61 protein-coding genes, 1 other RNA gene and 1 pseudogene (2 of these 63 cut by a window edge) are annotated in these 53,908 nt (G+C 62.8%); 24 read left to right on the top strand and 39 right to left on the bottom strand.

Features of this window, described 5'->3' with window-relative positions; translation table 11 throughout:
* The 5 genes from FJ930_RS00605 to glmM all read right to left on the bottom strand — a co-directional run.
* Positions 1–180, bottom strand: partial view of a hypothetical protein gene (locus FJ930_RS00605; protein WP_141833697.1) — the 5' end (the start) only. The gene continues 507 nt to the left of window position 1, outside the view; 180 of the gene's 687 nt are visible here — the first part of the coding sequence; its start codon is at positions 178–180; its stop codon lies off the left edge, out of view.
* Positions 181–193: 13 nt separating this feature from the next.
* Positions 194–388, bottom strand: a complete 195-nt coding sequence (locus FJ930_RS00600; protein ID WP_140745828.1) for a hypothetical protein — start codon at positions 386–388, stop codon at positions 194–196.
* A 182-nt stretch (positions 389–570) separates the two neighbouring features.
* Positions 571–1,344, bottom strand: coding sequence for an outer membrane protein (locus FJ930_RS00595; protein ID WP_140745830.1), 774 nt, complete (start codon positions 1,342–1,344; stop codon positions 571–573).
* A 218-nt stretch (positions 1,345–1,562) separates the two neighbouring features.
* Positions 1,563–2,396 carry an outer membrane protein gene (locus FJ930_RS00590; protein WP_140745832.1) on the bottom strand — a complete coding sequence of 278 codons (834 nt, stop codon included), beginning with the start codon at positions 2,394–2,396 and terminating at the stop codon, positions 1,563–1,565.
* A gap of 279 nt (positions 2,397–2,675) precedes the next feature.
* Complete coding sequence (gene glmM, locus FJ930_RS00585) at positions 2,676–4,028, bottom strand: phosphoglucosamine mutase (protein WP_141833694.1); 1,353 nt, start codon at positions 4,026–4,028, stop codon at positions 2,676–2,678.
* Between the two features lie 367 nt (positions 4,029–4,395).
* Between glmM and FJ930_RS00580 the strand changes: the two genes are divergently transcribed.
* On the top strand, positions 4,396–5,244 hold the full coding sequence (locus tag FJ930_RS00580; protein ID WP_141833691.1) for a hypothetical protein: 849 nt from the start codon (positions 4,396–4,398) through the stop codon (positions 5,242–5,244).
* Positions 5,245–5,726: 482 nt separating this feature from the next.
* Here FJ930_RS00580 and ftsH read toward each other — a convergent pair whose 3' ends face one another.
* The 10 genes and pseudogenes from ftsH to ybgC all read right to left on the bottom strand — a co-directional run bounded on the left by ftsH (position 5,727) and on the right by ybgC (position 16,096).
* The gene (ftsH, locus tag FJ930_RS00575) at positions 5,727–7,655 is read right to left on the bottom strand and encodes an ATP-dependent zinc metalloprotease FtsH (protein WP_141833688.1); all 1,929 of its coding nucleotides are present in this window, start codon (positions 7,653–7,655) and stop codon (positions 5,727–5,729) included.
* A gap of 105 nt (positions 7,656–7,760) precedes the next feature.
* Positions 7,761–9,170 carry a tRNA lysidine(34) synthetase TilS gene (gene tilS, locus FJ930_RS00570; RefSeq protein WP_141833680.1) on the bottom strand — a complete coding sequence of 470 codons (1,410 nt, stop codon included), beginning with the start codon at positions 9,168–9,170 and terminating at the stop codon, positions 7,761–7,763.
* Complete coding sequence (gene ybgF, locus FJ930_RS00565; RefSeq protein WP_141833677.1) at positions 9,170–10,297, bottom strand: tol-pal system protein YbgF; 1,128 nt, start codon at positions 10,295–10,297, stop codon at positions 9,170–9,172. The genes tilS and ybgF overlap by 1 nt, the downstream gene beginning before the upstream one ends.
* Before the next feature lie 177 nt (positions 10,298–10,474).
* The gene (gene pal / locus FJ930_RS00560; RefSeq protein WP_140745846.1) at positions 10,475–10,981 is read right to left on the bottom strand and encodes a peptidoglycan-associated lipoprotein Pal; all 507 of its coding nucleotides are present in this window, start codon (positions 10,979–10,981) and stop codon (positions 10,475–10,477) included.
* Positions 10,982–11,326: 345 nt separating this feature from the next.
* Positions 11,327–11,607 (bottom strand): annotated as a pseudogene (locus tag FJ930_RS00555) (four helix bundle protein); the annotation flags it as partial.
* Between the two features lie 41 nt (positions 11,608–11,648).
* A complete protein-coding gene (gene tolB / locus FJ930_RS00550) occupies positions 11,649–12,920 on the bottom strand; it encodes a Tol-Pal system beta propeller repeat protein TolB (protein WP_226890710.1) in 1,272 nt (423 codons plus the stop codon).
* Between the two features lie 79 nt (positions 12,921–12,999).
* Positions 13,000–14,160, bottom strand: coding sequence for a TonB family protein (locus FJ930_RS00545; protein WP_140694894.1), 1,161 nt, complete (start codon positions 14,158–14,160; stop codon positions 13,000–13,002).
* 7 nt (positions 14,161–14,167) lie between these two features.
* Positions 14,168–14,620, bottom strand: coding sequence for a protein TolR (gene tolR / locus FJ930_RS00540; RefSeq protein WP_140608296.1), 453 nt, complete (start codon positions 14,618–14,620; stop codon positions 14,168–14,170).
* An 11-nt stretch (positions 14,621–14,631) separates the two neighbouring features.
* Entirely contained in the window at positions 14,632–15,342 is a 711-nt protein-coding gene (gene tolQ / locus FJ930_RS00535) for a protein TolQ (protein ID WP_140608298.1), read from the bottom strand.
* 274 nt (positions 15,343–15,616) lie between these two features.
* Positions 15,617–16,096, bottom strand: a complete 480-nt coding sequence (gene ybgC, locus FJ930_RS00530; RefSeq protein WP_141833674.1) for a tol-pal system-associated acyl-CoA thioesterase — start codon at positions 16,094–16,096, stop codon at positions 15,617–15,619.
* Between the two features lie 57 nt (positions 16,097–16,153).
* Between ybgC and FJ930_RS00525 the strand changes: the two genes are divergently transcribed.
* Positions 16,154–16,336 carry a hypothetical protein gene (locus FJ930_RS00525; protein WP_246676777.1) on the top strand — a complete coding sequence of 61 codons (183 nt, stop codon included), beginning with the start codon at positions 16,154–16,156 and terminating at the stop codon, positions 16,334–16,336.
* Positions 16,337–16,471: 135 nt separating this feature from the next.
* Positions 16,472–16,984 carry a dihydrofolate reductase family protein gene (locus FJ930_RS00520; RefSeq protein ID WP_181763243.1) on the top strand — a complete coding sequence of 171 codons (513 nt, stop codon included), beginning with the start codon at positions 16,472–16,474 and terminating at the stop codon, positions 16,982–16,984.
* A gap of 216 nt (positions 16,985–17,200) precedes the next feature.
* Here FJ930_RS00520 and FJ930_RS00515 read toward each other — a convergent pair whose 3' ends face one another.
* From FJ930_RS00515 to FJ930_RS00480, 8 genes are all read right to left on the bottom strand, one after another.
* Entirely contained in the window at positions 17,201–18,097 is an 897-nt protein-coding gene (locus FJ930_RS00515) for a metallophosphoesterase (RefSeq protein ID WP_141833668.1), read from the bottom strand.
* Positions 18,098–18,250: 153 nt separating this feature from the next.
* The gene (gene ruvB, locus FJ930_RS00510) at positions 18,251–19,288 is read right to left on the bottom strand and encodes a Holliday junction branch migration DNA helicase RuvB (RefSeq protein WP_141833666.1); all 1,038 of its coding nucleotides are present in this window, start codon (positions 19,286–19,288) and stop codon (positions 18,251–18,253) included.
* Complete coding sequence (locus FJ930_RS00505) at positions 19,285–19,689, bottom strand: type II toxin-antitoxin system VapC family toxin (protein WP_141833663.1); 405 nt, start codon at positions 19,687–19,689, stop codon at positions 19,285–19,287. Before FJ930_RS00505 ends, ruvB begins: the two co-directional genes overlap by 4 nt.
* On the bottom strand, positions 19,686–20,030 hold the full coding sequence (locus FJ930_RS00500) for an AbrB/MazE/SpoVT family DNA-binding domain-containing protein (RefSeq protein ID WP_246676776.1): 345 nt from the start codon (positions 20,028–20,030) through the stop codon (positions 19,686–19,688). The genes FJ930_RS00505 and FJ930_RS00500 overlap by 4 nt, the downstream gene beginning before the upstream one ends.
* The gene (ruvA, locus tag FJ930_RS00495) at positions 20,031–20,651 is read right to left on the bottom strand and encodes a Holliday junction branch migration protein RuvA (protein ID WP_141833660.1); all 621 of its coding nucleotides are present in this window, start codon (positions 20,649–20,651) and stop codon (positions 20,031–20,033) included.
* 13 nt (positions 20,652–20,664) lie between these two features.
* Positions 20,665–21,177, bottom strand: a complete 513-nt coding sequence (gene ruvC / locus FJ930_RS00490; RefSeq protein ID WP_141833657.1) for a crossover junction endodeoxyribonuclease RuvC — start codon at positions 21,175–21,177, stop codon at positions 20,665–20,667.
* Between the two features lie 95 nt (positions 21,178–21,272).
* Complete coding sequence (locus tag FJ930_RS00485) at positions 21,273–21,806, bottom strand: DUF1465 family protein (RefSeq protein ID WP_141833654.1); 534 nt, start codon at positions 21,804–21,806, stop codon at positions 21,273–21,275.
* Positions 21,807–22,187: 381 nt separating this feature from the next.
* Positions 22,188–22,568: a hypothetical protein gene (locus tag FJ930_RS00480; protein WP_140745864.1), complete on the bottom strand. Its 381-nt coding sequence runs from the start codon at positions 22,566–22,568 to the stop codon at positions 22,188–22,190.
* A gap of 334 nt (positions 22,569–22,902) precedes the next feature.
* Between FJ930_RS00480 and FJ930_RS00475 the strand changes: the two genes are divergently transcribed.
* Positions 22,903–23,454, top strand: coding sequence for a DUF2269 family protein (locus FJ930_RS00475; RefSeq protein WP_140745866.1), 552 nt, complete (start codon positions 22,903–22,905; stop codon positions 23,452–23,454).
* Between the two features lie 6 nt (positions 23,455–23,460).
* Here FJ930_RS00475 and FJ930_RS00470 read toward each other — a convergent pair whose 3' ends face one another.
* Together FJ930_RS00470 and FJ930_RS00465 are read right to left on the bottom strand one after the other, a co-directional pair.
* Entirely contained in the window at positions 23,461–24,231 is a 771-nt protein-coding gene (locus tag FJ930_RS00470) for a sulfite exporter TauE/SafE family protein (protein ID WP_141833650.1), read from the bottom strand.
* 119 nt (positions 24,232–24,350) lie between these two features.
* Positions 24,351–25,079, bottom strand: a complete 729-nt coding sequence (locus FJ930_RS00465) for a class I SAM-dependent methyltransferase (RefSeq protein ID WP_141833647.1) — start codon at positions 25,077–25,079, stop codon at positions 24,351–24,353.
* A gap of 399 nt (positions 25,080–25,478) precedes the next feature.
* On the opposite strand from FJ930_RS00465, the gene FJ930_RS00455 reads away from it, so the two are divergent.
* From FJ930_RS00455 to FJ930_RS00420, 8 genes are all read left to right on the top strand, one after another.
* On the top strand, positions 25,479–26,126 hold the full coding sequence (locus tag FJ930_RS00455) for a thiamine phosphate synthase (protein WP_141833644.1): 648 nt from the start codon (positions 25,479–25,481) through the stop codon (positions 26,124–26,126).
* A gap of 1 nt (position 26,127) precedes the next feature.
* Positions 26,128–27,168 (top strand): tetratricopeptide repeat protein, encoded by a 1,041-nt coding sequence (locus FJ930_RS00450; protein ID WP_141833641.1) that lies wholly within the window; start codon positions 26,128–26,130, stop codon positions 27,166–27,168.
* A gap of 152 nt (positions 27,169–27,320) precedes the next feature.
* Complete coding sequence (gene efp, locus FJ930_RS00445) at positions 27,321–27,887, top strand: elongation factor P (RefSeq protein ID WP_019861758.1); 567 nt, start codon at positions 27,321–27,323, stop codon at positions 27,885–27,887.
* An 86-nt stretch (positions 27,888–27,973) separates the two neighbouring features.
* On the top strand, positions 27,974–28,774 hold the full coding sequence (locus tag FJ930_RS00440; protein ID WP_140608328.1) for an inositol monophosphatase family protein: 801 nt from the start codon (positions 27,974–27,976) through the stop codon (positions 28,772–28,774).
* 82 nt (positions 28,775–28,856) lie between these two features.
* Positions 28,857–29,543, top strand: coding sequence for a hemolysin III family protein (locus tag FJ930_RS00435; RefSeq protein WP_140745875.1), 687 nt, complete (start codon positions 28,857–28,859; stop codon positions 29,541–29,543).
* Between the two features lie 139 nt (positions 29,544–29,682).
* Entirely contained in the window at positions 29,683–30,708 is a 1,026-nt protein-coding gene (locus FJ930_RS00430) for a MotA/TolQ/ExbB proton channel family protein (protein ID WP_140745877.1), read from the top strand.
* 1 nt (position 30,709) lies between these two features.
* Positions 30,710–31,741 (top strand): peptidoglycan -binding protein, encoded by a 1,032-nt coding sequence (locus FJ930_RS00425; protein WP_141833638.1) that lies wholly within the window; start codon positions 30,710–30,712, stop codon positions 31,739–31,741.
* Positions 31,742–31,990: 249 nt separating this feature from the next.
* Positions 31,991–32,416, top strand: a complete 426-nt coding sequence (locus tag FJ930_RS00420) for a hypothetical protein (protein WP_141833635.1) — start codon at positions 31,991–31,993, stop codon at positions 32,414–32,416.
* A gap of 82 nt (positions 32,417–32,498) precedes the next feature.
* On the opposite strand, the gene FJ930_RS00415 is transcribed toward FJ930_RS00420, so the two are convergent.
* Entirely contained in the window at positions 32,499–32,852 is a 354-nt protein-coding gene (locus FJ930_RS00415; RefSeq protein WP_141833632.1) for a DUF1304 domain-containing protein, read from the bottom strand.
* Between the two features lie 141 nt (positions 32,853–32,993).
* Between FJ930_RS00415 and FJ930_RS00410 the strand changes: the two genes are divergently transcribed.
* Entirely contained in the window at positions 32,994–34,478 is a 1,485-nt protein-coding gene (locus FJ930_RS00410) for a carboxypeptidase M32 (RefSeq protein ID WP_141833629.1), read from the top strand.
* A gap of 246 nt (positions 34,479–34,724) precedes the next feature.
* Positions 34,725–36,629: a DUF3857 domain-containing protein gene (locus tag FJ930_RS00405; protein WP_181763242.1), complete on the top strand. Its 1,905-nt coding sequence runs from the start codon at positions 34,725–34,727 to the stop codon at positions 36,627–36,629.
* 17 nt (positions 36,630–36,646) lie between these two features.
* On the opposite strand, the gene FJ930_RS00400 is transcribed toward FJ930_RS00405, so the two are convergent.
* On the bottom strand, positions 36,647–38,446 hold the full coding sequence (locus FJ930_RS00400) for an ABC transporter transmembrane domain-containing protein (protein WP_141833623.1): 1,800 nt from the start codon (positions 38,444–38,446) through the stop codon (positions 36,647–36,649).
* A gap of 207 nt (positions 38,447–38,653) precedes the next feature.
* Here FJ930_RS00400 and rpmE point away from each other — a divergent pair, with 207 nt between their 5' ends.
* Positions 38,654–38,875, top strand: coding sequence for a 50S ribosomal protein L31 (gene rpmE / locus FJ930_RS00395; protein ID WP_140608344.1), 222 nt, complete (start codon positions 38,654–38,656; stop codon positions 38,873–38,875).
* 152 nt (positions 38,876–39,027) lie between these two features.
* On the opposite strand, the gene FJ930_RS00390 is transcribed toward rpmE, so the two are convergent.
* A complete protein-coding gene (locus FJ930_RS00390; protein WP_141833620.1) occupies positions 39,028–39,657 on the bottom strand; it encodes a TetR/AcrR family transcriptional regulator in 630 nt (209 codons plus the stop codon).
* Between the two features lie 228 nt (positions 39,658–39,885).
* Between FJ930_RS00390 and FJ930_RS00385 the strand changes: the two genes are divergently transcribed.
* Positions 39,886–40,365: a DUF1772 domain-containing protein gene (locus FJ930_RS00385; protein WP_181763241.1), complete on the top strand. Its 480-nt coding sequence runs from the start codon at positions 39,886–39,888 to the stop codon at positions 40,363–40,365.
* Between the two features lie 60 nt (positions 40,366–40,425).
* Here FJ930_RS00385 and FJ930_RS00380 read toward each other — a convergent pair whose 3' ends face one another.
* From FJ930_RS00380 to FJ930_RS00370, 3 genes are all read right to left on the bottom strand, one after another.
* Complete coding sequence (locus tag FJ930_RS00380; RefSeq protein ID WP_140745891.1) at positions 40,426–40,737, bottom strand: SelT/SelW/SelH family protein; 312 nt, start codon at positions 40,735–40,737, stop codon at positions 40,426–40,428.
* 31 nt (positions 40,738–40,768) lie between these two features.
* The gene (locus tag FJ930_RS00375) at positions 40,769–41,518 is read right to left on the bottom strand and encodes a YebC/PmpR family DNA-binding transcriptional regulator (RefSeq protein WP_140745893.1); all 750 of its coding nucleotides are present in this window, start codon (positions 41,516–41,518) and stop codon (positions 40,769–40,771) included.
* 235 nt (positions 41,519–41,753) lie between these two features.
* Complete coding sequence (locus tag FJ930_RS00370; RefSeq protein WP_141833617.1) at positions 41,754–42,077, bottom strand: helix-turn-helix domain-containing protein; 324 nt, start codon at positions 42,075–42,077, stop codon at positions 41,754–41,756.
* Positions 42,078–42,128: 51 nt separating this feature from the next.
* On the opposite strand from FJ930_RS00370, the gene FJ930_RS00365 reads away from it, so the two are divergent.
* The 3 genes from FJ930_RS00365 (at position 42,129) to FJ930_RS00355 (ending at position 43,625) form a co-directional block, all read left to right on the top strand.
* A complete protein-coding gene (locus tag FJ930_RS00365; protein ID WP_141833614.1) occupies positions 42,129–42,611 on the top strand; it encodes an SRPBCC domain-containing protein in 483 nt (160 codons plus the stop codon).
* 28 nt (positions 42,612–42,639) lie between these two features.
* Positions 42,640–43,032: a VOC family protein gene (locus FJ930_RS00360; RefSeq protein WP_141833611.1), complete on the top strand. Its 393-nt coding sequence runs from the start codon at positions 42,640–42,642 to the stop codon at positions 43,030–43,032.
* A gap of 125 nt (positions 43,033–43,157) precedes the next feature.
* Positions 43,158–43,625 (top strand): SRPBCC family protein, encoded by a 468-nt coding sequence (locus FJ930_RS00355; RefSeq protein ID WP_141833608.1) that lies wholly within the window; start codon positions 43,158–43,160, stop codon positions 43,623–43,625.
* A gap of 24 nt (positions 43,626–43,649) precedes the next feature.
* Here the strand turns inward: FJ930_RS00355 and FJ930_RS00350 are convergent, their stop codons facing one another.
* The 4 genes from FJ930_RS00350 to ssrS all read right to left on the bottom strand — a co-directional run bounded on the left by FJ930_RS00350 (position 43,650) and on the right by ssrS (position 46,213).
* A complete protein-coding gene (locus tag FJ930_RS00350; RefSeq protein WP_141833606.1) occupies positions 43,650–44,417 on the bottom strand; it encodes a TerC family protein in 768 nt (255 codons plus the stop codon).
* 69 nt (positions 44,418–44,486) lie between these two features.
* Positions 44,487–45,311, bottom strand: coding sequence for a YmdB family metallophosphoesterase (locus FJ930_RS00345; protein ID WP_140777919.1), 825 nt, complete (start codon positions 45,309–45,311; stop codon positions 44,487–44,489).
* Positions 45,312–45,374: 63 nt separating this feature from the next.
* On the bottom strand, positions 45,375–45,962 hold the full coding sequence (locus tag FJ930_RS00340; RefSeq protein ID WP_141833603.1) for a 5-formyltetrahydrofolate cyclo-ligase: 588 nt from the start codon (positions 45,960–45,962) through the stop codon (positions 45,375–45,377).
* A gap of 95 nt (positions 45,963–46,057) precedes the next feature.
* Positions 46,058–46,213, bottom strand: a non-coding RNA gene (gene ssrS / locus FJ930_RS00335) — 6S RNA.
* Positions 46,214–46,358: 145 nt separating this feature from the next.
* Here ssrS and FJ930_RS00330 point away from each other — a divergent pair.
* The 4 genes from FJ930_RS00330 (at position 46,359) to msrB (ending at position 49,557) form a co-directional block, all read left to right on the top strand.
* Positions 46,359–47,198, top strand: a complete 840-nt coding sequence (locus FJ930_RS00330) for a MoxR family ATPase (protein ID WP_141833600.1) — start codon at positions 46,359–46,361, stop codon at positions 47,196–47,198.
* A gap of 93 nt (positions 47,199–47,291) precedes the next feature.
* Positions 47,292–47,738, top strand: coding sequence for a GNAT family N-acetyltransferase (locus tag FJ930_RS00325; protein WP_141833597.1), 447 nt, complete (start codon positions 47,292–47,294; stop codon positions 47,736–47,738).
* A 7-nt stretch (positions 47,739–47,745) separates the two neighbouring features.
* Positions 47,746–48,936 carry a VWA domain-containing protein gene (locus tag FJ930_RS00320; protein WP_141833594.1) on the top strand — a complete coding sequence of 397 codons (1,191 nt, stop codon included), beginning with the start codon at positions 47,746–47,748 and terminating at the stop codon, positions 48,934–48,936.
* A gap of 216 nt (positions 48,937–49,152) precedes the next feature.
* On the top strand, positions 49,153–49,557 hold the full coding sequence (gene msrB / locus FJ930_RS00315) for a peptide-methionine (R)-S-oxide reductase MsrB (protein ID WP_140745912.1): 405 nt from the start codon (positions 49,153–49,155) through the stop codon (positions 49,555–49,557).
* 70 nt (positions 49,558–49,627) lie between these two features.
* Here the strand turns inward: msrB and FJ930_RS00310 are convergent, their stop codons facing one another.
* Positions 49,628–49,972 carry a hypothetical protein gene (locus tag FJ930_RS00310; RefSeq protein WP_140745914.1) on the bottom strand — a complete coding sequence of 115 codons (345 nt, stop codon included), beginning with the start codon at positions 49,970–49,972 and terminating at the stop codon, positions 49,628–49,630.
* Between the two features lie 173 nt (positions 49,973–50,145).
* Here FJ930_RS00310 and FJ930_RS00305 point away from each other — a divergent pair, with 173 nt between their 5' ends.
* Positions 50,146–50,652, top strand: coding sequence for an arsenate reductase ArsC (locus tag FJ930_RS00305; protein WP_141833591.1), 507 nt, complete (start codon positions 50,146–50,148; stop codon positions 50,650–50,652).
* 29 nt (positions 50,653–50,681) lie between these two features.
* Here the strand turns inward: FJ930_RS00305 and FJ930_RS00300 are convergent, their stop codons facing one another.
* From FJ930_RS00300 to pyc, 3 genes are all read right to left on the bottom strand, one after another.
* Positions 50,682–51,137, bottom strand: a complete 456-nt coding sequence (locus FJ930_RS00300) for a hypothetical protein (RefSeq protein ID WP_140745918.1) — start codon at positions 51,135–51,137, stop codon at positions 50,682–50,684.
* Between the two features lie 170 nt (positions 51,138–51,307).
* Positions 51,308–51,568 (bottom strand): DUF2312 domain-containing protein, encoded by a 261-nt coding sequence (locus FJ930_RS00295; RefSeq protein ID WP_140608373.1) that lies wholly within the window; start codon positions 51,566–51,568, stop codon positions 51,308–51,310.
* 160 nt (positions 51,569–51,728) lie between these two features.
* Positions 51,729–53,908: the 3' portion of a pyruvate carboxylase gene (gene pyc, locus FJ930_RS00290; RefSeq protein WP_141833588.1), read on the bottom strand. It continues 1,279 nt past the right edge of the window; 2,180 of the gene's 3,459 nt are visible here — the last part of the coding sequence; the start codon falls outside the window, past its right edge; the stop codon is at positions 51,729–51,731.

Below are 53,908 nucleotides of genomic sequence, written 5' to 3'. Positions count from 1 at the left end.
GGCGCTGTTTGCAGCCCACGCTCCAGCCAGCACCAGCACCGCGATAAGGATTGCTCGTAGGACAGGCGATCCGAACGTCGCCGCGGTGAACATCACGTCGAACGGCGCGATGATTGCAATGACGGCGCTGACGAACAGGATGATGGCAAGGGGGGTGATCCACATCAGCGGCGCGATCAATTTCTGAGACCGATCAAACCACGCCTGGATGAAGGATCTGGCCGATATCGACGGTTGGCAGTTGATCGTGGTGACCCGGGCTCTTGATAGCTAAGCCGACGCCGACACAGGCAGCGAGGATGGCAAAGGTCGCCAGCGCAATGCCGAGCCTGGGGCTCCTTTGTGATGCCTTCACGGCCTCGGTGAGATCGTCAAAAATGGTTTCCATAAGCGAATGCTAATCGAGGACCGGCCAATAACCAGTTAACGTTTCCAACGGCCATGGCTCATGGGACGTGAAGTTCTCTAGCGACGGCATCACCTACGGGTCAACGGTCGCCTCGATCACGCTCGGCGCTGCCGCAGACCCGCGGCGGGGATCCGCCGTCAAAGTCCTGGTGCGCCCGGAGCCTACCAGAGGTCGTAGCGCAGCCCGAGCTTGACCTGGTGATTGCTGATCCCCTTGTGAACGGGAAAGGAGGTCAGGCTTGCTGCCGTCACATATTCGGCGCTGGGGGCGGAGAAGTACTGATAGCCCAGGTCGACGGAAACGTTCTTGGTCACCTGATAGGCAAGGCCGGCATTCAACGTATAGGCGAAGGAGTATTGGGTCTTGTCGTCGCGTTGGACGAAATCGTCGGTGGGGTCGCCATTGTTGGTGAAATAGCTCGCCGAGAGCTTGCGCGTGCTGCGCACGACGCCGACGCCGGCGCCGAGGTAAGGAGTTATCCCGACATAGGTGCCAAGATCGACATAGCCGTTGAGCATGCCCGTGAAGGCGTAATTCTTCAGGGACGCCGAAGCGACGGTCGAAGTTGCCGGCGGCGTTACGATCGCGGTATCGTCATAGCCGACGCCGATCTTGTTGCCGGGCAGGTAGCCGAAATTGAGATCGGCGCGCAGATAATCGGTGAAGTGATAGCCGAAGCCGATGCTGGCAAAGACCGGATCTTCCTTGTCGTCGAAGCTGGCAGGCGTAAAGGCGAAATCCTCGTTCTTGAAGCTCTTCTGCGCCAGATACGAAACATCGCCGCGCAGATACCAGCCCGAGCCGACTTCGACAGGCACGTAATCAGGCGCCTGGTCGACATAGATGGGCGGATCGTAGTCGGCGGCGAGTGCCGGTGTCAGTGGCAAAAGGCCGAGTCCGGCAAACGCCAGCACGATACGCGATGTGAGTGTCATGGTCCCGACTCCCGGATTTGGCGCCTGCGATCACGGCGGCCGCCATCGTTTCAGGGAGCATTGTTAACCATAGTGGTTAAGTCACGGTTAAGGCTAACAGAGCGTTAGCGATTTGATTTCGAACGGAAACTCATCTTCAAGCCACCCGGCGAAAGACCGCCCGAACGAAAACCGCCCGGCTGAGCCGGGCGGTTCGTAACCATCAGAAGCAGGTAGGTCTACTTGGTGTAGACCGGCTCGGGTTCGGGCTGGTAGGCCACAACAGGTGCGGCGCACCCATTGTTGCCGCCGAACTGATAGCGCAGGCCACCGCGCACTTCATGTGTGTTGATGCCACGGTCAAAGCCAGGGCCCGAGCTGGTCACGTCCCACTCGAACATGCGGCCCCCCTGGATATGCGAGAAGCGATAGCCCGCATCGAGGATGATTTTATCGGTCAGGCAGTAGGAAGCGCCGGCCATCAGCGCATAGGCGAAGCGCCAGTTCGATGCTCCGGGATTATGCTCGGTGGTGTTCGGGTCGTAGACATCATCCCACTTGACGCGCGCGCCGCCGATGCCAGCGCCGACATAGGGCGTGATGCCGTGCCAGGTGCCGATATCGACATAAGCGTTGGCAAGCAGCAGCAAGGCGCTCATCTTCGACACTTCGGTTGAAGTCCCGTTGATATCCGAGGTACCGCCGTTGAAGTTCGACTTGAACCAGTAGTCGGCGGTCAGGTCCGTGCGGAAATGATCGTTGATCTTGTAGCCGACGCCGCCGCCGAGCGAGAAACCGCCCTTGAGCCTGCCATAGTCGAAACTCTTGCTGCCCGGCGTGACCGAACAGTTACAGGGGTCGACGGTGTAAGTCATGTAGTCGATGCCGCGCACATCGGACTTGTGATAGTCGAGGTCGCCACGGATATACCAGCCGCCGACATCGACCGGCTGCTCGTAGACCGGTGGCGGGGCCTCTTCGACCACCGGTTCTGGAAGGTCGGCCGCGAACACCGGCCAGGCCAGGCCCGCGAACAGCGCGGCAAACAAGGCCTTTCTTGCTGTATTGAACATGCTTGTCACCCCTGGGAACCTCGGAGCGCGATCGCGCCCGAATAAGATTGGCTTTCAGGCGTGGATAATGAATTGCAAAGGTTAAAAGCCGTTTAACCCTGTCGATTAACCACGAATCCCTAAAATCCGAGGGCTTCGACGAGGATTTCGACAAAGCTGGAGGCCAGTTCTCCGGCCAACGAAAAGCCCGCCGGGAGGGCGGGCTTCGTTTGCAAGCGGAGCGGCGTGACGCTTCCCCGGGGGCGCACCGGACGCGACGTCCTTCGGGCGCGCTGGGGATCAGGCGGCGCTGCGTGTTTCCGAGATGACCTCGACGATGTCGTTGACGACCGCCTCGACCAGTTGTGGATCGTCACCCTCGGCCATGACACGGATCAGCGGCTCGGTGCCGGACGGGCGGATGACCAGCCGCCCGGCCTTGCCGAGACGGTGGCGTGCATCCTCGATGACGGCCTTGACCGGGGCTTCCTCTAACGGCTTGCCGCCGGCGATCCGGACATTCTTCAGGATCTGCGGCACCGGCTCGAACTTCTTCGACAGTTCGCTGACCGGGCGGCCCTGCCGCTTGATGCAGGCCAGCACCTGCAATGCCGACACCAAGCCGTCACCGGTGGTCGAGAAATCCGACAGCACGATGTGGCCCGACTGTTCGCCGCCGACATTGAGCCCATGCGCGCGCATATGCTCCACCACATAGCGGTCGCCGACCTTGGTTCGATGCAATTGCAGCTTCATGTCGCCGAGGAAGCGTTCGAGGCCGAGATTGGACATGACGGTCGAGACAACGCCGCCGCCGGCAAGCCGCCCGCTCTGGTGCCAGGACTCCGCGATCAGCGCCATGATCTGGTCGCCATCGACGATGGCGCCGTTTTCATCGACGATGACGACCCGGTCGGCATCGCCGTCGAGCGCAATGCCGATGTCGGCGCGCACTTCATGCACTTTCTTCTGCAAGCCGGCCGGATGGGTCGAACCGCATTCCTTGTTGATGTTGAAGCCGTTGGGCTCGACATTGATGGCCACGACCTCGGCGCCGAGTTCCCACAGTGCCTCGGGCGCGACTTTGTAAGCCGCTCCATTGGCGCAATCGACGACGATCCTGAGGCCAGAAAGCGACATCGAGCGCGGCAAGGTGCGCTTGGCGAATTCGATATAGCGGTCATGCACGCCGTCGACGCGCTTGGCGCGGCCAAGCCCGTCCGAATCGGCGAGTGCCAGTTCGATATCCTTGTCGAGCATGCTCTCGATGCGTTCTTCGATCTCATCTGAGAGCTTGTAGCCATCGGGGCCGAACAGCTTGATGCCATTGTCGTAATAGGGATTGTGCGAAGCCGATATCATGACGCCGATGTCGGCGCGCAGCGACCGCACCAGCATGGCGACGGCCGGCGTTGGAATCGGGCCGAGCAGGAACACATCCATGCCGGCGGCGCAAAGCCCGGCCACCATCGCATTCTCGATCATGTAGCCGGAAAGCCTGGTGTCCTTACCCAGAACGACACGATGGCGATGGCTGCCGCGCTGGAATGAAAGGCCGGCGGCCATGCCGACCCGCATGGCGACTTCCGCAGTCATCGGAAACTTGTTGGCGCGCCCGCGAATGCCGTCCGTGCCGAAGTAATTTCCTGCCATGCTAGTCGGTATCCCCGATTGTTCTTATCCGGCACGTCATGCCACAATTGGCTCCCGCGCCATGATCACATTGTGTGATTATATGTTACGAATCCTTAGAAAATCATTGTTGTGCACCGCACACAACATGGCTGCAACGTAGCATGACGGCTCTCAGACACCGCAATGTACCAGTTTTGCGAGCCATCCGGCGCATATGCACGCGGAAAACCTTGTTTCGGACCGGTAAGGAACAATGATTTCATCACCTTATCGGGAAAACCGGCTTCCGCCGATATATACCTCACTTGGCATCTGGCGCAACCGACCGTTGAGCGCTATTGATTTGCTGGGACGTATTAATGGGCTGCAGCAACGGAGAAACGCTATGCTCATCCACCGACTTGCCACTCTGACCGGCCTTGCCGTTGTGACGTTGTTTCTGGCCGCGCCAGCCAACGCGCTGACGATGGCCGAGTGCAGCACGAAGTATAACGCCGCCAAGGATGCGGGGACACTTGCCGGACAGACCTGGAACCAATTCCGCAAGGCACAGTGCGGCACCGACGCCGCGGCCACCAAGACTGATGCCAAGGCCACCGACACCAAGGCAGCAGACACGAAGACCACCAAACCTGCCGCCGCGGCCGCCGACAGCACCGCCAAGGGCCTGACCGCCAAGGAATGCAGCGCCAAGTATCAGGCTGCCAAGGCCGCAGGCACCCTGAACGGCATGAAGTGGAACGATTTCCGCAAGACCGAATGCGCCGCCGGAGCATCGGCTGCCGCCGACACCAAGGCGGCCACCACTAAGCCTGCCACCACCAAGGCTGCCGCGGCTCCCGCCGCCACCGGTGGCAAGAGCCTGACCATGGCCGAATGCAGCACCAAGTACCAGGCTGCAAAGACGGCGAATACGCTGAAGGGCATGAAGTGGAACGACTTCCGCAAGAGCGAATGCGGTGCCGGCGCATCCGATGACGAGACCGTGCCGGCTCCCAGCGAGGCAAATTACACCAAGGAACCGGCAACGCCGACTGTCGCCGCGCCGAAGGGCGTGACTTTCCCGACCGCCATCTCGCCGAAATTCGCCACCGAGACCCCGGCCAAGGGTCGCATGCACACCTGCCTTGAACAGTACTACGCCAACAAGGATGCCAAGACGCTTGGCGGCTTGAAGTGGATCCAGAAGGGTGGCGGCTTCTACAGCCTCTGCAATGCCAAGCTGAAGAGCTGATCTCGTTTCGTAACGGTTGACGAAGGCCCGCGAACCGCAAGGTTCGCGGGCTTTTTGTTGGGCTCGAGATCAAGGGACGCTGCAAGGAAGCGCCGTCGGCGACGCTGCCAATCTCACCCCTTGTGGGGGAGATGTCCGGCAGGACAGAGGGGGCGCGAGGGATCGCCGCTTCAATCTCGCTTGGGTTCGCCTTCGCGCAGGCGGGATAGGTGGTTCGGCGAAACCGTGATTGAAGGAAGGAAAATATGCGTGGTGGAGTCCAAAGCCGTGGGCGCAAGGCTTTCTTTGACATCGCGGCGGGACGGCGCCCCTTCTGCCCTGCCGGGGCATCTCCCCTACAAGAGGGGATTGCACGCCACATCGACTTTCACAAATCGCCAACGCCGCGGTGCGATTCCCGGACAGCTCTACATCTTCTCCCGCCCCCAAAAGCAAAACGCCGCGGTTTGAGCCACGGCGTTTGTTATAGATGTTTGCTCTTCTCAGCTTGACGGCTGCGGCTCCATGCCGCCTTCGGGCTCGGGACCCTTCTTGCGGCGGCCACCGGATTTCGGCACGGCCGAACCACGGCTGGGCGGCGTGTCGTCGCCGAGGTCGCGCGCGGGCTTCTGGCCGGCGATCAGCTGCTTGATCTCGTCGCCCGACAGCGTCTCGTATTCGAGCAGACCCTGCGCCAGCGCGATCCATTCCTTCTTCTTCTTGGTCAGCACCGTCTTGGCCGTCGAATAGGCGTCGTCGATCAGGCGGCGCACTTCGGCGTCGATGATCTGCGCCGTCTCTTCCGAGATGTTCTGCGTGCGCGCCACCGAATGGCCGAGGAACACTTCCTCCTGGTTATCGCCATAGGCGACGTGGCCGAGCTTGTCGGAAAAGCCCCAGCGGGTGACCATGGCGCGCGCCAGCTTGGTCGCCTGCTCGATGTCGGAGGAGGCTCCGGACGTGATGTTCTCCTTGCCGAACTTGAACTCCTCGGCGACGCGGCCGCCCATCATGATGGCGAGGCGCGAGATCATATATTTGTAGCTCATGGAGTAGCGGTCGCCTTCCGGCAACTGCATCACCATGCCAAGCGCGCGGCCACGCGGGATGATGGTGGCCTTGTGCAGCGGATCGGCCGACGGCACGTTGAGCGCCAGGATGGCGTGACCCGCCTCGTGATAGGCGGTCAGCTCCTTCTCGGCCTGCGTCATGGCCGACGAGCGGCGCTCGGCGCCCATCATGATCTTGTCCTTGGCGTCCTCGAACTCGGCCATGGTGACGAGGCGCTTGTTGCGCCGCGCCGCCATCAGCGCGGATTCGTTGACGAGGTTCATCAGGTCGGCGCCGGAGAAGCCGGGCGTGCCACGGGCGACGACCTTGAGGTCGACATTGGGCGCCAGCGGCACGTTGCGCACATGCACCTTGAGGATCTTCTCGCGGCCGACGATGTCGGGGTTCGGCACCACCACCTGGCGGTCGAAACGGCCCGGACGCAGCAGCGCCGGATCGAGCACGTCGGGACGGTTGGTGGCGGCGATCAGGATGATGCTTTCGTTGGATTCGAAGCCGTCCATCTCGACGAGCAGCTGGTTCAGCGTCTGCTCGCGCTCGTCATTGCCGCCGCCGAGACCGGCGCCACGATGGCGTCCGACCGCGTCGATTTCGTCGATGAAGATGATGCAGGGCGCATTCTTCTTGGCCTGATCGAACATGTCGCGCACGCGGCTCGCGCCGACGCCGACGAACATCTCGACGAAATCCGAACCCGAAATGGTGAAGAACGGCACGTTGGCTTCGCCGGCGACAGAGCGGGCGAGCAGCGTCTTACCCGTGCCGGGAGGGCCGACCAGCAGCACGCCGCGCGGAATCTTGCCGCCGAGGCGCTGGAACTTCTGCGGATCGCGCAGGAACTCGACGATCTCTTCTAGGTCTTCCTTGGCCTCATCGACGCCGGCGACGTCCTGGAAGGTGACGCGGCCATGCGCCTCGGTCAGAAGCTTGGCCTTCGACTTGCCAAAACCCATGGCGCGACCGGATCCGGACTGCATCTGGCGCATGAAGAATATCCAGACGCCAAGGATGAGGATCATCGGCAGCCAGGAGATCAGATAGCCGAACAGCGAATTGGAGCCGTCGGCTTCAGGGCGCGCATTGATGGTGACGTTCTTGTCCTGCAGCCGCGAGACCAGGGAGGGATCGCCGGGCGAATAGGTCTGGAAGCCGCTGGAATTGTCGGTGTAGGTGCCGGTGATGCGGGCGCCCGCAATGGTCACCGTCTTGACCCGGCCCGCCGCGACATCCTGCAGGAACTGCGAATAAGGCACATCGCTCGAAGCCCCGCGCGTCTGCGGCGTCTGGAACAGATTGAACAGGGCGATGAGCAGGACCGCTATGATCGCCCAGAGCGCGAGGTTGCGATAATTCGGATTCATCAATTGTCCCGTTGGCGTCCGCGGGCGGACACGCGTCATGAGAGGAAACTTGGGCCTAACATAGGGAGAGCACTCCCCCTTGCCAAGCATAACAGCACGTGTGGGTTAAGCTTTCGCCCATGATCGGCCGGCACTATGGCCGGCGAATGGCGGCGCTGGAACCGGTGGCGCGCCGACCAACGAGGCCGCGGCCCGCGCCGGCGCCAGATCGAAAGACGGCAGGAAGCGCGCAAAGGGAGCAACGACCGGCCGCGCCTCAAACCCCGGCGATGCCGGCCAATCCGGCGCCGAACCAGGTTTCTCAAGGGCTTGCCGCGCTGCGGGCTCGGCCGCCAACGCGGCGCTTATCAGGCTTTGCGGCGTCGTATCGCCTTTGCCGGTCGCCAGCCGCTTCGCCGCCGCTGCCCCGAGCGGCGCGATCAACAATGCGCCGTTGCCGTCGTTCAATGTGATCTGGCGACGCCCATCCCAGATGGCGGCGTCAAGGACGGCCGCCGCCGGCGGCAAGCCGCGCATCTCACGGCGCAGGAAGATGCCGGCACGCCTGAAATCGACCACCGTCCGCGACAATGTGGCGCAAAGAAATCCGGCCTTTAGCCGGCCGAACAACGCCTCGCCGCGGGCCTTGTCCGGCAGATAGGCAACCCCGCCTGACGTCGCCAGCAGAATGCGCAAGGCGTAGACGGCAGCGCGGTCCTCGCCGGCGCGCAGCAGAGCCGGATCGAGTCTGATGAGCCCCGTTGCTGGCTGGCGGGCAAAGCGAAGGATGACTTCGGCGGCGGCCAGGCCAAGCTGCGTGCGGTCCAAGGCCGCCCGTGCCGCCAGTGCCAGGGCGCCATCCACGCGCTGCGCGCCGGCATCCCCCTCAAGTGCCGCGCGCAGACGCGGCCGCTCGTAGGTCTCGTCGGCATTGGTCGGATCGTCGGCCCAGCCGACATTCTGGCGCCTGAGGAAGTCGCGAAGCGCCGCGCGCCGCGTGCCTAGAAGCGGTCGCACGATCCATTCGCGCCAGTCGTGAAGGGTGGCCGGCGCCATGCCGGCAAGGCCACGGCCCTCCTCGCGGCCCGATCCCTTATTGCGGCCCACGCCCTCTTCGCGGGTTTCCCGCATCAGCACTGTCTCGGCCTGGTCGTCGGCGGTATGGCCAGTCACGATCAGGCCCATGCCTTCCCCTCGCGCCACCTTCGCCAGCAGCCGGTAACGCGCTTCCCGCGCCGCGGCGGGCAGACCGGTGGATGGCTTGCGCCCGGACCAGACCAGGGTGCGGTGGGCAATGCCGCGTTCCGCGCAAAGCCTGGCCACGGCTTGCGCCTCGGCTGCCGAATCCTGCCGCAGGCCATGGTCGACCGTCACCGCAAGCAGCCTGGCGGACGGCGCGGTTCGATCGAGATACTGTTTGAGGAGGAGGAGCAGGGCGGTCGAGTCGCTGCCGCCGGATACGGCCGCAACGGCGCCGCTGGTAAAATCGATATGCGAAAGAAGTCTTGTCGAAAGATCAGGCTCGGGATCGAGCATCAGCAGGCAGCCAGGGCCTTTTCCTGCTTGACGCGTTCCTTGAGCGCATTCGAGATATCGGGGTAGCGCTTGCCGACTTCGCTGAAGGTGGCGCAGGCAACATCGTGCTGCTTGAGGCCGACCAGCGACACGCCGAGCTTCAACAGCATGTCGGGAGCCTTCTTGGCCTTGGGATAGTCCTTGCTGGCGGCGAGGAAGACCTCGGCGGCGTCACGGTATTTCTGCTGGCCGAGCAGGGATTCACCCAGCCAGTAATGCGCGTCCGCCGTCTTGGCGTCCTTGGGGAAGCGAGAGATATGGTCGCGGAACCCCTGTTCGGCGGTGCTGTAGTCGCCTGACAGGATGAACTGATAGGAATTGCGGTAAAGCTCTTCCGGGTCTTTTGTCGAAGGCAGCGCGGCGACCACCGTACCGTTGGGCTTGCCGGCCTTGGCCGGAGCGTTGGTGGCCGGAGCACTGGTGGCCGCAGCGGCATCCTGCGCCGGCACGGTCGCCTGGGTGCTGCCGCCGGCATCGACCACATTGCCGTTCTTGTCGACCGTGATAGTGCCGAAATTCTTTTCCGGCGCGCCCTTTCCGGGGATCACCTTGCCGGGGTCGCCATCGGAGGATTCGACGATGACGTCTTCGACGCTTTGGCCGCCGGACGACTGACTGGCGGCCCGGTTGCCGGTATCGGCCGGCGCCTGCGTGGCCGGTGCCTCGGCCACCCTGTTGTCGCCGCCGGCGGGTGCCGCCTGCGACTTCTTCTGTCCGGCCGGTTGCCCGCCTTGCGCGCCGCCTTCGAGCTGCTGGAAGCGGAACTCGTTGTCTTCCTGCTGTTTGCGGATCTGCTCCTGCATCTGCAGAATCTGGAAATTGAGCTCTTCGATTTTGCCGTTCATCTGGCGCAGCTGGTCCTCGAGGCCGGTCGCGCCCGCGCCGTTCGACTGTTGCGCGAGCTGAACCTGGTCCTGCTGCTTCTTTTCGGCGAAGAGGCTGGGCAATTCGATGCTGGGCAGATGGAAGGAAAAGCCGCTGTCGGTCGATTGCGCTTTGCCATCAGCCCCCAGGCCGCTAGCCAGGGCGGTGACGCCTGATAGGAGTAGCGCCGCAAGCGTGCCGCTCAGAACCGATCTCAAATGCATGTGCCTCTCGCGTGTGTCGTTAGTCTGTTCGCGCCTTCCAATCAGGGTGGGACCAGCCAAGCGCCCTCGGCTCATAGCAGGGCGCGAGACTTCGGCCAAATTTTGTTTCCGCTGCCCAGATGTGAAAAAGGCGGCCTCACGGCCGCCTTTCCCAAACCGGTGTTGTATTTTTGCCGATCAGGAGCCGGCGCCGCTGAGCGTGGTGACCGCGCGGCGGTTCTGCGACCAGCAGGAGATGTCGTCGCACACCGCGACCGGGCGTTCCTTGCCGTAGGAAATCGTCTTCAGGCGGCTGGCGGAAACGCCCTTGGAAACCAGGAAGTCGCGGGCGGCGGCGGCGCGGCGGGCACCGAGCGCCAGATTGTATTCGCGCGTGCCGCGTTCGTCGGCGTGGCCTTCGACGACGATGGCATACTGCTTGTACTTGTTCAGCCACTGCGCCTGGCGGGCGAGCGTCGTCTGCGCGTCGGCGCGGATCGAGGACGAGTCCGTATCGAAGAAGATGCGGTCGCCGATGTTGACGGTGAAGTCCTGCGCCGAACCTGGCGTTGCCGCGCCGGCGCCGTTGAGGCCGAGATCAGCCGCGCTGTTGGGCGTCTTCTTCGAGGCGCAACCGGCGATGGCGAGCATGGCCACGAGCGCGATCATGACGGGATTTCTGGTCAGTGCTGCGATACGGCCCATGCCGCCTCTCCTTCGCATTCGAGTGATTTCGTTGATCACCCAGTAACCACGTTTGGGTTAACCGGCATTCAAGAAACACGGTTAAAATTTGGTTTAGGCCGCCGTCCGCGACCGTTACGCCCAACGCTGAACCAGGGGCGACATTGCGCGCGGACCCTAGGCGGAAATGCGGCCAAAACGCGACCAAGACGTGAAAAAGGGGAATTGAGGAGTTGGGGAATTGGAGAAATGAAGGGGCAGGCGAGAGAATTCACTTCAGTCTCTCTTTCAAGTTGACCAGCATTCCATAATATGGGCGTGGGATCGCAGCCATTTGTCGAACTGCTCTTGCATGATGTACTCAAGGTCGAGCGCGTAGGCGATCCACGTCTCTACTTCGCTGCACGAACCCATGGCCACCGAGATAACCCGCGCGAATTCAGCCTTAGAATGGCTCTGTCGGCGAATCCCTCGGCCAGATTAGCGCAAATGGCCTTGCTCGAGCGTCGCATCTGATCGGCCAGTGCGCATTGCTGCATTTTCGGGAAAGCGAGCGTGGCTTTGTGCAGCTCAAGAGAAACCGCATAAGCTCGTTTGCAGACCTCTAAATCCTTTGCTCGCTTAACGTAGTCCCCTGCCTTCTCCATCTCTCCAATTCTTCAATTCTGCATTTCCTCAATTCCCCCTCTTATTCCAGCAGCGGCGACCAGGCCGGATCGGACGCGAAGTTCGAGGTCGGGATCGGCTGCTCGTTGCGGCCGGTGAGATCGACCGAAACCAGCTTCGGGCCGCCATTGGAGTCGCGGAAGAACATCAGCACGCGGCCGTTCGGCGCCCAGGTCGGCCCTTCCTGCTGGAAGCCGGAGGACAGGATGCGTTCGCCCGAACCGTCGGTCTTCATGACACCGATCTGGAATTCGCCGCCGGTCTGCTTGGTGAAGGCGATGAGGTCGCCGCGCGGCGACCACACCGGCGTCGAATAGACGCCGTCGCCGAAGGAGATGCGGGTCTGGCCCGAGCCGTCGGCGCCCATCACATAGATCTGTGCGCGGCCGCCACGGTCGGAGGTGAACACCACCTTGCTGCCATCAGGCGAATAGGACGGCGAGGTGTCGATGGCCGTCGAATTGGTCAGCCTTGTCGTCGAGCGGCTGCGCAGATCCATGGCGAAGATGTTGGAATTGCCGTCGTCGCGCAGCAGGCTCATGATCACCTTCTGGCCGTCGGGCGAGAAGCGCGGCGCAAACGTCATGCCGGGGAAGTTGCCGACCAGTTCTCGCTGCCCGGTCTCGATCTGCAGGAGATAGACCCGCGGCTGGCCGCTTTCATATGACATGTAGGTGATTTCCTGCCGGTTCGGCGAGAAGCGCGGCGTCAGCACGATCGACCTGCCGTCCGAGAGGTAGCGCACGTTGGCGCCATCCTGATCCATGATGGCAAGACGCTTCTTGCGTGCGTTCTTGGCGCCGGACTCGTCGATGAACACCACACGCGTGTCGAAATAGCCCTTCTCGCCGGTCAGCCGCTCATAGATGGCGTCGGCGATGATGTGGGCGACGCGCCGCTGATTGGCATCGTTGGCGAAGAACTGCTCGCCGGCCATCTGCTGGCCGGCGAAAGTGTCCCATAGCCGATACTGGGCGCGGATGCGGCCATCGGCCTCCTTGCTGACGCTGCCGGTGACCAGCGCCTGCGCGTTGATTACCTTCCAGTCGTCGAAGCGGGGCGCCGCGTCCGGGTTGGAAATCTTTTCGATGAAGGCGCTCTTGTCGATCGGTGCGAACAGGCCCGAGCGCTTCAGGTCAGCGGTGACGATCTGGGAAATCTGGGCCCCAAGCGCATCGCCGCCCTGGAAATCCGTGACGGCGATCGGCAGCGGCTCGACATTGCCCTTGTTGACATTGAGCTCGACGAGCGCCCATGCCGGCATGGGAACGACAGCCGTCATGCCCAGCGCCATCGCTGCAATCGTCAGGAGCGGCTTGAGGAAAGATCTCATATCTTCTCGCTTCTCTTCTTTGACTGTGTGGACGCCGGGCCTAGAGGCCGAGCATTTCCCTTGGGTCGAAGGTGACCCTGATGTCTGACCAGATGTCTTGTTTGCCCGCGGGCACCTGCAGGCCGGCCATGTCGCATTTCTGAACCGCGCGTACCGCGCTTTCGTCGAACTGCCGGTTGCCGCTCGATTTCTCGACGGCAGGACGGCCGTTGAGCTTGCCGGAGGTGTCCAGATTGAAACGGACGATCACGACGAAATTCTCCGAACCTTCCAGCCCGGCCGGCAAAGTCCAGCAGCCACCCAGCTGACTTTCCAAAGCGCCCTGCTCCGACTTCGACAGCTTCTGACCCTGATCCTTGTCGCCGCCGAGCGAGGCCTGCTGGGTCGAGCGCTTGGCGCCGCCGCCGGAAGGCTTCTGCTTGTCCAGCAGGGCCGAGATTTCATTGGCGTTGAACTGCTTGTCGTCGGACTTCGGCTTGGATGACGCTTCCTTGACCGGCTTTTCGGCATCCTTGCGTTCTGGCGCCTTGGCGCTTTCGGCCTGGGCCGGCTGCGGTTGCGGCTTTGGCCGCGCCTGCGGCGCGGGCGCGGAGTCCGGAAGCTGGGCGTCGTCGGGCTGGTCCTTGGCGATCGCCTGGGCGACGGCATCGGGCTTGACCGCGGGCGTCGGTTCGATGGCCGCGGTCTTGTCCGGCGGCGGCGTCGGGGTCGGCTCCTTGGCCGGCGTCGGCTTGGGCTCCGTCTGCTTGACGGGCTCGGGCTTCACCTCTTCCTTGGGCTGCGGCGCCGGCGCCACTTCCGTAGCCGGTATCGGCTTGGGCTTCTCCTGTGGCTTCGGCACGTCCTCCGGCTTCGGCTTTTCGGTCGGAGTCGGGGCGGGCGGCGGAGCCGAGGTCATGTCGACGGGCTTCGGCTTGGCTTCGGGCGTTATCGGCTTGTCGGTATCGACGCTGTTTTCGCCGACCTTCTGCGCATTCGGCACGATGTCCGGACGCTGCGTCGGCAGCGGCGCCGGCTTTTCATGCATCACGGCCTTCTTGTCGCCCTGCAAGGTCTGCGCGATGGCCTCCATCGGCACGATATCGACCGCGACGGACTCGACGTCCGCCGACGGAAGTGCCGCTGGTGCCGACAGCGTGAACAGGCCGAAGGCCAGCACCGCGGCATGCAAGATTACCGATGTGGTGAGGCCGGTCCTCATCGCGCGTCTATTGGTCCTGTTCCTGCAATGAAACCAGGCCCATGTTCTTGTAGCCGGCCGCATTGATGCGGGCCATGACCTTCATGGCGGTGCCATAGTCCGTCGACTTGTCGCCGCGGATGAATATGCGCTCATCATAGCCGGTCTTGGAGATCGCCTGCAGCTTGGCCACCAGGTCGTCCATCGGGATTTCGGTATTCTGAAGGTAGATCTTGCCCGCGGCATCGATCGAGACGGTGATCGGCTGCGTGTCGGCATTCATCGCCTTGGCCTGCGTGTCTGGCAGGTCGACCGGCACACCGACCGTCAGCATCGGCGCCGCGACCATGAAGATGATCAGCAGCACCAGCATGACGTCGACCATCGGCGTGACGTTGATCTCCGACATCAGCCCATGGTGACGGCCGCGCCGCCGGTGGCCGCGCCCGCCGCGCCCTGCCATGCCTACGGACATACCCATCTTTGTGCTCCTCAGGCCTTCGGCGCGACTTTTTCATCGATTTGGCGCGAGAGTATGGCGGAGAACTCGTCGGAGAACCCTTCCATACGCACCGCGAGCTTGCTCGCATCCGATGACAGCTTGTTGTAGGCGATGACGGCCGGGATGGCGGCGAGCAGGCCGATGGCCGTCGCCAGCAGCGCCTCGGCGATACCGGGCGCGACCACCGCGAGGCTGGTGTTCTTGGAACCGGCGATCGCCTGGAACGAGGTCATGATGCCGATGACCGTGCCGAACAGGCCGATAAACGGGGCGGCCGAGCCGGTGGTGGCGAGAAAGCCAAGGCGCCCCTCGAGCTTCTCCATCTCGCGGGTCAGCGCCAGATCCATCGCCTTGTCGATGCGGGTCTGCAGGCCGAGCGGCGACTTGGCGCCTTTCTCGAAGCTCTTTTTCCATTCGCGCATCGCCGCGACGAAAATGGCGCCCATGCCTGACGTCTTGCGGTCGGCGAGCGTGCGGTAGAGCTCCTCCAGCGATTGCCCGGACCAGAAGATCTGTTCGAAGCGGTTCAGCGCCAGCCGCATGCGGCCATAGGCAACCAGCTTGTCGACGATGATCGCCCAGGTCCAGACCGAGGCGCAGAGCAGCCCGATCATGACCAGCTTGACCACCCAGCTGGCCTGCATGAACAGCGCCCAAATCGACAATTGCGCGCCCGGTTCGGCGAGTGCGATATTTTCCATCGTAACGTCCTTAAGATTTTCCGGGCGAAGCTGCCGGCTGGCCCCTGGCATCCCTTGTGGTCGGTTCGCACGAAGCTACCGGACACCCCAAACCGTGCCTTTCCCGGCCTTTTCGGGGCAAATATTGGTGAAAGGAAGGCGCTGAATAGCGCCAATCTTCACCACTCTCTTCATGAACCGTTATGGTTAAGGATGGGTTAGTGTATAAGGCGCGGCGCATTGCCGCGCCCCAGGGGCAAGGCACTGGCGGTTTTCCGCCTGCCTATCCGCCTGTTCAGCTGTCGGAAATCGCCTTGGGCATGAAGGCCGCGACCCATTCCCGGGGAAAGCGCCTCGGGCGGCCGTTCTCGCCGATGATCGCCGCCTCGACCTTGGCCTCGACCAGCACCTCGTCGCCACGTTTGAGTTGCTGCGCCATGAAGATGCGCGCGCCGGAAATGGCCTCCGTGCGGGTGTCGACGGTCAGGATGTCGTCGATGCGGGCAGGGATGCGGAAATCGATCTCCATGCGGCGCACCACCCACACGATCTTCTCGCCATGCTTGCCGTCGGCAAGTTCCGTGTGATGCACGCCGGTGAGCCTGAGATAATCGGAGCGGCCACGCTCGAGGAATTCGAGATAGCGTGCGTGGTAGACGACACCGGAGAAATCGGTGTCGGCGTAATAGACCCGCGCCATCAGCCGGTGGCCGAATGCCGTCAGCGCGCCTGAAAGGCCGGCCAGCAGCGTCGCCGATTCACCATGATCGCCCATTGCGCTTCCTTTTTCGGTCGCGGCAAGGCACCTGTTCCGCGCGCGACATGGCATCGGATGGCACTGTTGAGGGCGATGATCAAGACTTTGATAACCGCACTGCTCGTGCTGCTGGCCTTGGCCTCGCCGAGCCACGCGGCGACCTTCTCGATGAAGCGCGGCCTCAATCTCGACCTGTGGGTTACCTGGCCCGGCGAGGGCCAGTGGGGCGACGCCAGTTCGATTCCGTGCTTGGCATAAGCAACCTCTAATTATATCTTCAATCCAGGCAACACATTCGTTCAAGGCTGACGTCTTGACGTGATGGCACGAGGCTTTCGGATCGACGCTGTCGCGATAGTTCGGAGCCGTCGTGTTCAAGAAGAGGTGGCCGTCATGACTGTAACGCTGTGGATGGCCGTCTCGCTTAACGGGATGGCCGCGCGCGAGGATCAATCAGAAGACTTCCTTTCGAAAACCGATTGGGAGATGTTTCTCGAGCTCGCTGGCGCCTGTGATGGCATCATTTGGGGCCGCGTAACACACCAGCTTTTCGAACAATCCGTACGGCGTCAGTTTGCGGAACTGCCATTGGTGGTCGTGACGCGGGATAGCATGTTCGCCACCCAGCCGGGTTCGATCCGCGCATCGTCGCCGCAGGAAGCGGTTGCATTTCTCATGCGGTCCGGGTCGAACAGAATTTTGCTCGCTGGTGGTTCGCAGCTTAACGCCGCATTCGCTCAGGAGGGGCTAGTCGACGAAGTGATCTTGGCAATCGAACCTGTTGTCATTGCGAAAGGGATTCCGATGGTGGCGCCGAACGCATCCGATCTTCGTTTGAGTCTCCTGGGAGTAGACGACAGGCGTAGTCCAACGCTGCGCCTGCACTACCGTGTCTTAAAAAGCTGATTCGATATCGTCCGTTTGATCTCGCCAAGCATGAATGGCCTAATGACTGGGGGAAGTCTCATCGATACGAGTTGAGGGAGCGATCTGCGTCTGACAGGCGCCAGTCCAAAACGCGTCGGTGGGAACGGATTCATGCGACGCGCTTTAGATTCTTTGTTTTATGCGTGTCGTTTTCCCAAACCGAGGTCACTTTCGGGCGACATGCATTGAGGAACATCAACCGAGGTCGATCTGCAGGATTTCCGGCCGCACGCCGAAACGAACCGGGATGATGCTGAAGCCGAGCCCGCCCGAGACGATCAGGTTACGGTCGTTCTCGACGACATGGCCGTAGGCATAGCGGTTGCCGAAATCCGACGGCACGACAGGCGAATAGCCGAACAACCGCACCTGCCCGCCATGGGTATGACCCGACAGGGTCAGCGAAACCCGCCAAGGAACGGTCGGAAAAATGTCCGGCTCGTGGGCGAGCAGGATGATCGGAGAACTATCCGCGACCTTGGCCAGCGTGCCGTCGAGATCGTCGAGCCCCTTGAACCCGTCGCCCTTCTTGGCGGGCAGCAGCGCCAGCTGGTCGGCGAGACCTGCGATCCAGACACCATGCCCATCCTTCTCCAGGCGCACGACGGCGTTCTCCAGCACCGGGATGCCAACCTTCTCCAGGGCCTTGCGCGCGATCGTCGGGCCGGCCCCGGCGCGCTGCGCGAAGCCATCGCTCCACCAATCGTGATTGCCGAGGATCGACAGCACGCCGAGCGGCGCCTTGAGACCCGACAGCGCGCCCGCCCATTGCGAGGGCGTCACCGGTCCCGTCACCAGCGGCATACCGGCGATATAGTCGCCAAGCAGCACGATCAGATCCGGCTGCAACGCATTCGCATCGTCGACGAGCGAGACAATTCGTTCCTGGGTCATCCAGGGCCGGCAGGCATGGATGTCGGCGAGCGCGACGATCCGCAGCTTCAGCCCCGCCGGCCAGTGCGGCGGCGTCAGCGCATAGCGCTTCACATGTGTCAGCAGCATCGGCTCGATGCCGACCGCATACGCGCCGAGCGCGGCAGCGGTCAGGAACGACCCTCCTATGAAGCGCAGGAACCCGCGTCTGGTTATCATTCGAACGCTCCGGCACTTGAATCGCAGCGGCACGCCGCAAGGCAGCGCCGATAAAATCCACGATTGCGCCGGCAAATCGACAAAGGCGAGTAGATTTTGCGCAGGACGTTCACGGATGCTTGATCGCCTGCCCGAATATGCGCGCCGGAGCGGCTATTCTTCCTGGAACAGGTTGATCTGCTGCTGTGCCAGGTCCTTCGGCGCGTCGAGACCGAGATGCCGCCAGGCATTGGCCGTCAGCATGCGTCCGCGCGGCGTGCGCTGGATGAAGCCCTGCTGGATCAGGTAGGGCTCGATGATGTCCTCGATGGCATCGCGCGGCTCGGACAGGCCGGCGGCGATCGTCTCGATGCCGACCGGCCCGCCGCCGAAATTGCGCGCGATCATGGAGAGATACCGGCGGTCGAGCGCGTCGAGACCGAGCGCGTCGACCTCGAGCCGTGTCAGCGCCTCGTCGGCGATCAGGCGGTCGACATGGCCGTCGCCGGCGACCGAAGCGAAATCGCGCACGCGGCGCAACAGCCGCCCGGCGATGCGCGGCGTGCCGCGCGCGCGCCGCGCGATTTCGAGCGCGCCGTCGTCGCCGAGCGGCATCTGCAGGATGCGGGCGCCGCGCCGCACGATCTGCTCCAGTTCCTCGACCGTGTAGAAGTTGAGCCGCACCGGAATGCCGAAACGGTCGCGCAGCGGATTGGTGAGCAGGCCGAGCCGCGTGGTGGCGGCGACCAGGGTGAAGCGCGCGAGGTCGATCTTGACCGAACGCGCCGCGGGTCCCTCGCCGATGATCAGGTCGAGCTGGAAATCCTCCATCGCCGGGTAGAGGATTTCCTCCACCGCCGGGTTCAACCGGTGGATCTCGTCGATGAACAGCACGTCGCCTTCCTCGAGATTGGTCAGCAGCGCGGCGAGATCGCCGGCCTTGGCGATGACCGGGCCGGAGGTCGAGCGGAAATTGACGCCGAGTTCGCGCGCCATGATCTGCGCCAGCGTCGTCTTGCCGAGACCCGGCGGCCCGACGAACAGCACATGGTCGAGCGCCTCCTTGCGGCCCTTGGCGGCCTCGATGAACACTTTGAGGTTGGCCCGCACCGCGGCCTGCCCGACAAAGTCGTCGAGCGTCTGCGGGCGCAGCGTCTGGTCGGCATCCTCGCCGCGTTTTTCCGGAGCGATCAGGCGGGGGGAAAGGCTCATCCCAGCAGCTCCATGCTCGCGATGGATCCTGCAGCCCGCTGACCGAACGTGACCGTGTGAGAGCAGCCCAGATTCCGGTTGTGCTCGGCGATCAGCGCATCTGCAAAGTCCACCTGGGGCATGTTGGATCTTTCGAGTGCGACCACGATGGCATCGAAATCCTCGAAAACCAGTGTCCTGATCTTTAGCAGCCTTTGGATTGCCGTCAGAACTTGCTCTTTGGGCAGCTTGTAGCGTGAAATCAACGACCAGTTGAACTCGACAAGGACGATCAGGCTGACAAAACCCGGATTGTCTTCACTGAGACCGTTGCCGAAAACGAGAGCTTTCGCCCTTTGCTCAGCATCATCGTTCAGCACCATTCGCAGCAAAACGTTGGTATCGACACCTATCGACGTCACGCGCCCTCATTCCCGCCCGTCGGCTCATCTCCAACAACGTGCCGTCCGACGGCCTCGCGGACCGCGGCATCGATTTCTTCGAGCGATGCCGGGCCACCTGGCGGATCCCCCAGGAATCCGGCGAGGTCGGCAAAGTCGAGATTGCGCGGCGTTCCGATCAGATAGCCGCCCACGACCGTCCAAGCGATCATGTCACCCGTCTTGAGCGACAGAGCGTCACGGACATCCTTTGGAATGGTAAGCTGGCCTTTCGATGTCAGGCTTGCATACGCGCCCATTTTCTTACTTTCTGAGAAATTACTTACCAAATAAATTCTAGCTGGAATTTGCCTTTCAAGCAATCACCGCGCCAGTTCCTTCAGCCCGAAGCGGATCAGCTTGGATGCGTCCGCACCCTCGCCCGCCGTCTTCAGCGCCGCCGACACCGCATTGGCTGCGATGTCACGGGAATAGCCGAGATTGACCAGCGCGGAGACCGCGTCGGTGATCGGCGCTGGCGCCACGCCTTCGCCGAGTTCCTGCTTCAGGCCGATCGTGCCCGATGCCGCGCCTGCAAAAGCGGGCGCCTTGGTCTTCAATTCGGTGACGATGCGCTCCGCCACCTTCTTGCCAACGCCGGGCGCGCGACTGACCATGGCGATGTCGCGCAGGGCGATCGCATTGGCGAGATCGGCAGGTGTCAGCGTCGACAGGATGGCAAGCGCCACCTTGGCGCCAACGCCCTGCACATTGTTCATCAGGAGCCGGAACCACTCGCGCTCCAGCGCCGACTGGAAACCGTAAAGCCGGATCATGTCTTCCCGCACATCGGTCTCGATGAACAGCACCACCGCTTCGCCGGGCGGAGGCAGCGTGGCCAGCGTGCGCGCCGAACAATAGGCGACATAGCCGACCCCATGGACGTCGACGATGCAATGGTCTTCGTCGATCTCGTCCAGCGTACCCTTGAGCTTGCCGATCATTCGCCATGGCCTCTCATGATGCCAATGCCGCCATCCGATAGGCAACGCTTTGCCGGTGATGCGCATGGCAGATGGCGATGGCCAGCGCATCCGCCGCATGTTCGGTGTCGAAGGTCGCTTTCGGCAGCAGCACCTTGACCATCATGTGGATCTGCTTCTTGTCGCCATGGCCGACGCCGATGACGGCCTTCTTCACCGCATTGGGCGCATATTCGGCGACGACAAGGCCGGCCCGTGCCGGCACCAGCATGGCGATGCCGCGCGCCTGGCCGAGCTTAAGCGTCGCCACGGCGTCCTTGTTGACGAAGGTCTGTTCGACCGCCGCCTCGTGCGGCATGGCCTGATGCAGAATCTCGGCGAGCCCATCATGCAGTTGGCAGAGCCGCGTCGCCAGCGCCGCCTTGTCCTCGGAGCGCACCGTGCCGGAAGCGACAAAGCGCAACGAATTGCCAATGCTCTCGACGATGCCCCAGCCGGTGCGCCTGAGCCCCGGATCGATACCGATAATGCGAATCGCGTCCCCCATCCGACCAATCTACCCCTTGGGCGGACAGCGATGCCAGCGAAATGTGAACAAACCGGAAACAACAACCAAAGTGAGAGACTGTCTCCCGGGATGGATCAGTTGCGCGCGAAGGCGGTGTTGAGCAGGCTGATCTGGTCCGAAACCGGATTGGGCCGGCGAGCCATTGGCTGCATGTCGATCACGGCGCCCGCGCCATAGATTTCATCATCCATGCGGCGCACCAGCGCCTGCAGGCGCAGCGACCGGTTGACGAGGTCGAGGAAATCCTTCGGCAATTCGGCCCAGCCGGCTGCTTCGTCATGAGCGGAAGCCGTGTCGAGGCGCACCTTGGACTTTTCCGAAGCGACCTGGTCGCGGGTCATCTCGCCGGAATTGGCCGCGCGCTGCAAAAGCAGCCACGAGGCAACCTGCATCAGCCTGGTGGTCAGCCGCATCGATTCGGCCGCGTAGAGCGTGGCAGCCAGCCGAGACAATTTCTTGGCCTCGGCGCGGCCCTTGCCGTCGAGATATTCCGCCGCCTGTTCGACCAGCCCCATGCCTTCCTGGTAGAGCGGTTTGAAGGAGTGCGAAAAAACCCGGCGCTCCGCCAGCTTCACGGTTTTCGCGCTGCCCTTCGAAGGCTCGTTCATTGATACGCCCCTGCACTTGCAACCGGCCGATACGGCTCACTGCCGATACACCCGGGACCCTATATGACTGAAGCTTGAAAATGCGCTTCACCGGGGGTGAAGGCAAGCACATGTTTAACAGAAGGTTAACAGCGGTCGGCCGAGCCGGATGCCGCCGGACGGCGGACAAAAAAAGAGCCGCGGATAAGGCGGCTCTCAGGAGTTTAACAGGGAGGCGTCAAACAAAGTGGCTCCAACCACTCGGTAAGAATCCAGATCACTGGATGCACATAGTAAACGCCTGTAAAGCTTAATGAACCCTTAACGGCACTGATGTTTTTTGAGCGGACGCCCGGATCCTGTGCCGTAACAGCACATTTCCAAGGCTCCGCCAGGCGCCGATCAGGCCTTCTTCCAGACCACCGGCAAGGCGATGAAGGCAAACAGCAGCATGCCAGCATAGAAGCCGATCGAGGCGATTCCCAGCAGCGGCTCGATTGCCGGATTGCCGGCAAGCAGGATGTAGAGGCCGATCATCAGTCCGATGCCGCTGATCGCGGTCAGCCAGAAATGGACGATGGCGATCGTCTTTTGCCCGGCTGCCGGAAACAGATGATAGAAGAAGGCGAATACCGCCGACATCAGCCAGCCGGCCACCATCACGTGAGCGTGGGTCGGCATCTGGCCATGGTCCTCGCTGATCGCCATGTGGATGCCGAGCGCCATGCCGCACAGCGCGTAGATGACGGCCAGCGTGAAGAAATTCCGTGCTACCCCTTGCATTTAGTCCCCCGAATTGTGTTTTCCCGAGCTGGGAATGAGTTGATCGTCAGGCGACTTCTGTCGCCACCGGGCTCCCGGTGTCGGCGCACTAGCATCGGCATTGTTTCTGGACGATGTCGCGCCTACCCCTCCCGATACTTTTCACACTAACAGAAAGCCGGGCGGCATGTTCGCCCTATCGGCGCTTCTTGCGTTGCCGAAACTGAAACAGAGCCGGTTTTTTCACGACATCGTTCCGAAACAGGCGCGGCGCTAAACGCTTGGCCATCGGGGCGGACGGGCGCGGTGGCGCGCGGCGCCCTTTACCATTGCATCTGCACCTGGGAGAAAAATCATGGACTGGTATTCCATTATCAAATTGCTGCACATTGTTTCGGCGACCCTGTGGGTCGGGGGCGGCTTCACGCTGATGGTGCTGGCGACGCTGGCGGATCGGGCGGGAAACATCCAGGGAACGCTACAGGCGATGCGCGCCACGGGCGAGTTGGGCAACCGCTTCTTCGCGCCGATGTCGATGCTGACGCTGGCCTTCGGATTGACCATGTGCGGGTTCTGGGTCGGCTTCTCCGAACTGTGGATCCTGATCGGCCTTGCCGGCTACGCCACGACTTTCTGCATCGGCATGTTCGTCTTCAAACCGACAGCCGGCCGCATGGCCGCGATGATCGCCAGGGATGGCGTCACGCCGGCAGCACTTGCCCATGGCCAACGCATCCTGCGCGCCGCGCGCTTCGACTATGCGGTGATGCTGGTCATCGTTACCGATATGGTGCTGAAGCCAACCTTGCACGATGTCGCCATCCTGGCTGCCATGGTGCTGGTCCTTGCCGGGGGTGCCGCGCTGGCGCTTGGCCGGCCACGGCGCATGGTGCCCAGCGCCGCCTGACCCTGTTCAAAGAAGGCCGGCGATCCCGTCCCACAAAAGCTTCAGTGCCACGACGGCCACGGTCGCGTAGGTGAAGGGGTAGAAGATCTCCGGCCGCATGCGCCGCACCAGCCAGGCACCTGCGATGGTCGACAGCGGCGCCAGCGGCATCAGGACGGCCGACGCTGTCAGATTGGCGGTGTCGAACTGGCCGAGCGCGAAATAGGGTATGAGCTTCAGCGCATTGGTGGCGGCAAAGAAGATCGCGGCGGTGCCCGACAGGACCTTGGGGTCGAGCCGGATCGGCAAGGCATAGACCTGGAAGGGCGGGCCGCCGACATGGGCGACGAAACTGGTGAAGCCGGCGACCGTCCCCCATAGAGCGGCGGCCGCGCGGTTGGGCTCGGCTGCGTGGTCGGCGCCATGGCGAAGCTGCAAATAAAGCCAGCGCAGCACGAAGATGATGGCGACGGCGCCGACGATGAGCCGCACCGCCTCCTCGGTGACAAGTGCCGCCGTCAGCCAGCCGAAGCCGATGCCGATGACGGCGCCAGGCATCATGTCGACCAGCATCTTGCGGTCATAGACGCCCCACCATGTCCAGACCGAGACGATGTCCATCAGGCACAGGATCGGCAGCAGGATCGCTGCCGCCTGCACCGGCGGTATGGTCAATGCCATCAAGGGCACGCCGACGAAACCGACAGCGCCGCCGAAGCCGCCCTTGGACAGGCCGACCAGAATGACCGCCGGAATGGCGGCCGCGTAGAACCAAGGATCGAGAAGCAAGCCTGACATGGGAGGGACTGGTCTGGAGGGAGAGCGCGTCAACGCCTGAATAGCCGGAAATTTTGAGCCGGGCGACCGCAAATGCAAGTGGCGGCGCGCCGGACCTGTGCCTTATGTTTCCGACTATCCTATCGGCGAGCCGACAACAGCAGGAACATCGGCCGCTCCAGCTCTTCCATCAACTCCGGCTTTGCCGCGATCTGCGCGTCCGTCGGACGGAATTCCTCGACATGCGCAATCGTGAATCCGGCCCGGATCAGCGTGTTGAGCGTGGTGCCGATGGTACGATGGTGTTTCACGACGCCCTTGGCCAGCCAGTCGGTCTTGCGAGGGCCTTCGACCAGATACCGGTCGACAGGCCACGTCTTGCGGCCTTCGGCATCGATCGACCAACCGGGATTGGTCGGGGCCATGAAGATCGGGTGTTCGGTCGAAAAGACGAAATGGCCGCCGGGCGACAGGGCCTGATGCACCGTGCTGAACAGGCGCGCAACGTCCTCGACATAGTGCAGGGCAAGCGAGCTGTAGGCCAGATCGAAGCCGTCTTGCGGCAGGCTGAGCTGGTCGAGGTCGGCCCTCGCATAGGTGATGCCGACATCCGGGCCGGCCACCCTCGCCCGGGCCAGCATCTTTTCCGACAGGTCCAGCCCCAGGACCTCCTTGGCTCCATGCTCGTGCGCCCAGCGGCAGAACCAGCCGAAGCCGCAGCCGAGGTCGACGACCCGCAAGCCGCCGACGTCAGGCAGCATCGCGCGCAGCGCCGGCCACTCGGCGGCGCCGTCCAGGCCTTCGACCGACCGGCCAAGCTGGCTGTAGCCCGCGAAGAAATCCGGCTGATCGTAGATATTCTGCGCCATGTCTCCCTCGTTCTTCAGACAATCACCTGGTGGACCTGTCGCCCATTTCCACCATGGCCGTGCGGAGTCAAGACCGCGAGGCCGATGCCACCTTAGGCGGCGGCGCCGCCGGATCGGCCGTGCCTTGATGATGGCGGTGCTGGTCTCGGCCTTGTCGGCGACACGATCGAGAATGCCGTCGAGGTCGCCGGTCGAGCGCACGAACAGCCGCGCGACCCTGTGGAGCTTCGAAACCGTCCACCTCGATCCCGGGGCCAGTCAGGTAAGGCGCTATGCCGGCTGCCCGGCGGACCAAAGATCGCGATCCTGACTGTCCGCCTGTTCAAAGCGGGCAGTTTGCTCTATGCCGCAATCCAACCATCTTCGCCCGGCATAGGCGAAACCCGGGATCGAAGAACCATGAATGACGCAACGCCCCCAAATCGCTGCCGCATCGTGCTGATCGCGCCGCCCGGCGTGGCGGCCGCGCGCATTGCAGCCGCATTCGAAGGCGGTGACGTCGCCTCGCTGATCCTGCCCGAAAATGGCATGGACGAAGCCTCCTTCCAGGCCCTTGCCGAACGGATCGTGCCGGCGGCACAGGCCGCGGGCGTGGCCGTAATCATCGCCGGCGATACCCGCATCGCCGGCCGTGTCCAGGCCGACGGCATCCATGTCGAGGTCTCCAAGGCCGAACTCGCCGAGACGATCGGACATTTCCAGGCGAAGATGATGGTCGGCGCCGGCGGCGCCAAGACGCGCGACGACGCGCTCGAGCTCGGCGAAGCCAGGCCCGACTACATCTTCTTCGGCCGCTTCGGCTACGACAACAAGCCGGAGCCGCATCCGCGCAACCTGTCACTGGGTGAGTGGTGGGCGCAGATGATCCGGATCCCCTGCATCGTCATGGCCGGGTCCGATCTTGCGTCGGTCGCAACCGTGGCCGCCACCGGCGCCGAGTTCGTCGCTTTGTCGAGCGCGGTGTTCGCCGAAGGCGTCGATCCGCAAGCGGCGATCGCCGAAGCCAATGCGCTGCTCGACGAAACCGCGCCGCGCTTCGAGGATTGATGTGGCCCAGGCAAGGCTTTCCCTTCAGGCCCTGCTTGCGGCGGTCATGATCCAGGCCGCCGCCGCCGAAACGATTCCCTTGCCGCAGCCCAAGCCCGATACCGGCGCACACACCGACAAGCCGATCGAAAAGCAGCTGCCGCAGCCCGCCACCACGGCGGAGCCCGCGCCGCTGCCCTCGGCCGACAGCATCAATCCCGACCGTTTCGGGGCGAAGCCCGCGGATGCGGCCTATGGCGCCTTCCAGCGCGGGCTCTACAAGACCGCTTACAATCTGGCGCTGACGCGGGCACAGAACGGCGATCCGGCGGCACAGACGCTGGTGGCCGAGATCCTGTCGCGGGGCCTGGGTGTCCCGCTCAACGCGGCCGAAGCCGCGAAATGGTATGCGCACGCCGCCGAGCAGGGCGTGCCGGAATCGCAGTTCCAATATGCGCTGATGCTGCTCGACGGCCGCTACGTCAAGAAGGACACGAAGGCGGCCTATGCGCTGATGCAGGCGGCCGCCGAAGCCGGCAACCAGCTGGCGCAGTTCAATTTCGCGCAGATGCTGGTGCAGCAGGATCCCGGCGATGCTGGCTTGACCAAGGCGGTCTCTTACTATGAACGCGCCGCCGCGACCGGCCTCGCCGATGCCCAATACGCCATGTCCCAGGTCTATGCCAACGGCGTCGGCGGCAAGCCGCGCGACGACGCCCAGGCAAGGCGCCTGCTGGCGCAGGCCGCGCGGCAGAACTACGATACCGCGCAGATCGATCTCGCCGCCTGGATGATCGAGGGCCGCGGCGGCCCACGCGACCTGAAGTCCGCCTTTGGCTGGACCAAGCAGGCGGCAGAGGGCGGCAATGTCGCCGCTCAGAACCGCCTGGCGAAACTCTACATGCAAGGCATCGGCACCGATCCTGACCTGGTGCTGGCCGGCGCCTGGTACATCGTCGCCCGCCGCGCCGGCCTCATCGATCCCGAGATGGACGATTTCCTGCAAGGCTTGGACGACGACCAGACCAAGCAGGCGCTGCAGAAGGCAAATCGCCTGCCCTGACGGCCCATGCAGCGCACGGCGCCGGCTCCCTGCCCGCCCGCTCCCTTGCCTCTTCGGGTGTTTTGTGGTCTTGGGAGCCCGAAATCGCTTTTCCCAGCGACCCATCCCATACCAACGGTCTGGCCGTTGGTAGCATCCCGGATCATCCCATCATGGCCAAGATCAATGGCAACGAAATCCGTCCCGGCTACGTCATCGAGCACGATGGCGGGCTCTGGGTGGCGGTCAGGACCAACACCGTCAAGCCCGGCAAGGGCGGCGCCTACAACCAGGTCGAGCTGAAGAACCTCATCAACGGCACCAAGCTCAACGAGCGCTTCCGCTCAGCCGAGACGGTCGAGCAGATCCGGCTTGATCTCAAGGATTTTTCCTTCCTCTACGAGCAGGACGACGCGCTGGTGTTCATGGACACCCAAAGCTACGAACAGCTCGAACTGAACAAGGACTTCGTCGGCGACCGCGCCGCGTTCCTGCAGGACGGCATGATGGTGACGGTGCAGCTCTACGAGGAGAGGCCGATCGGCATTTCGCTTCCCGACTATGTAACGCTGACCATCACCGAAGCCGATCCCGTGGTGAAGGGCCAGACGGCGGCATCTTCCTATAAGCCGGCGGTGCTGGAAAACGGCATCCGCGTGCTGGTGCCGCCTTTCATCGGCGCCGGCGAGCGCATCATCGTCGACACCAACGAAATCACTTACGTGCGCCGCGCCGACTGATGCATGTCGCCCAAAAGTGGCCCCGGTTTTGGGTCACCGACATGCATCAGGACAAAGTTTAAAGCGCGGCAGCAGGAAGAAACTCTATGGCACGCTCAGCCCTACTCAACGTCATGGTCCAGGCCGCAATGAAAGCCGGTCGCTCGCTGTCGCGCGACTTCGGCGAAGTCCAGAACCTGCAGGTCTCGATGAAGGGTCCGGGCGACTATGTCAGCCAGGCCGACCGTAAGGCCGAGGACATCGTTTTCGCCGAATTGTCGAAGGCACGCCCGGGCTATGGCTTCCTGATGGAAGAGCGCGGCACGGTCGCCGGCGAAGACAGCCAGCACCGCTGGATCGTCGATCCGCTCGACGGCACCACCAATTTCCTGCACGGCATTCCGCTTTTCGCCGTCTCGATCGCGCTGGAACGCCAGGGCCAGATCGTTGCCGGCGTCATCTACAATCCAGCCATGGACGAGCTCTATACGACCGAACGCGGCGGCGGCGCCTTCCTGAATGACCGCCGCCTGCGCGTCGCCGGCCGCGCCAAGCTGGTCGACGCCGTCATCGGCTGCGGCGTGCCGCATCTGGGGCGCGGCCAGCACGGCAATTTCCTGATTGAATTGCGGCACGTCATGGCCGAAGTCTCCGGTGTCAGGCGCCTTGGTTCGGCCTCGCTCGATCTCGCCTATGTCGCCGCCGGCCGCATGGACGGCTTCTGGGAAACCGGCCTGTCGGCCTGGGATATCGCCGCCGGCCTGCTGCTGATCCGCGAGGCGGGCGGCTTCGTCTCCGACATGGATGGCGGGCAGGACATGCTGGACAACGGTTCGGTCGTCGCCGGCAACGAGATCATCCAGCGCGCGCTGCTGAAGACGGTGAAAAAGCCGCTGCCGCCGCGTTGAAGCGCCGCAGTCGCAAAACCGCAAACAAAGCTTGAAATACTGTCCGGCGGTTTCCCAGATACGGGATGACGCAGGACATGAGATGACCAACACACCGCCGCAACCCGATATTCCGTTCATCGGACGCTGGCACTATTCGCGCGCGGAGATGATCGCCGACGGGATTGTCCACGCTGTCGGCATTGTGCTGGCGATCGCGGCCGGCTCGGCACTGCTGGCGCTGGCGGCGTCTCGGGTCGGGCCGGGCGAATACATCGCCGCCGCCTTCTATGTCGTTTCGCTGCTCACCGTTCTGTCGGTGTCGCTGACCTACAATCTGTGGCCGGTGTCCTCACCGGTCAAATGGGTCCTGCGGCGCTTCGATCACGCCGCGATATATCTTCTGATCGCCGCCACCTACACGCCCTTTCTGGCCCAGCTCGGTGGCTCGCCGCTGGCCAGCGGGATGATCGCGCTGGTCTGGATCGCGGCTGCGGCAGGCATCGCCATAAAGGTGTTTTTCCCCGGCCGCTTCGACCGGCTGGCGATCGGCTTCTATCTCGCCATCGGCTGGAGCGGCATCATCCTGGTCAAGCCACTGGTCGAAACGCTGCCGGCCACGTCGATCGTGCTCATCGCCGCCGGCGGCGTCGTCTATTCCTGCGGTGTCATTTTCTTCGCCTGGAAGGGGCTACGCTTCCACAACGCGTTGTGGCATGGCTTCGTCGTCACCGGCGCCGGCCTGCATCTGGCGGCCATGGTCGACTGTCTGGTCATCAACCGCCTTTGATCCTGGAGACCGAATTCGGTTTCCGAGCTGCAAACTTGCGCCAAGGCAATATTGCCAAGCGCCATTCAATTTGGTCACAATTCCGTTTAGAGTCGCCAACTACGTGATCGGCGGCAGCGGCATCGGAAACGGGGCACGGATGGCTTTTCTCAGATCCTTCGGCATGGGCAGGCGCTCCGACGTACTGATCTACGATCCGCATAAACTGTCGAGTCCGCAGGTCTTCCTGCTGACCATGGTCATCTTCCTTGCCATCGTAGCCTTCATCGTCGCCATCCTGACGCGGCAGGTCTCGACGGCTTTCGTCACCAATCCCGGGCTCAACGGCCTGATCATCGGCGTGCTGGTGGTCGGTATCCTGCTCGCCTTCGCCCAGGTCGGGCGGCTGTTTCGCGAGGTGCGCTGGGTCAACTCCTTCCGTGCCGGCTCGGAGACGACCGAACCGGTGCTGCTGGCACCGATGAAAGCGATGATCGGCCGCTCCGCGACCATGGCCTTCTCGACCTCTTCGATGCGCACCATGCTCGATTCGATCGCAACGCGCCTCGACGAAAGCCGCGACACCTCGCGCTACCTGGTCGGCCTGCTGGTGTTCCTCGGCCTGCTCGGCACCTTCTGGGGCCTGTTGAACACGATCGGGTCGATCCGCGAGACCATTGAATCGCTCGATCCCGGCACCGGAGACGCGGCCGCGGTGCTCGAATCCCTCAAGCAGGGGCTGTCGGCCCCGCTGGCCGGCATGGGCACGGCCTTCTCGTCCTCGCTGTTCGGCCTGTCCGGCTCGCTCGTGCTCGGCTTCCTGGACCTGCAGGCGGGCCGCGCCCAGACCCGCTTCTACACCGAGCTTGAGAACTGGCTGTCCTCGGTCACCGATCTGTCGTCCGACATCGTCGTCTCCGATCCTGCCAAGGCCGAACCTTCCGATGAAATCCGTCTGTTGTCGGAGCGGCTGCGCAGCCTGCAGGAGAATGGCGGCGGCTCCAACCCACGCGTCGCCACCGCCATGGCGAATCTTGCCGACGGCATTTCCGGCCTGGTCAAGAACATGCGCTCCGAGCAGCAGATCATGCGCGACTGGGTCGAGGCCCAGTCAGACGAGCAGAAGGCGATGCGCAACACGCTGGAAAAGATCGCCGATGCCCTGAAGAAGCCCGGGGTGCACTGACATGGCGCTCGCCAGGGGCAGGCGTACGGACCGCCGCATCGACTACTGGCCGGGCTTTGTCGACGCGCTGTCGACGCTGCTTCTGGCGATCATGTTCCTGCTTACCGTTTTCGTACTGGCGCAGTTCCTGCTCGGCCGCGAGATTTCCGGCAAGGACGCCGTGCTTAACCGCCTCAACTCGCAGATCAACGAACTGACGCAGCTCCTGGCGCTGGAGCGCTCGACGACGCAGGACAAGGAGGATTCGCTGGCCAACCTGCAGGCGTCGCTTTCGGCGGCGCAGGCGGAAAAGAGCCGGCTCGAGCAGCTTTTGGCACAAGGCGCGGGAGCCGGCGACGCGGCCAACCAGCGCGCGGTCGCCCTGTCGGGCGAACTCGACAGCCAGCGCCAGATCAGTCAGCAGGCGCTGAGCCAGGTCGAGATCCTCAACCAGCAGATCGCCGCGCTCCGCAAGCAGATCGGAGCGCTGGAAGATGCGCTCAACGTCTCCGAGACCCGCGACCGCGATTCCAACACCAAGATCGCCGATCTCGGCCGCCGCCTGAACGTGGCACTGGCGCAGCGTGTTCAGGAACTGAACCGCTACCGCTCCGATTTCTTCGGGCGCCTGCGTGAAATCCTCGCCGACCGCGAAAATATCCGCATCGTCGGCGACCGCTTCGTCTTCCAGTCGGAGGTGCTGTTCCCGACCGGCTCCGAAGTGATCAACGATGCCGGCAAGGTCGAGATGAAGAAACTCGCCGACGCCATCATCGAACTGCAGAAGGAAATCCCGCCCGAGATCAATTGGGTGCTGCGCGTCGACGGCCATACCGACAACAAGCCGCTCTCGGGTACCGGCCGCTACCGCGACAATTGGGAACTGTCGACAGCGCGTTCGACCTCGGTGGTGAAATTCCTGATCGAGAATGGCGTGCCGGCCAACCGGCTGGTCGCCGCCGGCTTCGGTGAATTCCAGCCACTTGACCCCGCCAATACCGACGACGCGCGCAACAAGAACCGCCGCATTGAACTGAAGCTCACCGAACGGTGATTCCTCATCACGTAAAAATCACGCGAACTTGTTCGTCGGCTCAACTCTAGCGCGCCCATTGAACGCGGCAAGGGCTGAAAAGATTATCTTTTTTTAATTACACTTCGCACCGGAGCGCTCCTAGCTTGCCGTGCAGGGCCGAGAACCGCCGGCGATGCCTCCCATCGCGACGCGACGGAACCGGACGGCCCGCGTCCGTAACGCGGAGCGGCAAGACCGCTCCCTTCCCACTTAAAAGGAGGCGCCGTCATGCGCTCTTCAGCATCTCCCAAGATTGCAACCCTCGCCGCGATTCTCATCGCCGCCCCGCTGGCGAGCGCCTATGCCGCAGGCCATCACAAGGGCGCTCTCGACGCGACCGATCCGACCGACATGACCGGCCCGCGCATCGAAGGCCTTATCGGACAGGTACAAGGTGTCCACCAGGGCATTGTGGACGCCAGGGACGCCAACAACATCACCCCTGCCGTGGCGGAACGCCTGGAAATGCGCACCGCCCGCATCGGTCAGGCGGCCGAGAGGATAGCCGCATCGGATCATGGCAGGATACCGGCCGCCCAATACCATGACCTGCTGCGCCGTCTCGACAATGTCGACCAGAGGCTGAGGGTCGATACCGGCAGCGGCTTCATGATCGGCGACGGCGCCGACGGCGGGAACTATCCGAACGGCTGAGGAATTCCCTGTCTGCAAAGGTCCAAGAGGAAGGGACCACCTGGCGCCTTCGGGACCCCGATCCCGCGGGCGTCTTTTTTCCTCACCGGCCGAGCCAGACCGCGATCAGGGCGGCCACCGCCGGCAAGGTCTGGATAAACAGGATCTTTCGGCCGACCGTTGCGGCGCCGTAGAGGCCTGCGATGGCCACGCACAGCAGAAAGAAAACCTTGATTTGAAGACCGGCGGCGCCGAGGTAGAGCCCCCAGATCAGACCGGCGGCGAGAAATCCGTTGTAGAGGCCCTGATTGGCGGCGAGCACCTTCGAGGCATTGGCGAAGTCCGGCGTCAGGCGGAATGTCTTATGCCCGCGCGGTGTGTCCCAGAGCACCATTTCGAGATAAACGATGTAGACATGGATCAAGGCCACCAGCCCGACCAGTATGTTGCCGATCATATGCTTCCCCTTCCCGCGTTGCCGGCAGCATTCCATGCACGGCATAGCTTTCGCAAGGTGCACCTGCCTGGCGGCATCTGAGGGTTGCCAACGCATTTGCGTTGGTGTCTTTTCGCGCCGTCCTCAACCACGGAAGCCGTCATGTCCTTTCACAAACTCGACGATCTCGGCCACAAGCTCGAAGCGCTGGAGCACGCGCTGGCGATCCTCGGCGCCGACGAAGCGACCCACATGGCCGTCGGCGGTGGTGAGAAGCGTGCCGAGGCGATGGCGGCACTTGCCGGCATGTACCACACCAGGGCGACCGCGCCGGAAATATCGGACTGGATCGCCGCGGCCGAAAGCGAGGCGCTCGACGACGAACAGCGCGCGGCTCTCGCCGAATTGCGGCGGCAGTACACCAACCTGACCTGCCTGCCGGTCGAATTCGTCGAACGCCTCACGACCGCGCGGATGCGCTGCGAGCAGCTGTGGCGCGACCTGCGCGCCAAGAACGACTGGGCAGGCTTCCAGCCGGCGCTTGAGGGCGTGGTGGCCCTGGTGCGCGAAGAGGCTGCCCTGCGCTCCGACGTGCTCGGCCTCGCTCCCTACGACGCGCTGATGGAGCAATACGACCCCGGCAACCGCACCGCCGACATCACCCCTGTCTTCGCCGACCTGAAAGCCTTCCTCAAAGGATTCGTGCCGGAGGCGCTGGCGATACAGGAAGCGCGGCTGCGCAAGCATCCGCTGAAGCCGCTTTCGGGCACCTATGCGATCGACCGGCAGCGCGAACTCGGCCTTGCCATGATGGCGGCGGTCGGTTTCGACCTGACGCACGGGTCGTTGTCTGTGTCGCACCATCCCTTCTGTGGCGGCGTGCCGAGCGACGTGCGCATCACCACCCGCTACAAGACATCGGATTTCCTGTCGGCTCTGATGGGCGTGCTGCACGAGACCGGTCATGCGCTCTACGAACAGAACCTGCCGAAGGCATGGTCGCACTGGCCACTCGGCAAGGCCCGCGGCATGGCCGTGCATGAAAGCCAGAGCCTGTTCGTCGAAAAGCAGATCGGTCGCAATCCTGCCTTCTGGCGCTGGGCGCTGCCGGTGGTGGAAAAGCATCTCGGCGAGGCCTGGTCGCTCGACGATCTCCTGCCACATGTGCATCGCGTCGAGCGCGGCCTGATCCGCGTCGACGCCGACGAGGTGACATACCCCTTGCACGTCATCCTGCGCTATGAGCTTGAGCAGGAGCTGGTCTCGGGGAGGCTGGAGGTTGCCGAACTGCCCGAAGCCTGGGACGCCAAGATGCGCGACTATCTCGGCCTCTCCACCATCGACAATCCCGCCGATGGGCCGATGCAGGACGTCCATTGGCCGGGTGCCGCCTTCGGCTACTTCCCCTCCTACACGCTGGGCGCGATGATGGCGGCGCAGCAATGGGCCGCGCTGAGGCGGGAGCATCCTTCCACCGACGACGACCTTGCGAAGGGGAATTTCGCGGCCATCAACGACTGGCGCCGCGGGAAGATTTGGTCACAGGGCTCGCGCTGGTCGACGCCGGACCTTCTCGAACGCGCCACCGGCGAAAGCCTCAACGCCGTGTATTTCGTCAATCATCTGAAGCAGCGCTACGGCGGATAAGATCGGCCGTCGTGCCATCCCGATCGCGCTGACCCGCGGCGGCCGCCGTCGAACAGGAATGCAATGAGGCATCCACCGCCGGGCGACAGCCTTGCGGGATCGCCTCTACTTTTCTATCACTGGTGGTATCCGACAGTGTCTTGCGAGACTTGCGGATCATGCGGGCTGGGGTGCTTTCCGGTGACATCTTCTGCGATCACACGGCTTTTCGTCTTGATTGCCTTCGCGATTTTCTGCGCGCCGGCCATGGCCGACACCGAAATCCACAAGGGCACCCCAGGTGCCTGGATCGACCGGATCGAGCTTCCCAAGGCGGACCCGCGTTTCGATAGCCAGATCAAGAACGGCATCTCCAATCTTGTGTCGGAATACCAGATCCGGCAGCGGCCTGACGGCATCGAAGCGTTCGACCATTATGCCTACAAAATAGTCGACCGCACCGGGCTCGAGCGCGGCGCCGCCATAAATTTCGAATTCGATCCGGCGACGTCGCAAGTCACCATGAACTGGCTGAACATCATCCGCGACGGCGTGGTCATCGACCGGCTGCCCGGGGCAACCTTCGACGTGTTCCGGCGCGAGAAGGATGCCGAGAAAGGCCTGTTCGACGGCTGGCTCACGGCCTATGTGAATGTCGATGACGTTCGCGTCGGCGACATTATCGACTATGGCAGGACCACCGTCAGGACACCGATCGTCGGTGCGGCTCTGTTTTTCCACTCGGTCGCAGTGGCCTGGGGCGAGCCCATCGCGCTCATCCGTGAGAAGGTGACGTGGCCGGCAAGTCAGCCCCTGAACATCCGCCAGAGCCGCACCGACATCCAGCCGGAAGTCAAAACCGAAGGCGCATTGAAGTCCTACACCTGGGAAAGCATCAATCCTGCGCCGGTCAAATCCGAGGACAACCTGCCGGCGGATTTTCCGACCTATCCGACAATCCAGATCTCTTCGACAGGCAAATGGCAGGACATCGTCGACGCGATGTTGCCCTACTACCGGCTTGATCAGGAATTGCCCGCCGCGTTCGCATCGAAGCTTGACGACATCGCCGCCAGATACGCCAACCCGGAAGACCGGATGATCGAGGCGATGCGGCTGGTCCAGGACACCATCCGCTATGTGAGCCTGTCCATGGGCCGCGGCTCCTACATTCCCCGCAGCCCGAGCACGGTGATCGCCAGCGGCTTCGGCGATTGCAAGGACAAGGCCTTGCTTCTCGCCTCCAGCCTGCGCCGCCTCGGCGTTCAGGCCGATCCGGCCCTGACCGATCTCGACGGCGGGCTGGCACTTGGCGAGATGCTGCCGACCATCCGTGCCTTCGATCACGTCATCGTCAAGGCAACGATCAAAAGCCAGGTCTACTGGATCGACGCGACCAATTACCTGCAGGGCGGCAGGGCCGAGAATCTCGTTCCACCCGACTATGGCTTCGCCCTGCCGATTGTCGCCGGCGGCGCGCGGATGGAAAAGATGGAGCGCAAGGAGCTTTTCGAGCCGACCACCTTCGTCAGCGAGGCGTTCGACTTTCCAAAACTCAAGGGCGAAGCGCTGAAGCTGACGGTGCGCACGACCTATAGCGGCGCGGATGCCGACAGCATGCGCTACAGGGTGGTTTCGCAATCGGCCACCAAGCTCGCCGACGACTATCTCCAGTACTACAACCGGCAGTATCCAGGCATGACCAGCCTAGCGCCGTTGTCGACAAATGACGACCGCGACCGCAACATCGTCACGACGGTCGAATCCTACGAGCTTTCCGCTGGCGATCTCGATGCCGATGATCTCATCAAGAACTTCCCGCTCAAGGCCGATGTCGGCATCAGCAATCTGCCGGAGCCGGATATGGTCGGCAGGACCGGCCCAGTCTGGCTCGGCAGCCCGGTGTTCAAGCGCCATCAGTGTATCGTCCACAACCTGAAGGCGAAGTTTGTCGGCCCCGAGAAGTCCGACGACGTGATCACGCCCTTTATCGCCTTCAAGGCGCGCTGGTCGAACGCGCCGACGGAGTTTCAGGTCGACTGGTTTCTCAAGACGATCGGGGACCGGGTTCCCGCCAAGGAGATCGGCCCTTATCTGAAGTCGCGCAGGAAGATGGCCGACAACGCATCCTGGAGTTACAATTTCGGCTACGCCGAAACCGAGGCGAACTGAGCGTTATCGGAAATTCCTTATTCCGCCGCGCCCCTGAAAGCGCTGGCGCCGGTCTCGAACTGCAGCTTGGCCAACCGGGCATAGATGCCGCCCTTGGCGACCAGGCTCTGGTGCGTGCCTTCCTCGACGATACGGCCGCCATCCATGACAAGTATCCTGTCGGCCTTCAGCACTGTCGCCAAACGGTGCGCGATCACGATGGTCGTGCGGCCCTGCATCAGCCGTTCCAGCGCCGTCTGCACCAGCGTCTCGCTTTCAGCGTCGAGCGCCGAGGTGGCTTCGTCGAGCAGCAGGATCGGCGCGTCGCGCAGGATGGCGCGCGCGATCGCCACACGCTGGCGCTGGCCGCCGGACAGCGTCACGCCGCGCTCGCCGACCTGGCTGTCATAGCCGTTCTCGAGCTTGAGGATGAATTCGTCGGCAAGCGCGTCCTTGGCCGCCGCCTCGATCGCGGCCTCGCTCGCCCCCGGCCGGCCGAAGCCGATATTGTCGCGGGCGCTCGCCGCGAAGATGGTGACATCCTGCGGCACGATGGCGATGCGCCCGCGCACCGCAACCGGATCGGCCTCGCGCACGTCGACGCCGTCGACGAGGATCTTGCCGGTTTCAGGATCGTAGAAGCGCAGGATCAGCGAGAACACCGTGCTCTTGCCGGCCCCCGAGGGGCCGACGATGGCCACCTTCTCGCCGGGCTTGACCGAAAAACTCAAGCCGTGGACGGCGGCGCGGTCGGGCCTTGCCGGATAGGAGAAGGAGACGTCGTCGAAGACGATCGCGCCCTTGGCGACCGCCGGCAGCGGCTTCGGCTCGGCCGGCGCCTGGATCGCCGGCTTCTCGGCCAGGATCTCGGTCAGCCGCTCGGCCGCGCCCGCCGCTTGCGCAAGTTCGCCCCAGACCTCCGACAGCGCGCCGAGCGCGCCGGCGGCGAACACCGAATAAAGCAGGAACTGCCCGAGCGTGCCCGGCGACAGATTGCCTTCGAGCACGTCGCGCGAACCGAACCACAGCACCGCCACGACGGACGAGAAGATGGTGAAAATGGCGAAGAAGGTGAGGAACGAGCGCGCGAAGATCGAGGCGCGCGCCGCATCGAACGCAGCCTCCACCGCGCCGGAGAAGCGCCCAGTGACCAGATTTTCGTTGGTGAAGGCTTGCAGGGTACGCACCGCGCCGATCTGCTCGCTGGCATAGGCTGTAGCGTCCGCAAGCGTGTCCTGCGCCTGCCGCGACTTGCGCCGTACCGAGCGGCCGAAGGCGACCAGCGGCAGCACGATGATGGGAATGGCTGCTATGACAAGGCCGGATAGTTTCGGGCTGGTGACCACCATCATTCCCACAGCGCCAAGGCCCAGGATGACGTTGCGCAGCGCGACCGACGCGGTTGCGCCGACCGCCGATTTGACCTGTGTCGTGTCGGCCGCGAGCCGCGACACGATCTCGCCCGACTGCGCGGTGTCGAAGAAGGCCGGCGACAGCGTCGTGACATGGGCAAAGACATCACGCCTGATATCGGCAACGACGCGCTCGCCGAGCGTGATGACGAAATAGTAGCGGCCGGCCGATGCCGCCGCCAGGACCGCGGCCATCGCCACCAATGCGGCGAAATATTCAGCGATGAAGGTGGTGCTGGACGAGGAGAAACCGTGATCGATCATCCGCCTTACCGCCAGCGGCAGCGTCAATGTCGTTGCCGCCGCGATGACCAGCGAGATGACGGCGCCGACGACCAGCGTGCGATAGTGCCCGATATAGGGGAACAGGCGCCGGAGCGGCTTGAGTGAGCGTCTGCGCTCCTCCGCGCTGCTGGTTTGCGCCATACCGGTGTTTCCTCTAGCCGCCTTATGATCCACGCGCTTCAATATGCGCTTGCCGCGGCCTTGTGATTCAATTTCGGCTGATGTATAGGCACGCCGACCGTTTTAGAAGCCGTCGCTCTTCAATAGCTGCGGCTTCGAGTTTTAAAAAGGGGCGCATCGACGCAGGCTTATGCCCGTCCGCCGCGCCGGCAAGCCAGGAACAGAGCCATGAAGACCGCTATCCATCCCGACTACCACACCATCAAGGTCGTCATGACCGACGGCACCGAATACATGACCCGTTCGACCTGGGGCAAGGAAGGCGATACGATGAACCTCGATATCGACCCGACCACCCACCCGGCCTGGACCGGCGGCCAGCAGACCCTGCTCGACCGCGGCGGCCGTCTGTCGAAGTTCAAGAAGCGCTTCGAAGGTTTCGGCCTCTAAGCCAGTTGTGCTTGCAGAATTCGAAAAGCCCGCCCTCGTGGCGGGTTTTTTGTTGCGCAGAACCATCTCCCTTCTCCCCGTCACTGTACGGGGAGAGGAGCGCCGTCCCTGGCGGTTTTGCCCACTGTTAACGCGATAGGAAGCTCAACTGTCTATTCGCCCAGCAATTCCCTGAGCGCCATGCGTTTGTAGACCGCGACCAGCCTGTCACCCTCCTCGCGGTCGACGGAGATCGCCAGCCGCATCGCGGCCTCGCCCATCTGCCAGACGAGGAACGCCGTGGTCTCCAGCGAGACAGGGTCGGCGCCGGGACGCAACCGCTTCAGCACCGCGACGAGGAATGCGGCATTGGCGCGGCTGTCGGCGAGTTCGAGCCGGCGCAGCGCCTTGTCGGCCTGCGTGCCCGACCAGATGTCGCGCATCACAGGCTCGGCCAGGAACAGCCGATAATAAATATCGACCAACTCCGAAAATGCCCGTCGTAACCCTTCGGCGTCACTGACGTCGGCGAGTGTCGCCGAGATGCAGGCCTGGCTTTCGGCGGTGTAGCGCTCGGCCAGCGCCCAGACGATCGCCCTCTTGTCTGGAAAGAACTGGTAGAGCGAGCCGATCGATACCCCTGCCCGTTCGGCCACTTCACCCATGCGCATGGCATCGCTGCCCTGCTCGGCAATCAACGCCGAGGCGGCCGCCAGCATGCGCTCGACCCGCTCGCGGCTGCGCTGCTGGGTCGGCGCCCGGCGCGGTGAAGCGACCTGTTCGTTGGCCGGTATGCCTTCCATGACTGCCTCCACAAACGCGTCCGGCAAAATCTGCGGGAAAACGGCTTGACTTGGAAAATACGAGGGTTTATCACGTTTTGCAAACGTGAGGATTATTCATATTCCGAAGCGCGAATGTGCGACGGCCGCAGCTCGCCAATGGCGTCCAGTGCGTGCTTAGCCGGGCACCGAAGGATTCTTTCAGAATACCCGATCGAAACGCCGCCACCCCAATCTGGAGCAACTGACATGATCGCGAAGTTTCTTCCCACCCTCACCTTCATCGCCGCGATCGGCGCCGGCGTCGTCGGCGGTGTGTTCTTCTCCTTTTCCAATTTCGTCATGCCGGCGCTCGCCCGCCTCCCGGCGGCGGATGGCATTGCCGCAATGAATTCGATCAACATCACCGTCATCACACCGACTTTCATGACGGCACTCTTCGGCACCGGACTGGTCTGCCTCGTGCTCATTGCCGGCGCGACCGTCGGCTGGAGCCAGCCGGGCTCGTTCTGGCTTGTCGCCGGTGCCCTGATCTATCTCGTCGGCAACCCGATCGTGACCATGGTCTTCAACGTGCCGCTCAACGATGCACTCGCCGCCGTCGATCCAGCCAGCAGCAATGGCGCGGCCGTATGGACCGGCTATCTCAGGGACTGGGTGATGTGGAACCACGTCCGCGCCATCACTGCCATCGTGGCGTTGGGCTGCTTCATCTTCGCGTGGCGGTGAGGGCAGAAAAGGTATGATGAGATTCAGGTCAGGCCGGCATCACCTGAATATCAACGCACCTTAAGTGGGGTCTTTTGACTTGTGGCCCTTGCGATCGGAATGGCCGAGATCGCGGTCGGGGTCGATGACGTCGCGCACCAGTTGCTTCAGCTTCGCCGCATCGGGAAAGCCGCCGTCGCGCTTGCGGTCCCAGACCAGCACCTCGTTACAGGAGATGGTGAAGATGCCGCCGGTGCCGGGCACCAGCGTCACTTCGCCGAGATCGGTACCGAAGGTGGAGAGCAGCTCCTGCGCCATCCAGCCGGCGCGCAGCAGCCACTGGCACTGCGTGCAATAGGTGATGCGGATGGCGGGCAACGGCCTCTCGCTCATCCCAGGTTGAGCTCCGCTCATACCTGGTCGCTCACGCCGCGCTGAGCTTGGCCAAGGTCTCGTCGTCGACTTCGAAGTTGGCGTACACGCTTTGCACGTCGTCGTCGTCCTCGAGCGTGGCAACCAGCTTCATAAGCGACTGGGCGCGCTCCTCGTCGACCGGAACATTGTTCTGCGGCTGCCAGATCGGCTTCACCGATTCAGCCTCGCCGAGCGAAGCTTCCAGCGCCTTCGACACTTCGCCGAGATTTTCGAAGGAGCAATAGATGGTGTGGCCTTCCTCGTCCGATTCGACATCATCGGCGCCGGCCTCGATTGCCGCCTCCATGACCTTGTCGGCACTGCCGACGGAGGCCGGATAATAGATCTCGCCGACCCGGTTCCACATGAATGACACCGAACCGGTTTCGCCAAGCGCCCCACCAGCCTTGGTGAAGGCCGCACGGACATTAGAGGCCGAACGGTTGCGGTTGTCGGTCAGCGCCTCGACGATCAGCGCCACGCCGCCGGGACCATAACCTTCATAGCGCACGGCTTCGTAGTTTTCGGCATCGCCCATCGACGCCTTGTTGATGGCGCGCTGGATGTTGTCCTTCGGCATCGACACAGCCTTGGCGTTCTGGACGGCAAGGCGCAGGCGCGGGTTCATCGAAGGATCGGGCGTACCGGTCTTCGCGGCGACGGTGATTTCGCGCGCCAGCTTGGAAAACATTTTCGACCGCACCGCGTCCTGACGGCCCTTGCGGTGCATGATGTTCTTGAACTGTGAATGGCCAGCCATGGCACCCCTGTCGTATTCGGCTAGAGCATCCTGCCGCGAGATGCGTCACCTCGCCTTTTGCAAAATGCTCGAATTCAAAATTTCAGAACGTCCCTGATGCGTCCGGAGGACGTACGGCGCTCTTTCTCGGAATGGCCGGCTTATAGATAAATCGGCTCAATTCGTCCAGCCGCGCCGTGCGGCTGGACTGTGAACGCGCGGCATTCCCCCAGTCCCGGCGATTTTCCAAGGGCATTCAGCCTTCCATATCCGATTTCAGCCGGTCGATGATGCTGAGCGCATGGCCGGCATACTGGCTGATCCAGCGATCATGAATCTGCTTGATCGGCAGCGCGTTGAGATGATTCCAGCGCTCGCGGCCCTCCCGGCGCGCCACGATCAGGTCCGCCTCCTCCAGCACTTTGAGATGCAGCATGACGGTGCAGCGGTCGATGTCGGGGAAGGCATCGCACAGCATGCCGGTTGTCTTCGGTTCCTCCTTCAGCTGATCGAGCATTTCACGCCGGCGCGGATGCGCCAGCGCCTTGAAAACATTGTCGTCTTGCGATCGGCTTGACATGTTATCTTTCTATAACATATCGTCGGGCCGATCAAGGAAGGAGCTGTGGATATGTCCCTTGGGTTCAAGGTTTCCGGCCGCATCGGCAGGCCGGTCGCTGAAGTTTTCGACGCTGTCGTCAATCCGAAGAAGCTGAGCGGCTATTTCACCACCATCGGCGGCGCCAGCGCGCCGTTGGAAGCCGGTGTCGGCGTCGTCTGGTGGGGGAAGGTGCCGGTCGAGGTCGACGAGGTGGCCAAGGACAGCCGCATCGTCCTGCGTTGGGACGCCACGGATGCGGACGGGAAGCCGGCCTACAAGACCCGCGTCGAGATGAAATTCGAGCCGCTGGACGATGGCGGCACTTTCGTCACCATCGCCGAGAGTGGCTGGCAGGAGGGCGCGGTCGGCCTGAAGAAATCCTACCTCAATTGCGAGGGCTGGTCGCAGATGCTGGCCTGCATGAAGGCCTATGTCGAATACGGCATCAACCTGCGCGACGGCTATTACCGCAGCGAGATGAAGGGCGAACCCGCCAACGAGGCCAATATTTGAGCAACGACAGGAAAGAGGGAGACCCGCGATGCCGAAAGTCACGCCATTCCTGATGTTCGAGGGCAAGGCCGAAGAGGCAATGACCCTTTATTGCGAGACCATCCCCGACAGCAGGATCCTCGACGTCACACGTTACGGTACCGGTGAAGACGGCCCGGAAGGAAAGCTCAAACTGGCGCTCGTTTCCATTAGCGGCCTTGAGGTGACGATCTACAACAGCCCGGTTCACCACGCTTTCACCTTCACGCCATCGGTCTCGTTCCATGTCGACTGGTCCTCCGAGGCGGAACTGGAGCGCATCGTCGAAACCCTGGCCAAGGAAGGCGGGTTCCTGATGCCGCCAGACAATTACGGGTTCAGCCGCCGCTTCGCCTGGCTGAACGACCGGTTCGGCGTCTCCTGGCAGATCAACGTGCCATGACGGAACTCCAGCTCGACGAAGGGTGAGGGTTTCCTTGGCGGCTGGATCACCAATCCGGCCAACATCATTCACATGGTGCGGGAATCCGACGCATGGTGAACTCTGCTCGTAAAAGGGAGAAAGAGATGGAAATCCGTGAAGCACCGACAGCTGAAGCCGGCATGCTGATCCGGCGGCCGGTCTCAGACGTGTTCGAAGCCATCGTCGATCCGGCCATCACCACCAAATTCTGGTTCACCCATGGCAGCGGGCGTCTCGACGGCGGCAAGCCGGTTCAGTGGGAATGGCGCATGTATGGCGTCTCGACGACGGTGAATGTCAGCGAGATCGTCACCGACAAGAAAATCGTCATGATCTGGAGCGATCCGCCGACCACGGTGGTCTGGACCTTCACCGAAATGCCCGACGAGACGACCTTCCTCGAAGTGCGCAATTTCGGCTTCGCCGGTAATGGCGACGAGCAGGTGAAAGCAGCCGTCGGCTCGACCGACGGCTTCGCACTCGTGCTCGCCGGCGCCAAGGCATGGCTGGAGCAAGGCTTGACGCTCGACCTGATCGGCGACCGTCATCCAAGAGGCGTTCCGACGGGCTAACCAGCTACCCTCCGGCCGCAAGCCTCAGTGTCCGCCGCCGGACTTCGACTTCTTTCGCCGCCGCGCCAGCATGTTGAGCCCTTCGACCAGGGCCGAAAAACCCATCGCCGCGTAAATGTAGCCCTTTGGCACATGATAGCCCATGCCGTCGGCGATCAGCGTCATGCCGATCATCAAGAGGAAGCCCAGCGCCAGCATGACGATGGTCGGATTCCTGGCGATGAAGTCCGCCAGCGGCCCGGCGGCCAGCATCATCACGGTGACGGCGGCGATCACGGCGATGTACATGATGACGATCTCGTCGGTCATGCCGACGGCGGTGATGATGGAATCGATGGAGAAGACGAGGTCGAGCAGCAGGATCTGGAAGATCGCGCCGGTCAGCGAGATCTTGAGCGTCTCGCCCAGCATCGCGTCCTGGTGATCGTCGGGATCGACGGTGTGATGGATTTCCTTGGTCGCCTTCCACACCAGGAACAGGCCGCCGGCGATCAGGATCAGGTCTCGCCAGGAGAAACCATGGCCGAACGCCGTGAACACCGGCGTCGTCAGTTGGACGATGATCGAGATGGTTGCGAGCAGCACCAGCCGCATGATCAGCGCCGCCGAGATGCCGAGCCGGCGGGCACGGGCCCTCTGGCCCTCGGGCAGCTTGTTGGTCAGGATCGAGATGAAAATCAGATTGTCGATGCCGAGCACAATCTCAAGCACCACGAGCGTCAATAACGCGACCCAGGCGGTTGGATCAGAAACGAATTGAAAATGCGGCGCCAGGAATTCAACGAGCTGCATGGAGGTCGTTCCCCTACGATCTAGAGCAGTTTCGTGGCCAGTTAGGTACTATACTCCAGCATATCAATGTCACGACCAGAAGGACGGAGCCGTTTCTTCGAGCCGCGGCCCGCGACGAAACGGCGCGATCCGCTCGGTCAAACCCGTGCGGTCGGAAATATCGACGCCGACACCACACAATGTCGCCGGGCCGGTCGCTGCCTCGAAGCGCCCTTTCGGCACTTTCGACAGGAATCGGTTGAGCGGCTCCTCCTTGTCCATACCGAGCGAGGAATCGTAGTCGCCGCACATGCCGGCATCGGAGATGTAGCCCGTGCCGCCGTTCAGGATCTGGTGATCTCCGGTCGGCTGGTGCGTGTGGGTGCCGACGACGAGGCTGGCGCGGCCATCGACGAAATGGGCGAAGCACATCTTTTCCGAGGTCGCCTCGGCATGGAAGTCGATGACCACCGCATCGGCCTGTTCGCCGAGCGGACAGGCGGCAAGCTCGCGCTCGCCAGCCTGGAACGGATCGTCGAGTTCGGGATGCATGAACACCCGGCCCATGATGTTGGCGACCAGCACGCGCGCGCCGCCTCTGGCGATGTAAACGCCGGAGCCGCGTCCGGGTGTGCCTTTGGGAAAATTGGACGGCCGCAGGAAGCGCTCTTCACGCGGCGCGAAGGCGAGCGCGTCGCGCTGGTCCCAGACATGGTTGCCGGTAGTCACGACATCGGCGCCGGCCGCGATCGTCTCGCGAAAGATCTCTTCGGTGATGCCGAAACCGCCGGCGGCGTTCTCGCCATTGACGATGACGAAATCGAGCTTGAAGTCGGAGATCAGGCCGGGCAACTGTTCCCACACCGCTGTGCGGCCCGTCTTGCCGACCATGTCGCCGAGAAAGAGAAGTCTCATCTGCGCTTGATCCCGAAAAGTTGCATGACTTTTCGGCAAAGATCATGCGTTCCAAAGAACTATCTACAATTCCGGCGCGAAGCGGCGCAACCCGCTCTCGGTGAGTATTTCCGGGATGACGACATCATGGTCTTCGTCCGGCACCAGAGCGACCTCCTGGCAATCGAAGGCGATTCCAATCAGCCGCGGCGGCTTTCCCTTGTCGACCAGCCTGGCGATGGCACGGTCATAATAGCCGGCGCCGTAGCCGATGCGATGGCCACGCTTGTCGAAAGCGGCGAGCGGCACCAGCATTACCGAGGGGTCGAGCACCTCGGCCTCTTCGTGCGGGCCGACCGTGCCAAAGCCCATCTCGACCATCGGCGCGCCACGCACCAGTTCGCGAAAGACGATGGTGGTCTTGTCGAGAATGGCAGGCAGGCAAAGCCTCGCGCCCTTCTCGCGCATGGCGAACATCAGCGGCCGCACGTCAACCTCCGAACGCATCGGCCAGAAGCCGGAAACAATCTGGCCGGGCTCCAAGGCGAGGTGATCGCGCGCGGTCTCGGCCATTTCGAGCGCGACTTCCACCCGCCAGAACTCGTCGAGCGCATCGCGGCGTCCAAGTGCTTCCTTGCGCAGCTGTTTTTTCAGGTCTTTTGAGGATGTCATGCGAAGACGATAGAAAGTGTCAGGTCTTGGTGGAGGTTTGGGAACGACGTTTCCTACCGCATCAGCCACCCAAATGCATGGATAAAGGCAACAAGTGACGATCCACACAACCGGTGGAGAGGTCGATCCCGGGTGCCTACAAAGTAGGTGGGCGCCGTGTGAGAAAACCCACGGGTCTTCCCAGGGACAGCTCCCTAAGGATCGTTAAGGCCCCGGGGAAAAGTGTCTCCTGCCGGGAAGCGCAGACCGTCCCCGACAATATAGGCCGATGACACCCTGAGCGCCAGGGAATTGGCATTCTTTCCCTGCGGTTGTCACGGCCTCGCCATCACCTGCCGCCCTTGCGCCAACCGGGCCGCCTCCTTACGGTCGCCCGGAACGAAGCAAGGAGCAAAAATGCGTTTCGAAGGCACGGCGGCCTATGTCGCCGATAAGGACCTGATGGTGGCGGTGAACGCGGCGATCGCGCTGGAGCGACCATTGCTGGTCAAGGGCGAGCCCGGCACCGGCAAGACGGAGCTCGCCCGCCAGGTTGCGGCGGCCCTTGGGCTGGAGCTCATCGAATGGCACATCAAATCGACCACCAGGGCGCAGCAAGGCCTCTACGAATATGACGCGGTCTCACGCTTGCGCGACAGCCAGCTCGGCGATAGCAGGTTCAACGACATCAAGAACTACATCAAGCGCGGCAAGCTTTGGGAGGCTTTTGCCGCCGGCAAGAAGGTCGTGCTTCTGATCGACGAGATCGACAAGGCCGACATCGAGTTTCCCAACGACCTGCTGCAGGAACTCGATCGGATGGAGTTCTTCGTCTACGAGACCGGCGAGACCATCCGCGCCGCTGTCCGCCCCATTGTCATCATCACCTCCAACAACGAGAAGGAACTGCCGGACGCTTTTCTGCGCCGCTGCTTCTTCCACTACATCCGCTTTCCCGACATCGAAACGCTGCACAGAATCGTTGATGTCCACTATCCCGGCATCAAGCAGAACCTGGTGCGGGCAGCACTCACCCAGTTCTATGAAATCCGCGACGTGCCCGGCCTGAAGAAGAAGCCGTCGACCTCCGAGGCGCTGGACTGGATCCGGCTTCTGGTCGCCGACGACATCGCGCCCGAGGATCTGCGCGCCGACCCGAAGAATGCCCTGCCGAAACTGCACGGCGCGCTGCTCAAGAACGAGCAGGACGTGCATCTGTTCGAGCGCCTTGCCTTCATGGCGAGACGGCAGGGCTAGGCTGCCAGCAACAGCGCTTTCCCACGCTGTGGACCGTTGCCGGCGACCGGCCATTGACGCAGCTTCGGACCGAAGCATCGAAGGGAACCAGAAATGTCCGAAATCATCGTCCGGCCGCTCGCGCAATCCGACCACGCCGACTGGCGTCGCCTGTGGACCGACTATCTCACCTTCTATGAGACGAAGCTGCCGGAAGAAGTCTACGCCGTCACCTGGAAACGGCTGTTCACGGAAGGCGAATTCGAGCCGAAGGGTTTTATCGCCACGCTCGACGGCAAAGCCGTCGGCCTCACCCACTATCTCTACCACCGCTCCGGCTGGTCGGAGAAAAACAACTGCTATCTGCAGGATCTGTTCGCCGACCCGGATGTGCGCGGCAAGGGCATAGGTGCGGCCCTGATCGAAGCCGTGAAGCAGGAGGCCGGCAAGATCGGCGTCAAGAACGTCTACTGGATGACGCACGAGACCAACACAACAGCGCGCAAGCTCTACAACCATGTCGCGCGCCGCACCGGTTTCATCGAGTATGATCTGCTATAGATAACCAATGTTCATCCCCTTCTTCCTCGAACTGAAGGCAGCGCGCGTTCCCGTTTCACTGCGGGAATATCTGTCGCTGCTGGAGGGGTTGGAAGCCGGGGTGGTCGACTACGATGTCGAGGGTTTTTACTACCTCGCCCGCGCCACCCTGGTGAAGGATGAGCGCCACATCGACCGCTTCGATCAGGTCTTCGCCCATGTCTTTAGGGGTATCGAGGCACTGGGCGGACCGGATGCCGTAGACGTCGCCAATATTCCCGAGGAATGGCTGCGCCAGCTCGCCGAAAAGCACCTGACCGAGGAAGAGAAAAAACTGGTCGCAGCACTTGGCGGTTTCGACAGGCTGATGGAGACGCTGAAACAGCGGCTCGAGGAACAGAAGGGGCGTCATCAGGGCGGCTCGAAATGGATCGGCACCGGCGGCACCTCACCGTTCGGCGCCTATGGCTACAATCCCGAAGGCGTGCGCATCGGCCAGCACGAAAGCCGCAACCGCCGCGCGGTCAAGGTTTGGGACAAGCGCGAGTTCCGCAATTTCGACGATGCGGTCGAGCTTGGCACCCGCAACATCAAGATCGCCTTGAAGCGGCTGCGCCGCTGGGTGCGCGAGGGTGCAGAGGAAGAATTCGACCTGCCCGGCACCATCCATGCCACCGCCGAGCACGGCTACCTCGATGTGAAGACGCGGCCCGAGCGCCGCAACGCCGTGAAGCTGCTGATGTTCTTCGATGTCGGCGGCTCGATGGATGATCATATCAAGAGCGTCGAAGAGCTGTTTTCGGCCGCGCGTGCCGAATTCCGCCAGCTCGAATATTTCTACTTCCACAATTGCCTCTACGAGGGCGTGTGGAAGGACAACCGACGTCGCCATGCCGAGACGATCCCGACCTTCGACCTGATCCATAAATATGGGCCGGACTACAAGGTGATCGTCGTCGGCGATGCCTCGATGAGCCCATACGAGATCGCGCACCCCGGCGGTTCGGTGGAGCACTGGAATCCGGAGGCCGGCGCCGTTTGGCTCGGTCGCCTCTTGCGGCAATGGCCGAACGCGGTTTGGCTCAATCCGGAGACCGAAAAGAACTGGGGCTACACCCATTCCATCGCCATGATCCGCGATATCTTCGGCGGTCGCATGTTCCCGCTGACGCTGGCCGGGCTTGAGGCCGCGACGAAGCAGCTTTCGAGGAAACATTGATCTGCCGGCTGAGCGGCTGAGATTCAGGTCAGGCCGAGTCGAAAATGGTGTCGTTCGAGAACCGGAGCGGAACGTACTTGAGGTACGTGAGCACCGGAAGCGGAGGACGCCGCCATTTGCAGGCCGGCCTCACCTGAATATCGCTGTAACAAATGCCTATGTTTGTGCGAATATGGCTTGCAACAAAGAACGAGCCGCCAAGGCTGAGGAGATCAAATGGACACTCACACCTACCCCGTCACCCGCACCGATGCCGAATGGCGCGCCCGGCTGACGCCGGAGCAATATGCGGTCATGCGCGGCCACGGCACCGAGCGGCCGGGAAGCTGCGCCCTGCTCTACGAGAAGCGCGCCGGCACCTTTTCCTGTGCCGGCTGCGACCAGCCGCTGTTTGAATCCAAGTTGAAGTTCGAGAGCGGCACGGGCTGGCCGAGCTTCAACGACCCTGTTCCGGGCTCGGTCGAGACCACCGTCGACCGCAGCTACGGCATGGTGCGCACCGAATGCCACTGCGCCCGTTGCGGCAGCCATCTCGGCCATGTCTTCGAGGATGGCCCGCCGCCGACCGGCCTGCGCTACTGCATCAACGGCGTGGCGCTGAAATTCGAGCCGGCGTCCTGAACAGGGCCCGATCGACACTTCCTGCGAAGGGCGGCTCCGGCCGCCCTTTTTCATAGGCAGGCAGCCCGCGTCAGACGACGACTGTCGCGATCAGCCAGAGCGTCGATCCCAGCATGACGAGCGTAGCCTTGGCACCGCCTACTTTCTCGGCCGTCCGCCATACGGCCCATGTCAGGAAGATGTTGTAAGGCACCGGCGCGAAATGCACCGCCAGCACCAGGACAAGCGGCAGCTTCAGGCTGAGCAGGACGAGTGCCGCCACCGATGACGCGATGCTGATAGTGGTGGCTACGAAGACCATGTCGCGCCAGAACAAGCGGTCGAGCGGCACGGTGCCGCGCCAGCGCGACCGGAAGAAACCGGTTTTGTCGCCGATCTCTCCGTGCACCGCGCCCGATGGATCAAAGTCGTTCATCAATCGAGCCTCGCTTAAGTGCAGCGCCGATGGTTTCGGGCGCGTGTCGATGGCAGGACGCCACGAATTCGGCGCGGACAATGCAGAAATCTGCCGTCAAAGCGTGTACGATCACAGAACTGTGACGCTCATCATGTTCTGTCATTTGCAGCGCAAACACGGAGGAGTTCGCAATGGGCGACCATGTCTACAATGTTCTCTTTCTCTGCAACGCCAACTCGGCCCGGTCGATCATGGGCGAGGCCATTCTCAATCGTCTCGGCGCCGGCCGCTTCAAGGCTTATTCCGCCGGCTCTCGGCCAAAGGGAACCGTCAACCCTCGTACGCTGCAGCTGCTGGAGAACCTCAACTACGACACGTCCTTCGCCAGGTCGAAGAGCTGGGACGAGTTTTCCAAACCCGGCGCACCGGAGATGAATTTCGTCTTCACGGTATGCGACAGCACGGCCAATGAAAGCTGTCCGGTGTGGCCCGGCCATCCGATGACGGCACTTTGGGCGGTGCCTGATCCAGCCAAGGCCGAAGGCACCGAAGTGGAGCGGCATTTTGCTTTCGCCGAGGCCTTTCGGATGATGAGCAACCGCATCGCGCTGTTCGTAAACCTGCCGATAGGATCGCTCGATCGACTGGCTCTGCAACAGCATCTGGACGAAATTGGCCACGATCAGCGGCCAGACTGAAGCTGGGTGGCAACGCCGGAGCGGAGTCGTCAGATTTGCGGCCACCCTTCGTGTCCCAGCACCTCGATGACGGCGCGCTCGACGCGCGAGCATTCCGTCACCAGCCAGTCGGCCATTGCCGGCCAGTTGTCCTCGGCAAGGCAGTTGACCCGCCACATCGAGTTGATGCCGAGGCCCGAGCAACTCTGCTCCGGCCTGAGCTTCAGCCTGTCTTCGATCGCCTGCTGGAACGGTTTCAGCCGCGACCAGCTTTCCGTGGCGCCGAATTTCTCGTTGCGGCCGAAGAACACTCCGACATGGTTTTGCGCCGGCGCGACATACATGGAAAGGACCAAGGCGAAGTCGGGCAGCCCGCGCTGCCAGAACCAGGGCCCGCGCCGCGCCAGCCGGGCTCTCTCTTCCGGGTGACGCTCGGCGAACAGCGCCCAGAAGCCGCGATGGCGGAACTCCGAGGCCCGTCGGCCACCGAAGTCGAACTCACTCATAGCCGGGAGCCCCGCATATCCTGGCCGAGACTGTTTCGAAATTCGCTCCGGCGAGTCATATGGTGGTGGTTTCGAGAACCGCAGCGCAGCGGACATTTGGGTCCGTGAGCAACGGAAGCGCGGAAAACACCATCAGATAGCCGCCGGAGTAGAGTTTCCAAACAGTCTCCCTACACCATGCCGAGCGCGGCCATGTACAGGTCGAGAATGGCGTCCTCCTCCTGGCGCTCCGCCTGATCCTTTTTGCGCAGGCGGATGATGGTGCGCATCGCCTTGGTGTCGAAGCCGGTGCCCTTGGCCTCGGCGAACACTTCCTTGATGTCGTCGGAGATCGTCTTCTTTTCTTCCTCGAGCCGCTCGATGCGCTCGATGAAGGCACGCAGCTGGCCGGCGGCAACAGTCTGGCTGGTCTCGGTGATATCGTCGGCCATGTTTTTCTCCAAAAATCGACTCCGCGCCGCGACTCGGGAAACGTGCCGTGGCGAATTTCAGCGGTTCGATGCCTGACCAGGGCCACCGGGTCAAGCCGTCATCGGCGGTCGAATCAAGACTGCCGCCAGAAGCGGACAGTCTGACCGCTTGCGCGACCCCTCAGACAAAGGCGATCAGCAGATCCTTCGCATCGATCTGGTCGCCGGCCTTGACCAGCACCTCGGCGACCGTGCCATCGCGTTCGGCATGCAGCGCCGTCTCCATCTTCATCGCCTCGATGGAGAGCAGCACATCGCCGGCCTTCACTGCCTGGCCGGCGGCGACCGCGAGCGCCGAAACCACGCCCGGCATCGGCGCCCCGACATGCGCCTCGTTGCCGGGCTCTGCCTTGCGGCGTGCCTTGGCCGCGGAAGCGCCATGCGCACGGTCTGGCACCTTCACACGTCGCGGCTGGCCATTGAGTTCGAAGAACACGGTGACCATGCCCTTGTCATCGACATCGCCGATGGCCAGGCACCGCACCACAAGCGTCTTGCCCTTCTCGATGTCGACGAAGATCTCGTCTTCGGATTTCATGCCATAGAAATAGGTCGGTGTCGGCAGCACGCTGACCGGTCCATAGGTTTCCTGCGCGGCGACGAAGTCGGAAAACACCTTCGGATACATCAGCCACGAAGCGAACTCGTATTCCGAGAGCTTGCGCTCCAGTTTCTCCTCGATCTCCTTACGGCTGGCCTTGAGATTGGCCGGCTTCAACAGCGAACCGGGCCGCACGGTGATCGGCTTGTCGCCCTTCAGCGCCTTCTTCTGCAGTCTCTCGGGCCAGCCGCCGGGCGACTGGCCAAGATCGCCGCGCAGCATCGACACGACCGAGTCCGGGAAGGCGATATCCCTGGCCGGGTTCTCGACATCGGCAACGGTCAGGTCCTGGCTGACCATCATCAGCGCCATATCGCCGACGACCTTGGACGACGGCGTCACCTTGACGATGTCGCCGAACATCAGGTTGACGTCGTGATAGGCCTGCGCCACCTCGTGCCAGCGTGTCTCCAGCCCGAGCGAGCGCGCCTGCTCCTTGAGATTGGTGAATTGCCCGCCCGGCATCTCGTGCAGGTAGACTTCCGAAGCCGGCCCTTTCAGGTCGCTTTCGAAGGCGGCATACTGGTTGCGCACCGCTTCCCAGTAGAACGAGATTTTGCGGATCCATTGCGGATCGAGGCCAGGGTCGCGCTCGGTGCCCTTCAACGCCTCGACGATCGACCCCAGGCAAGGCTGCGACGTATTGCCGGAGAAGGCATCCATAGCCGCGTCTATGGCGTCGACGCCGCTCTCCACCGCCGCCAGCACTGTCGCCGCCGACAGGCCCGACGTGTCGTGGGTGTGGAAATGGAGCGGCAGGTCCGTCGCCTCGCGCAGTGCCTTGAACAGCACGCGCGCGGCGGATGGCTTCAGCAGCCCGGCCATGTCCTTGACGGCGATGACATGGGCGCCGGCGGCCTGCAATTCCTTGGCCAGTCCGACATAATATTTCAGATCATACTTGGCCCGCGCAGGATCGAGAATGTCGCCGGTGTAGCACATTGCCGCTTCGATCAGCTTGCCCTCGGCGCCAACAGCGTCCATGGCGACACGCATGTTTTCGATCCAGTTCAGGCAGTCGAAGACGCGGAACAGGTCGATGCCGCCGGCAGCCGCCTGCTTGACGAAATGCTGCACGACATTGTCGGGATAATTGGTGTAGCCGACGCCATTGGCGCCGCGCAGCAGCATCTGCAGCAACAGATTGGGGGCTGCCTCGCGCACCCGCGACAGCCGCTCCCACGGATCCTCGGTGAGGAAGCGCATGGCGACATCGAAGGTCGCGCCGCCCCAGCATTCGAGCGACAGAAGCTGCGGCAGGGCGCGCGCATAGGTGCCGGCGATGCCGGCAATGTCGTGGGTGCGCACGCGGGTCGCGAGCAGCGACTGGTGGCCGTCACGCATCGTCGTGTCGGTGACCAGCACTTCCTTCTGCTCGCGCATCCAGGCCGCGAATTTCTCTGGGCCGAGCACATCGAGCTTCTGCTTGCTGCCGCCGGGCACGTTGCCGTTGAGGTAGGGCACGACGGGTGCGGCCGCATCGGCCTTCGGCATCGGCCGGCCGCGCGTCTCGGGATGGCCGTTGACGCTGACGTCGGCTAGATAGTTGAGCAGCTTGGTCGCGCGGTCCTGGCGCTTGACCTGCTGGAACAGCTCCGGCGTTGTGTCGATGAACTTCGTTGTATAGGAATTGTCGGCGAAGCTCGGGTGGTTGATGATGGCTTCGAGGAAGGTGAGGTTGGTGGCGACGCCGCGGATAC

Source organism: Mesorhizobium sp. B2-4-15, from assembly GCF_006658505.1.
GTDB lineage: Bacteria > Pseudomonadota > Alphaproteobacteria > Rhizobiales > Rhizobiaceae > Mesorhizobium.
The sequence above is the reverse complement of the archived record's forward strand: the minus strand, read 5'-3'. Positions and strand labels throughout refer to the sequence as shown.

What these genes read in the sequence shown, in the direction of transcription:
- FJ930_RS00600 (WP_140745828.1), bottom strand. Translation starts at nt 388, where the DNA reads ATGGAAACCATTTTTGACGATCTCACCGAGGCCGTGAAGGCATCACAA.
- FJ930_RS00595 (WP_140745830.1), bottom strand. Translation starts at nt 1,344, where the DNA reads ATGACACTCACATCGCGTATCGTGCTGGCGTTTGCCGGACTCGGCCTT.
- FJ930_RS00590 (WP_140745832.1), bottom strand. Translation starts at nt 2,396, where the DNA reads ATGTTCAATACAGCAAGAAAGGCCTTGTTTGCCGCGCTGTTCGCGGGC.
- glmM (WP_141833694.1), bottom strand. Translation starts at nt 4,028, where the DNA reads ATGGCAGGAAATTACTTCGGCACGGACGGCATTCGCGGGCGCGCCAAC.
- FJ930_RS00580 (WP_141833691.1), top strand. Translation starts at nt 4,396, where the DNA reads ATGCTCATCCACCGACTTGCCACTCTGACCGGCCTTGCCGTTGTGACG.
- ftsH (WP_141833688.1), bottom strand. Translation starts at nt 7,655, where the DNA reads ATGAATCCGAATTATCGCAACCTCGCGCTCTGGGCGATCATAGCGGTC.
- tilS (WP_141833680.1), bottom strand. Translation starts at nt 9,170, where the DNA reads ATGCTCGATCCCGAGCCTGATCTTTCGACAAGACTTCTTTCGCATATC.
- ybgF (WP_141833677.1), bottom strand. Translation starts at nt 10,297, where the DNA reads ATGCATTTGAGATCGGTTCTGAGCGGCACGCTTGCGGCGCTACTCCTA.
- pal (WP_140745846.1), bottom strand. Translation starts at nt 10,981, where the DNA reads ATGGGCCGTATCGCAGCACTGACCAGAAATCCCGTCATGATCGCGCTC.
- tolB (WP_226890710.1), bottom strand. Translation starts at nt 12,920, where the DNA reads ATGGCGCTGGGCATGACGGCTGTCGTTCCCATGCCGGCATGGGCGCTC.
- FJ930_RS00545 (WP_140694894.1), bottom strand. Translation starts at nt 14,160, where the DNA reads ATGAGGACCGGCCTCACCACATCGGTAATCTTGCATGCCGCGGTGCTG.
- tolR (WP_140608296.1), bottom strand. Translation starts at nt 14,620, where the DNA reads ATGGGTATGTCCGTAGGCATGGCAGGGCGCGGCGGGCGCGGCCACCGG.
- tolQ (WP_140608298.1), bottom strand. Translation starts at nt 15,342, where the DNA reads ATGGAAAATATCGCACTCGCCGAACCGGGCGCGCAATTGTCGATTTGG.
- ybgC (WP_141833674.1), bottom strand. Translation starts at nt 16,096, where the DNA reads ATGGGCGATCATGGTGAATCGGCGACGCTGCTGGCCGGCCTTTCAGGC.
- FJ930_RS00525 (WP_246676777.1), top strand. Translation starts at nt 16,154, where the DNA reads ATGGCACTGTTGAGGGCGATGATCAAGACTTTGATAACCGCACTGCTC.
- FJ930_RS00520 (WP_181763243.1), top strand. Translation starts at nt 16,472, where the DNA reads ATGACTGTAACGCTGTGGATGGCCGTCTCGCTTAACGGGATGGCCGCG.
- FJ930_RS00515 (WP_141833668.1), bottom strand. Translation starts at nt 18,097, where the DNA reads ATGATAACCAGACGCGGGTTCCTGCGCTTCATAGGAGGGTCGTTCCTG.
- ruvB (WP_141833666.1), bottom strand. Translation starts at nt 19,288, where the DNA reads ATGAGCCTTTCCCCCCGCCTGATCGCTCCGGAAAAACGCGGCGAGGAT.
- ruvA (WP_141833660.1), bottom strand. Translation starts at nt 20,651, where the DNA reads ATGATCGGCAAGCTCAAGGGTACGCTGGACGAGATCGACGAAGACCAT.
- ruvC (WP_141833657.1), bottom strand. Translation starts at nt 21,177, where the DNA reads ATGGGGGACGCGATTCGCATTATCGGTATCGATCCGGGGCTCAGGCGC.
- FJ930_RS00485 (WP_141833654.1), bottom strand. Translation starts at nt 21,806, where the DNA reads ATGAACGAGCCTTCGAAGGGCAGCGCGAAAACCGTGAAGCTGGCGGAG.
- FJ930_RS00480 (WP_140745864.1), bottom strand. Translation starts at nt 22,568, where the DNA reads ATGCAAGGGGTAGCACGGAATTTCTTCACGCTGGCCGTCATCTACGCG.
- FJ930_RS00475 (WP_140745866.1), top strand. Translation starts at nt 22,903, where the DNA reads ATGGACTGGTATTCCATTATCAAATTGCTGCACATTGTTTCGGCGACC.
- FJ930_RS00470 (WP_141833650.1), bottom strand. Translation starts at nt 24,231, where the DNA reads ATGTCAGGCTTGCTTCTCGATCCTTGGTTCTACGCGGCCGCCATTCCG.
- FJ930_RS00465 (WP_141833647.1), bottom strand. Translation starts at nt 25,079, where the DNA reads ATGGCGCAGAATATCTACGATCAGCCGGATTTCTTCGCGGGCTACAGC.
- FJ930_RS00455 (WP_141833644.1), top strand. Translation starts at nt 25,479, where the DNA reads ATGAATGACGCAACGCCCCCAAATCGCTGCCGCATCGTGCTGATCGCG.
- efp (WP_019861758.1), top strand. Translation starts at nt 27,321, where the DNA reads ATGGCCAAGATCAATGGCAACGAAATCCGTCCCGGCTACGTCATCGAG.
- FJ930_RS00440 (WP_140608328.1), top strand. Translation starts at nt 27,974, where the DNA reads ATGGCACGCTCAGCCCTACTCAACGTCATGGTCCAGGCCGCAATGAAA.
- FJ930_RS00435 (WP_140745875.1), top strand. Translation starts at nt 28,857, where the DNA reads ATGACCAACACACCGCCGCAACCCGATATTCCGTTCATCGGACGCTGG.
- FJ930_RS00430 (WP_140745877.1), top strand. Translation starts at nt 29,683, where the DNA reads ATGGCTTTTCTCAGATCCTTCGGCATGGGCAGGCGCTCCGACGTACTG.
- FJ930_RS00425 (WP_141833638.1), top strand. Translation starts at nt 30,710, where the DNA reads ATGGCGCTCGCCAGGGGCAGGCGTACGGACCGCCGCATCGACTACTGG.
- FJ930_RS00420 (WP_141833635.1), top strand. Translation starts at nt 31,991, where the DNA reads ATGCGCTCTTCAGCATCTCCCAAGATTGCAACCCTCGCCGCGATTCTC.
- FJ930_RS00415 (WP_141833632.1), bottom strand. Translation starts at nt 32,852, where the DNA reads ATGATCGGCAACATACTGGTCGGGCTGGTGGCCTTGATCCATGTCTAC.
- FJ930_RS00410 (WP_141833629.1), top strand. Translation starts at nt 32,994, where the DNA reads ATGTCCTTTCACAAACTCGACGATCTCGGCCACAAGCTCGAAGCGCTG.
- FJ930_RS00405 (WP_181763242.1), top strand. Translation starts at nt 34,725, where the DNA reads ATGGCCGACACCGAAATCCACAAGGGCACCCCAGGTGCCTGGATCGAC.
- FJ930_RS00400 (WP_141833623.1), bottom strand. Translation starts at nt 38,446, where the DNA reads ATGGCGCAAACCAGCAGCGCGGAGGAGCGCAGACGCTCACTCAAGCCG.
- rpmE (WP_140608344.1), top strand. Translation starts at nt 38,654, where the DNA reads ATGAAGACCGCTATCCATCCCGACTACCACACCATCAAGGTCGTCATG.
- FJ930_RS00390 (WP_141833620.1), bottom strand. Translation starts at nt 39,657, where the DNA reads ATGGAAGGCATACCGGCCAACGAACAGGTCGCTTCACCGCGCCGGGCG.
- FJ930_RS00385 (WP_181763241.1), top strand. Translation starts at nt 39,886, where the DNA reads ATGATCGCGAAGTTTCTTCCCACCCTCACCTTCATCGCCGCGATCGGC.
- FJ930_RS00380 (WP_140745891.1), bottom strand. Translation starts at nt 40,737, where the DNA reads ATGAGCGAGAGGCCGTTGCCCGCCATCCGCATCACCTATTGCACGCAG.
- FJ930_RS00375 (WP_140745893.1), bottom strand. Translation starts at nt 41,518, where the DNA reads ATGGCTGGCCATTCACAGTTCAAGAACATCATGCACCGCAAGGGCCGT.
- FJ930_RS00370 (WP_141833617.1), bottom strand. Translation starts at nt 42,077, where the DNA reads ATGTCAAGCCGATCGCAAGACGACAATGTTTTCAAGGCGCTGGCGCAT.
- FJ930_RS00365 (WP_141833614.1), top strand. Translation starts at nt 42,129, where the DNA reads ATGTCCCTTGGGTTCAAGGTTTCCGGCCGCATCGGCAGGCCGGTCGCT.
- FJ930_RS00360 (WP_141833611.1), top strand. Translation starts at nt 42,640, where the DNA reads ATGCCGAAAGTCACGCCATTCCTGATGTTCGAGGGCAAGGCCGAAGAG.
- FJ930_RS00355 (WP_141833608.1), top strand. Translation starts at nt 43,158, where the DNA reads ATGGAAATCCGTGAAGCACCGACAGCTGAAGCCGGCATGCTGATCCGG.
- FJ930_RS00350 (WP_141833606.1), bottom strand. Translation starts at nt 44,417, where the DNA reads ATGCAGCTCGTTGAATTCCTGGCGCCGCATTTTCAATTCGTTTCTGAT.
- FJ930_RS00345 (WP_140777919.1), bottom strand. Translation starts at nt 45,311, where the DNA reads ATGAGACTTCTCTTTCTCGGCGACATGGTCGGCAAGACGGGCCGCACA.
- FJ930_RS00340 (WP_141833603.1), bottom strand. Translation starts at nt 45,962, where the DNA reads ATGACATCCTCAAAAGACCTGAAAAAACAGCTGCGCAAGGAAGCACTT.
- FJ930_RS00330 (WP_141833600.1), top strand. Translation starts at nt 46,359, where the DNA reads ATGCGTTTCGAAGGCACGGCGGCCTATGTCGCCGATAAGGACCTGATG.
- FJ930_RS00325 (WP_141833597.1), top strand. Translation starts at nt 47,292, where the DNA reads ATGTCCGAAATCATCGTCCGGCCGCTCGCGCAATCCGACCACGCCGAC.
- FJ930_RS00320 (WP_141833594.1), top strand. Translation starts at nt 47,746, where the DNA reads ATGTTCATCCCCTTCTTCCTCGAACTGAAGGCAGCGCGCGTTCCCGTT.
- msrB (WP_140745912.1), top strand. Translation starts at nt 49,153, where the DNA reads ATGGACACTCACACCTACCCCGTCACCCGCACCGATGCCGAATGGCGC.
- FJ930_RS00310 (WP_140745914.1), bottom strand. Translation starts at nt 49,972, where the DNA reads ATGAACGACTTTGATCCATCGGGCGCGGTGCACGGAGAGATCGGCGAC.
- FJ930_RS00305 (WP_141833591.1), top strand. Translation starts at nt 50,146, where the DNA reads ATGGGCGACCATGTCTACAATGTTCTCTTTCTCTGCAACGCCAACTCG.
- FJ930_RS00300 (WP_140745918.1), bottom strand. Translation starts at nt 51,137, where the DNA reads ATGAGTGAGTTCGACTTCGGTGGCCGACGGGCCTCGGAGTTCCGCCAT.
- FJ930_RS00295 (WP_140608373.1), bottom strand. Translation starts at nt 51,568, where the DNA reads ATGGCCGACGATATCACCGAGACCAGCCAGACTGTTGCCGCCGGCCAG.